The organism is Acinetobacter sp. YH12098 (assembly GCF_013419235.1).
Taxonomy (GTDB): domain Bacteria; phylum Pseudomonadota; class Gammaproteobacteria; order Pseudomonadales; family Moraxellaceae; genus Acinetobacter; species Acinetobacter amyesii.
The window spans coordinates 57,672-115,342 of record NZ_VPAO01000001.1; the positions used below are offsets into that span (position 1 = coordinate 57,672).

A 57,671-nucleotide genomic window follows, 5' to 3' on the forward strand; every position below is an offset into this window, starting at 1 on the left:
TCGATCCAAACCCTATACACCGAAACACTCCAGTCTGCGCCGGGCGGTGTTTCCCAAATTCGTGAATCGGCTGCACTCCTGACCCGCTTTGCCAAAAATAGTGGCACTGCACTGTTTATTGTCGGTCACGTAACAAAAGAAGGTTCTTTGGCCGGCCCTCGCGTGCTTGAGCACATGGTCGATTGTGTTTTGTATTTTGAAGGTCAGTCTGACTCTCGCTTCCGTATGATTCGTGCGGTGAAAAACCGTTTTGGTGCGGTCAACGAGCTTGGGGTATTTGGCATGACAGATAAAGGACTGCGCGAGGTATCAAACCCATCCGCTATTTTCCTGAGTCGTTATGATGAAGCCATTCCGGGTTCCATTGTCATGATTAGCCGTGAAGGTACACGTCCACTTTTAGTTGAAGTTCAGGCTTTGGTAGATGATGCGCACGGACAACCTCGACGCGTGGCCTTAGGTTTAGAACAAAACCGTTTAAACATGCTTTTAGCCGTTATGCACCGTCATGGTGGCGTACAAACCGCTGGACAAGATGTCTATGTCAATGTCGTCGGTGGTTTAAAAATCACTGAAACCGGTTCTGACCTTGCGGTACTTTTAGCCTGCGCCTCTAGCTTAAGAGCTAAAGCCCTGCCACAGCATTTGGCAGTATTTGGTGAAGTCGGCCTTTCAGGCGAAATCCGCCCTGTACCCAATGGACAAGAACGACTCAAAGAAGCCATTAAGCATGGGTTTAAAACCATTATTTTACCGCGTGGGAATGCACCGCAAAAACCGATTTCAGGTGTAGAAATTATTTCTGTCGCACGTTTACATGAGGCGTTGAGTCAGGCAATTACACTTACCGATGAGTCTTAGTCACGTTGAATCGTTTATTTTGAATGAATTTTCAATTTTTTACCGATGTTCTATTGAAATTCAGTACAAATGGCGGCATAACTAGATGGCTATTTTAACTTTATATAGATATAGGAAAATTTGATGGAAGTTCGACAGCGTGGTTTGATGACTGCTCTTTTAACAGCAGCCCTTTTGGTAGCGCCGATTGCAGAAGCGAAACGTGCCGGTGGTGGTAAAAGCCATGGTATGAGCCGTCAAGCTGCTCCAACTCAGTCTTATCAGCAACCTCGTCAATCTGCTCCTGTTCAACAGCCTGCAACTGCTGGCGCTCCAGCTAAATCTGGCTCGAATGTGGGCGGAATGGTTGCAGCTGGTGTGGCTGGTGCTGCAATTGGTGCAGTCGCTGCAAATGCGATGGCCGATGACAATAACGGTCAAGCAGCTTCTGAAGCGCAAGCTCAACAACAGGAAGAGAAAGGTGGTATTCCAGGCTGGATCTGGATTTTACTTGCCGCTGCTGTTGCCTTCTTCATTTTCCGTAAGATGGGCTCAAAAAAAAAACTAGCCGCTAACAATCCGTATGCGCCAAACAGCGGTGCAAACAATGCACCGTTTGGCCAGCAAAATGCTGCACCTCGTGCAGGTAATGACAATACGAATATTTTTGGTAATTCTGTAGGCGGTAATTCAGCAGCTTCAAATGCTCCATTTGGTGCAGCTGCAGCAACGAACGCGCCTTTTGGTGCTGCCTATACCAACAGCGGCAATCAATTGCCTGATGGTACAGAGCCAGCAACATTTTTACGTGTTGCACGTCAGCGTTTTAACCACATTCAATCGATGAATACGGCAAGCAACATTTCTGAAATTCAGCGTTACTTAACGCCTGATCTTTACCAGTCTATGTATAACGACATTATGGCGAATAAAGATGAAGACGTTGCTGAGTTTTCTAACTTAAATGCTATGGTGGTCGATTCTGCTAACGAAAATGGTCAATACGTTGTAAGTGTGCGTTTTACAGGTACTGTAAGTGAAGACTTAAATAGCCTGCCACAGCCTTTTGCTGAAGTATGGCATTTTGTTAAACCTGCGGGTTCTGATCAAGACTGGTTAGTTGCAGGCATTCAACAAGAGCAATAATGTAGACAATTAAGCATTCTTGCATTCTAAAATAGCGACTTCGGTCGCTATTTTTTTGCCTTTATTTCCCCTCTTTTTAAATCAATTTCTACTCAGCATGCTGAAAAATCAATAATTTTGTGAATACATTATTCTAATTATTAATAATAATTGTTATCATTTAGATTGACTTTAATACAATTTCCAAGCGCTTAAGTATTTTATGAATAGCTCACCACCTGAGGCACTCGTGACACCCCTCACATCTGCGCTGCCTAAAACGCGTAAAGACACCCCCTCTCTATTGACCTATCGCTTGATGATTTTCTATCGCTTTGCCCTCGCTTTAGTGGGCGGATATGTTGTCGCAATGCTATCTGCCATCGTAATTGCAGATGTATTTAGCGAAGACCGTGGAAGTGCAGCCATGAGTGCAACTTTAATTTCATTTATCCTGTGGAGCTGTGCATTTATTTGGGTCTTTATGGTGAATAAAACCCTCAAAGCAACTTTAGGCATTGTGATCCCTGCGGTGTGTTTGTATGCCATTTACATGATGATGGGAAGCTAAAATGCGTGTTGATGCAAAAGTAGAGGGGCCTCGCCAGTCCATGTCTTGGCTGCATACATGGGCTAGCCTAATCTTAGGTTGGTTGCTGTATGCTATTTTCCTGACCGGAACCCTGAGCTTCTTTAAAAATGAAATCAATGTTTGGATGACACCTGAGCTGCATCAATCTGTTCCAGCCAGTTCACAAGTCCAACAAACTGAAGTCGCACTGAATTATTTACAGCAAAATCATCCGAATGCAGGTGCTTGGAATATTTTGCTGCCAAATACGCGTCAAAATGCCACATTAATTACCGTTCGTGAACAAGGTGAAGACCCTCGCGCACGCCGTGGTGGTAAACAAATCTACATTGATAGTGCTACAGGTGAAGTGCTTGAGCCGCGCGATACGCGTGGTGGTAATTTTCTCTATCGTTTCCATTTCGAACTTTATGGTATGCCACGTATGTGGACGCGATGGTTTGTCGGGATAGCGACACTGTTGATGTTAGTTGCCATCATTAGTGGTGTGATTACTCATAAAAAAATCTTTAAAGATTTCTTTACCTTCCGTTCAGGTAAAGGACAACGTTCTTGGCTCGATGCACATAATGCAACCGCAGTATTTGCGCTTCCCTTCCACATCATGATCACCTTTAGTGGCCTGTTGCTGCTGTTATTTACGATCATGCCTTGGGGGATTGAGCGTATTTATGAAAACCGGGGACAATTTTTACAAGAACAAAATCGTGCCTTGGTTCAAGAAAATAAACCTGAAGGACGTGAATCTGATCAAGGACACGAAGAACGTGGCGAACGCCCACAGCAAGCCCGTGCCAATTTTGCACAAAACCAAGGCGAAAATCGTGCTGAGGGCCGTGGTGAAGGTCGAGGAGATCGTCGCTCTAAACGTGAAGAGCAACCTGTCGTTGCTGCGCCGTTGACCAACTTAGCGCCAATCGTGACCGCAGTTCAGGCTGAATGGAAAACTAATCCTATTAGTACCGTTAGCATCATTGCACCGAATACAGACCAAGCTAAAATTGAGCTACGCGCCTTACATGGTGAAAGTGTTGCATATCGAAATGTCTATGCAAGTAAACAATTTGATGGCGTAACAGGCAAAGACTTAACTGACGAAAGTGCCAAGTTAAAGCACCCTTCTGTACCGATGGGTATTTACAATGTAGTGACCACGCTACATGAAGCACGCGGTGTAGATTTAGCACTACGTTGGCTGCTGTTTATTTCAGGGATTGTAGGCACCCTGATGGTCGCTACAGGTCTCATTCTGTGGTGTGTAAAACGTGCACCGCAACAACAAAAACAAGGCTTTAAATCATTTGGCTACCGCACGGTTGAAGTGACCAATATTGCAGCGATTATTGGTTTACCCATTGCCTGTGCAGCATTTTTCTATGCCAACCGTTTTATTCCCGCACAGCTTGAAAACCGTTCGGAATTAGAAATTCGTAGTTTCTTTATTGTTTGGCTACTAACGCTTATTTATGCGATGTTCCGTACGCATCGTCAAGCGTGGCTAGAACTTTTAGCTTTTGCCACAGCAATTTTTGCCTTACTGCCGATTGTAAACTTCATGACTGGTGGTCAACCGCTTTGGAATACCATGGCAAATGGCCAATGGATGATTGCATCCTTTGATCTTGCAATGTGGCTTTTGGCTATCTTGTTTGCCTATTCATTTTACAAAGTGAAAAAGCATAAAGGGCTGCCTGTTAAAAAAGCACGTGGCACAAAGGAGGTTGAAGCATGATGTTCTTTCTCTTGATTTGGACACTGAGTAGCTTAGGTTTTTTTGCCTTGGCAAGCAGCATGTCAAAACATCAAAAGCAGTTCTACAGCAAAGAACTAAGTGTGGGCCAAACACGGTTAGCCACGCTAGTCGGCTGGGCGCTATTGATCATCGCCTTACTACTTTGCCTCTCTCTTGGCACGCCGAGCAATAACATCAGTTATTGGTTTGGCGCGCTGACTATTGCGGCTTTATTTGTCGGGCTATGTATTAGTTATATCGCTGAATATTTTTGGAAAATTATTGGTGCATTGGTTGTCGTATTTGTATTGTCAGCTGTGTTATTGAAATTTTAATTCATTAGACAAGCTTCTCTAAACATTGAAAGCCAATCTTCGGATTGGCTTTTTTCATGCCAACCGATTAGGCTATGCCTATTCTGCTCTTTTGGATTACACATGTCTGAACTTTCGATCTCTCCTGCTTTATATAACCGTGCCATGGCAGGCAATAAAGATGCTCAATTTGAACTGGCTGAAATTTATATGCAAAGTGAAAATGATGAGCATGTTGAACTTGCAGAAGAATGGGCACTCAAAGCAGCTCAGTTAGGTCATGTAGAAGCAATGTATTGGCTGGGTGAAGGCTATGCAGTCTATGCCAAAGATATGCTCGAAGAAGATCCTGAAGAATCTAATACCTATTTTGAGCGTGCACACCGCTGGTTAGAACAAGCGGCAAAACATGACCATCCTGCTGCAATTTTAGAATTGGCCAATTTTTACCGTCGCGGCGATGTGGTGGAAAAAGATGTTGCTAAATCCATTGAACTGGTTGAACAATCTGCAAAATTAGGTGAAGTTCAAGCCATGCGTGATTTAGCTTTTATTTATGCCAATGGATTAGGCATCGACGCTGATGAAGAAAAAGCAGATTTTTGGAATGAAAAAGCCAATGTGGCTGAGCAGTAATCCAATTATTTTCTAAAAAATAAAGCCCATCTCATGATGGGCTTTTTGCTTTTAACAAAATGGCTCAGCTCGCTACATAGCTATTTACGTCAACAGTAATGACTTGTCGGCAAATGCCTTCTGCTCCACGCTGCTGTTCAAATACGTCTGCTGGCATGGCATCAAAGCTGTCAAAGAAACTAATTTCAGTTTCGTCAATGTCATACACCAAAGAATGGTTCCCCACGCCCTCTAGAGTATCGTAATACACAATCACAAACTGATTTTGTTCAAAAGCCTGCTGAATTTGTGCATAGCCAATTGCAGGCAATATAGGCAGTTCCAATTGGTCTGCTTCTGCATAACTGCGTTTTTCACTGTCCTGCAGCTCAGGATCATGCTCTGTGTAAAACTTTACTTGAAAACCAAACTTTTTCAGTCCTACAGCTAAACCAATGGTTGTTGTGCCATGGTCAGCGTCATAAGCGCAAACTTCGATGAGTTGCTGAATATCTGCATCTATGCCTAAGTGCTGCAGCAACATCCACACTGCATAAATGCCGCCATTGGCTTCTAAATTTGCCAACTCATCAGGTATTTCCATCGACATATATCAAAACTCAAAATTGCTTATGGACGATGATAAACAAATCGCAGCAGTTTTGCCTGCAAGTTTTAATCCAGACCTGATTTCACATGCACAAAAATAATGTCCAAATCTTGTTTGGGCACAAAATTCTTTTCAACCATTTGAAACTGCGTAGCGCTGATTTTCTTCACTTTACCTGCCCAGCAAAAAGAAACCAACTCTCCTGCATCACGCTCGATAGTCAGTTTAAAATCTTGAATAGGCTTTGCCCAATTGGCACCAGTTTTTAAGATATAGCCCAGCGCTTGAAATGGTGCATGCTGTGATTTAGCCTTTCTGAGTCCTGCCTTAAAGTTTTGATCCATACAATAACTTTTATTATATTCATCAGGATATAAAGCCACAGACCCACCCACCAGCGGTGCATATTGATGCTGTACACGTGTGAGCGCATTGGCTTTAAACGTTTGCTTCCAACTGTAAATCACCTGAGACGACCATGAAATGGTTTCATTCGGATCTTTGGGCAATACTTTTTGCAGCGCTACATTTTTACAGCGTCTGAGTTTTGTTTCGAAAGTTTCATATTCAACATCTTGCCTGCTCCACGGATTCAGCATGTTTTTTTCCGTAAACCCGCATTGCTTAAAACTCTCCGTCATATCAATCGGGGCTGTTTTCTCATTTTTTTGAATAAAAGTGCGCACATGCATTTCAGGCTGAATCATTTTTCCATTCACCTGAACTTTAAAACTTTTTAGCAATTTTTCAGTATTGGCAAAATCAGATTCAAAGAAGTTTTCAACTTTTGGCAGTGGAAAAAGTATGGTTTCAGTCACATCTTTATTGCTCAGATTTTTAAACTGATAATCGACCTTGATCATTTTTTTACTAATAAATAGGTCTTCACTGAACATTTGAATGTCTTTATTTTTAAGGTACTGCACCCCTCCCGTTGCCACATAGCCTGTTGAATCGTTGGCATATGTTAGTGCTGAAAAACACAAGCATATGAATGCAGTTAATTTTTTCATTATTAGCTTCCAATTTTTTATATTTAAAATTGCACTAGAATATCATCGACCATTTTTCAGGAATATACTCAGAAATTAGCCCTATCCCGATAATTATAAGGGCAATGATGCCAATCAAAATAATAAAACTCACTGCTTTTATGACTACTCTAAGGGTTAAATTTAAGCCTTTCGTATAATTTTCAATAAAGCCTGAAAATTTAAATAAGGATAAAACCCCAATCAAAATTAAAGGCAGAAAAAAAATATCTTGTGGTGAAAAGTCGCCTCGCCTTGCTGAGACAGCTTGTGAAGATACGAGTAAAACTAGGAAAATATTAAATTTTAATATATTCATGATATGTACGTTATTATCTTTTTATTATCAGATTATTCATCTACATATTAACCAATTTTTGATTGGAACTCACTCTATTTCCAAGTACAATACTGCCCTAGTCGAGGGATGCTGCGACTTTCTTATAGGCACTAAATATAAGATCGCTAGGCTCGACGATTCGGTTGGACACTCGTTCCAATCAACAACGGCATCCGCGAACTGAATGATCAATTGTTTTTATTAAGGAGATCGTGATGAACGCGGTTAATGCTTCATTTACAGATTACAAAGTTGCCGATATTTCACTAGCTGACTACGGCCGTAAAGAAATCAAACTCGCAGAAGCAGAAATGCCAGCCCTAATGGGTCTTCGCAAACGCTATGCAGCGGCTAAACCCCTTGCTGGCGCGAAAATCCTAGGCTGTATCCACATGACTATTCAAACTGCAGTTTTAATTGAAACTCTAGTTGAATTGGGCGCAGAAGTACGCTGGACTTCATGCAACATCTTCTCTACTCAAGACCACGCTGCTGCTGCAATCGCTGCTGCAGGTATTCCTGTATTTGCTTGGAAAGGCGAAACTGAAGAAGAATACATGTGGTGTCTTGAACAGCAAATCAATGTGAACGGTACACCTTGGGATGCCAACATGATTCTGGATGATGGCGGTGACTTAACTGCACTTGTTCACGAAAAATACCCAGAAGTAATTGCTAAAATCCACGGTATTACTGAAGAAACCACTACAGGTGTTCAACGTCTTTACGAAATGCACCGCGACGGTACTTTAAAAGTTCCTGCAATCAACGTAAACGACTCTGTCACTAAGTCTAAAAACGACAACAAATACGGTTGCCGTCACTCTCTAAATGATGCCATCAAACGTGGTACAGATATGCTTTTATCTGGCCGCCGTGCGCTTGTGATCGGTTATGGCGACGTAGGTAAAGGTTCTGCTCAATCACTTCGTCAAGAAGGCATGATTGTACGTGTCACTGAAGTTGACCCAATCTGCGCAATGCAAGCATGCATGGACGGTTTCGAAGTTGTTGCTCCGTACAAAAACGGCGTTCAAACTGGCAAGAAAGAAGACATCAACCTTGACCTTCTTCAAAATACTGACTTGATCGTAACGACTACTGGTAACTACCACGTATGTGACGCAGCAATGCTTGATTCATTAAAAGCGGGCGCTGTGGTTTGTAACATCGGTCACTTCGACACAGAAATCGACACTAACTATTTACGTGGTTACAAGTGGGTTGAAGTTAAGCCGCAAGTTCACCAAGTGTATCGTACAGAAAATGAAAACGATTACTTAATCCTTCTTTCTGAAGGCCGTTTGGTGAACCTTGGTAATGCAACCGGTCACCCTTCACGTATTATGGATGGTTCTTTTGCCAACCAAGTATTGGGTCAAATGCACCTATTCGCTGAAAAATTTGCTGATCTTCCTGAAGATCAAAAACAAGCTGCGATCCGCGTAGAACTTATTCCTAAGAAATTAGACGAAGAAGTTGCTGCTGCAATGGTTGCAGGTTTCGGTGGCGTATTAACGACTTTGACTCAAGAACAAGCGGATTACCTCGGTGTTCAAGTTGAAGGCCCGTTCAAAGCTGAGGCTTATAAATATTAATTGACCCTCACCCCATCCCTCTCCCAGAGGGAGAGGGTGACAGCTTCGTTAAATTGTATTCAGGATTAAAATCTTATCAATTTAATAAGCTGGGTGTTTAACCCTGCATAATTCAGTAATGAATACTCCTCTCCCTTTGGGAGAGGTCAGGGAGAGGGTAAACAAATAGTATTTATAAAAAAGGATTTGAACATGTCAAAACAGATTCCTATTTCCTTTGAGTTCTTCCCGACCAAAACTGATGCGGGCGCGGAAAAACTTAAAGTTGTACACCAAGAACTTCAATTATTAAATCCTGAATTTTTCTCTGTAACATACGGTGCAGGCGGTTCTACCCGTGAACGCACTTTGTCTACATTGAATGATTTCAACGGTAAAGGCACACCGGTTGCCCCTCACCTGTCTTGTATTGGTGACAGCAAAGAACGTATTGCTGAATTGCTAGATTTGTATAAATCGCAAGGCATTGACCGTATTGTTGCGCTGCGCGGCGACTTGCCGTCTGGTCAAGTGGGCTTGGGCGAATTGCCTTATGCAACAGATCTTGTGCGTTTCATCCGTGAGCACACTGGCGATCACTTCAAAATTGAAGTTGCAGCTTACCCAGAAATGCATCCTCAAGCAGACAGCTTTGACCTCGACATCAAACGTTTCTGTGATAAAGCCAATGCGGGCGCTAACGCAGCACTCACACAGTTCTTCTTCAATCCAGATGCATACTTCTACTTTGTAGAACGCATTCAAAAAGAAGGCGTGAACATTCCTGTCGCTCCAGGCATCATGCCTATTACCAATGCAAGTAATTTAATTCGCTTTGCTGATGGTACAGGTGCAGAAATTCCTCGCTGGATTCGTAAACAGCTTGCGACTTATGGCGATGACACAGCGTCAATCAAAGCCTTTGGTCATGAAGTGATTGTGAAACTTTGCGAACGTCTGATTGCTGGTGGTGCGCCAAGCTTGCACTTCTATACCATGAATACCACTGACCCTACACGTCAACTTGTGAAAGACCTCGGTCTTGCATAAGACATTTCGACCTTTTTGAGAGTAAAACTTTAATGCCACGTTTTTATATTGAAGCTGATTTAACTGTTAATACGACTGTTGAATTAACGGAAACAGTATTTCATCACTGGGTAAAAGTTTTACGTGCTCAAGTGGGCGAAACTGCCACTTTGTTCAATGGGCAAGGTGGCGAATATCATGTTAAATTGGTTGAAGTCGCTAAAAAGTCGGCTGCCGTCCAAGTATTGCAATTCAATCCAAGCAATCGCACACCACATTTTACGGCGCTCTTGGGTCAAGTGATGAGCAAAGGCGACCGCATGGATTATGCGATTCAAAAAGCTGTGGAACTCGGTGTTTCTAAAATTCAACTACTCATTTCAGAACGTTGTGAAATGCGTTTGAAGTACGATCGTGATCAAAAGAAACTCGACCATTGGCAAGGTATTGCCATTGCTGCATGTGAACAATGTGGTCTCAACATTGTCCCTAAAGTACTTGCGCCCCTTTCCCTTGAAAAATGGCTGGAGAGTAATCTTCCGACTACCAAGTTGGTACTCGCACCCAATAAAGATGAAGTTGATGTATTAGCTGATGCTGACCCACAATTTGCCTTACTGATTGGCCCTGAAGGTGGCTTGAGCGAAGCCGAGATCAGCGCAGCAAATGAGAAAGGTTTTGTGAACTGGTGTATCGGTGAACGTGTCCTTCGCACAGAAACTGCACCTGTAGTTGCACTTTCAATTTTAAATTATAAATTTATTTAATTTTTACTCGATAGTTCATCTGAAAGCATCAATGATGACATCCTCGATATTGCTTTTTATTTGTAACGCAATTACCCTAGAGTCAATAAAAACAAATGATTTGTTACTAAGAATAAACAAATACTCTCAGGAACAATACAAATACAACGATCTAAATTTGGTTAAGGCAGGGTTTTTATATTCATGACGTATAAACAAGATGAATATATCAAGCAGTACAATCATACTGCTCAAATTGCGAACACGATTCGCCATAGCCGCTATTTTTTAGTCAGTATTCTGATTATTTGCTTATATATTTTTTCGATATATCAAATTTTTTATAAATCGCCATCTTTATATTTCAATATTTGGTTTATTTTTACCGAAGTTTTTGTCAGTTTATGTTGGCTGATTAGCACCGTTTATTTTAAACCTGAACAATATTCACTGATGATTGCGCATCGTTGGCTACAGTTTCAGTGTTTTTCAGTCGGCACGCTGATTGCGAGCGGTATCTTTTTAATTTTTTACTATTTACCTGCGACCAATCAAAGCTTTGAACCGATTCAGGCCTTAACGCTCTCCGCCTTACTATTGATCGTGACGCAAACCTTTGGTTTGACCTATTTAACGCAAAAACTCAATTATTTTTGTTTAGCATTTATCCCGTCTATCGTGCCTTATCTGATTGCACAGTTCTTTTTCTTAGATAGTTCAAATCACTTATTTAGCCTGAGTATTAATTTTGGGCTCATTGTGATTCTAATGTGCGCCATGACGTCATATCGGATTCACCGTCGTGTGTCGACCTTACATGCAAAAAACAACTTACTGGTTGATAGTGCCAAGCAACAAGTCAAATGGACTGATGAACTGTGTCAGCAGCTCCAAGATGAAGTCAACAAATCACGTGACATCGAATTACAATTACAACTAGGTAACCAAATCCTTGAACAAAAAGTCAAAGAACGGACCTTCGACATTGAGCAAATGAACAAGGATTTAGAAAACCAACAGGCCAATTTAGTCCTTGCACATGAAATTGCAGGTTTACGTCCTTGGGATTGGAATATCAAAGATCGTAAAATCGTTGTCACCAACTATAAGCAAGAAAAAACCCTTAGACATTCGAAAGAGCATCAGCAACAGTTACAACATGTGATCCATCCTGATGATATTCCTCATTTTAAATCAGCAATGATTCAACATCTTCGTGGATTTAAAGACCGTTATGAGGCCACCTATCGGATTCAAAACAGTCAAGGAAAATGGAGTTGGGTACATGATATTGGGCGAGTCATTCAACGCGATCCAGATAACCGCAAGCCCTTGCGCATGGTCGGTATTCGTCGTGATATCCATCAAGAACGGACGTCTCAAGAACGTTTAAAACTTGCAGCCAGCGTACTCGAACAAGCTGCTGAAGGGATTTTCATTTTAAATGAAGAGCTGTGCTATATCGAAGTCAATCCGTTTTACGAACAATTAACCGGCTTTAACTACGACCAAATTATTGGCAAACATCTATTTGATATCACAGCAAATTACAAATCAATTCAACGCAGTATGCACTACTCGATCATTAAACAAGTGCTGAAAATTGGTGAGTATGATGGTGAATTGCACGAAAAATTTCTTTCAGGTAAAGAACTGACGCTATGGATGCATATTAATGCGATTACTGATGATCAAAACCGCGTTACCCATTATATCGGGATTGTCTCAGACCTGACCGAACGTAAATTGCAAGAACAACGTTTATCTTATTTAGAAAATTATGACACCTTAACTGATTTACCGAACCGTTTTTATTACAACTATCAACTGCATCAATATTTAGTTTCACAGCAAGATTCGATTAAACAGTTGGCCGTCATTCGTTTAAACATCGACCGTTTCCGTCCATTAAATGAATATCTCAGCAACAATGGTGGTGACGAACTGTTACGCCAAGTCGCACAGCGTTTACGTCTAACCAATGCCGAAGCATTATTTGTTGCGCATTTAAATGGCGATGATTTTGCGATTGTGTATGAAATTTCACATATCCGCCCTTCTGTGCAAGAGCATTGTGAACGCATCAATAAAGCCTTTAGCATTCCATTTAATATTTTTGGCCAAGAACATGTCATCACCTTATCGATGGGTGTAGCGTTCTATCCTGAGCATGGCCGTCAGCTAGATTATCTAAATAACTGTGCAGAACAAGCGCTGAGCGAAGCTAAAAATTTGGGAGGCAATACTACACGTTATTATTCCAATGAAAATACCGCATTATTAGAGCAAGGGATCTTCTTGGAACGCGACTTGCGTAAAGCCATTCAAAATAATGAGCTGGTGGTGTATTACCAACCGAAGATCAATTTCCGTGATAAAAATATTTACGGTTTTGAAGCCTTGGTGCGCTGGAATCATCCTGAAAAAGGCTTAATACCACCGGGCTTATTTATTCCTTTAGCAGAACAAACCAGTTTAATTTCCGATATCGGGCGTTTTGTCCTGCAAAAAACCGCGCAGCAAATTCGCTTTTGGAATAATTTGGGTTATCAAAATATTTGTGTATCCGTCAATATTGTTGCACAGCAACTGCGCCGTGGACAATTATTAAATGATTTAGATGAAGCGATAGATGCCAATCAAATTGATGGTGCCAGTCTGGAACTGGAAATTACTGAATCCTCTTTGGTCGAAAATCTAGATTCAGTACGTGAACTATTAAACGAAATAAAAAAACGTAAAATCAATATTTCACTTGATGATTTTGGCACTGGCTACTCATCTCTATCCTATCTGGCTGATTTTCCAATTGATATTTTAAAAATAGATCGCAGTTTTATCTCTAAAATTGGTGAAAATAAACAATTGGCCATCGTTAGTGCCATGATTGCCATGGGTAAAGCGATGGGCATGACGGTAGTCGCTGAAGGGATTGAAACTGAACAGCAGTTACAGTATCTACAAGACTTAGAATGTGACATTGCTCAAGGCTATTTTTTCTCTAAGCCACTGCCACAAGAAGAGGCAACCGTGTTCCTTGAAAATAATATCTCTTCGCCTGCTTATACTTACTTAATATAAGTCACTATGCCTGAGCTATAAGATTGTCTGAAAAAGACGCGACTTCGACTGTCCCAACTGTGCAACTAATGTTATATTCAAGCGGATAAAGCAAGCATTGCAGCTTTATATTGGATAAACAAAACACAATCGAGATACAGATGGACGATCAATCTTTAAAACAGCAGGCTTTGTATTATCACGAATTTCCAACTCCGGGGAAAATCAGCGTTACACCAAGCAAACAATTGGTCAACCAACACGATTTAGCCCTCGCATACTCGCCAGGTGTCGCTGCACCTTGTTTAGAAATTGAACGCGACCCATCTACTGCTGCACTTTACACAGCGCGCGGTAATCTTGTTGCTGTAGTCAGTAACGGTACAGCCGTACTGGGCTTAGGTAACATTGGTCCTTTAGCGTCAAAACCTGTTATGGAAGGTAAAGGCGTTCTATTCAAAAAATTCGCTGGTGTTGATGTTTTTGACATTGAAATTGCTGAAAACGATCCAGACAAAATCGTAGATATCGTTGCAGCATTAGAACCAACTTTCGGTGGTATCAACCTTGAAGACATCAAGGCCCCAGAGTGTTTCTACATCGAGCAAAAACTTCGTGAACGCATGAATATTCCTGTGTTCCATGATGACCAACACGGTACATCGATCATTGTGGGTTCTGCATTACTGAATGCACTTCAACTCAATGGCAAAAAAATTGAAGAAATCAAAATTGTCGCTTCTGGCGCAGGTGCTGCTGCCCTTTCATGTTTGAACTTACTTTGCGCACTTGGCGTGAAAAAAGAAAACATCGTTGTGGCAGATTCACGCGGTTTATTGACCACTAAACGTGAAGGCTTGGATGAGTCTAAAAAAGCATACGTTCAAGACATCGAAGGCTCTCAGCTTGCTGATGTAATGGAAGGTGCGGACATGTTCCTTGGTCTTTCTGCAGCAGGTATTTTGACCAAAGAAATGGTTAAAGTCATGGCGAAAGATCCGATCATCTTTGCCCTTGCTAACCCAGACCCTGAAATTCTTCCTGAACATGCACATGAAGCACGTCCAGACGTGATTATGGCAACTGGTCGTTCAGACTATCCAAACCAAGTGAACAATGCGCTTTGCTTCCCTTATATCTTCCGTGGTGCACTCGATGTTGGTGCTACAACAATTAATGAAGAGATGAAGATTGCTTGTGTACATGCGATTGCTCGCATGGCACATGTCGAAGCTGATGCTGCATCGTATGGTGAAAAATCTGCTTCATTTGGTCGTGATTACCTCATTCCCCGCCCATTAGATCAACGTTTGATTCTTGAGATTGCACCTGCAATTGCACAAGCAGCGATGGATTCAGGTGTTGCAACTCGTCCAATTCAAGACTTCTCTGCGTATCGTCAACGTTTGTCTGAGTTTGTTTATAACTCTGCATTCATGATGAAACCAATTTTTGCGCAAGCAAAAACTGATCCAAAACGCATTGCCTATGCTGAAGGTGAAGATTTACGTGTACTTCGCGCAGTACAAATTGCAGTTGATGAAGGTTTAGCAAAACCAATCCTTGTCGGTCGTCCTGCAGTCATTGAAGCAAACATTAAGAAATTAGGCCTTCGCCTTGAAGACGGCGTGAATATCACTATCGTCGATCAAGAGAAAAACCCTGATTATGATAAGTTTGCAGATGATTACTACAGCATCATGCAGCGTAAAGGCGTAACACCTGAATACGCTCAGCGTGAAGCACGTCGTCGCTCTACCCTAATTGCTGCAATGTTGGTTCGTCATGGTGTAGCTGACGGTATGCTATGTGGTACTTATTCTAGCTATGACATTCACTTGGACTTTGTCAGCAATGTGATTGGACTAAAAGAAGGCCGCAATAACTTCTTTACGCTGAATGCATTGATGCTTGAAGACCGTAACTTGTTTATTGCTGATACTTACATTAACCGTAATCCAACAGCTGAACAGTTGGCTGAAATGACTATTTTAGCGGCTGAAGAAGTACGCCGTTTTGGTATTACACCGCGTGTAGCATTGCTTTCTCACTCAAGTTTTGGTTCTGACCAAAATGATCCTAGCGCACAAAAAATGCGTAAGGTTTATGATATTTTGTCAGAAATTGCACCTGAACTTGAAGTTGAAGGTGAAATGCATGGTGATGCCGCACTGGATGAAAATATTCGTCATTTCGCATACCCGAACTCACGTTTTAAAGGTTCTGCGAACTTGCTGATTATGCCTAATCTGGATGCAGCGAACATTTCGTTCAACTTGTTGAAATCAACATCGGGTAGTAACGTGACGATTGGCCCAATTCTTTTGGGTGCTGCAAAACCTGTTCATATTTTAACACCAACAGCGACAACTCGCCGTTTAGTGAATATGACTGCATTGACTGTTGCAGAGATTCAAGAAAACGAAAAACTAGCACTCTAATTTAGTTGACCTGAACACACTTTGTGACTTGAGAAAACCTCTGTTCTGTAGCATGATTGCTCTAAGAATAGAGGTTTTTTCATGCAAGTTTATTTAGTAGGCGGTGCAGTTCGAGATCACTTGCTCGGGCACCCCTATCACGAAAAAGATTATGTCGTTGTCGGTGCAACGCCGGAACAATTACTTGCTCAAGGTTATCAACCTGTGGGTAAAGATTTCCCTGTTTTTCTTCATCCAGAGACCAAAGACGAATATGCCTTAGCCCGTACAGAACGTAAGTCTGGACATGGGTATCATGGCTTTGAATTTTATACCGACGTCAATGTCACACTCGAACAAGATCTCATTCGACGTGACCTCACGATCAATGCGATTGCCATGGATGATGCAGGTCAGATTTATGATCCCTACCATGGTCAACAAGATTTAGAGCGACGCATCCTTCGTCATGTGTCTGATGCCTTCGTCGAAGATCCATTAAGGGTTTTGCGTATTGCACGTTTTGCGGCACGTTATAAAGCTTTAGGTTTTAAAGTGGCTGATGAAACACTGGAACTGATGCAAGAGCTTGCTCAATCTGGTGAGCTTGAAGCCCTTACACCTGAACGTGTATGGAAGGAAACATCCCGTGCATTAATGGAAGACCATGCAGATGAATATTTTGAGGTATTAAGAGCCTGTGGCGCTTTAAAAGTCTTGTTCCCTGAAATTGATGCGTTATACGGTATTCCACAGCGCCCTGAATATCATCCCGAAATAGACTGTGGTATTCATACCATGATGTCGCTACAACAAGCGTGTCGTGCGAATTATTCTTTGGATGTTCGTTTTGCTGTACTGGTACACGACTTAGGCAAAGCACTCACTCCAGTAGATGAGTTACCGCGCCATATCATGCATGAAGAGCGTGGTGTAAAACCAGTTACCGATGTCTGTGACCGTATGCGTGTTCCCACTAATACCAAACAATTGGCCATCTCAGTGTGTAAAGAGCATTTAAAATGCCATCAAGCCTTGAGCTTAAAGCCGGGGACATTGTGGCGTCTGTTACAACGTATGGATGTATTACGCCGTCCTGAACGCGTAGAGGCCTTTGTACAAGCCTGTGAATGTGATTCACGTGGTCGCTTAGGTTTAGAGGATCGTGCCTATCCGCAAGCTCAATACGTTTTAGATGCCATGCAGGTGGTTCGCAATATTAAAGCTGCCGACCTTCCACCTGATGTATCCGGGCCGGATATTGGTGAAATGTTGATTGAACGACGTATTCAAGCCATTGCTGCACTTAAAACCAGTCAATATGCAGTCGAAGCTTAATTAGAGCACCTTCGGGTGCTTTTTTAATTTACCTTTTCTATATTCTTAAAACTTTAACTTTTGCAATATTTCACCTTGCCCTTTCAGATATAGATATGCTTTGAAAAATATCTGCACTCACATCAAGGCTCATTCATCTATGCTCTAAGGAAAACCATCGAGCTGACAATATGCATCCCCAAATTCGCCCACTACACCTCCCAAAAGATCTCCTCGACATTCATCAACTCACACTCCAATTGGGTTATGAAATACCACTAGAGCGACTCCAACAGCATTGGCAGTTGACTCATTTGGATCAGCATTATCAAACCGTGGTGATGACGGCTGATGACCGCGTCATTGGTTATGCAGGTTTTATCCAACAATACAGTTGGGAGTTTGAGGAAGAATTTATTCGGAGTCAGGCTTTTGTCATTGATGCCCGTTACCGCGGTCAAGGTTTAGGGCGACGCTTCATGCAAGCCATTGAGCAAAGCGCACGGCGATAAGATCTAAAACGTATTTTACTCAATAGTGGGAATCGTCCTGAACGCTATGCCGCACATGCTTTTTATCAAAATTTAGGGTTTGAAGCCTATATGGTTTGGATTTTACTAAATATTTAAATTGATCGGCCAATTTTACCATCAGCCGATCCGGACATTTTTTAAGAAATATCGGCTGGGAAACTAATGACTTTTTCAAGTTTTAACTGATTCGTTGCCACCATTAGCAATCGATCAATGCCTAAGGCTATACCTGCACACTCACTCATATACGGTAATGCAGCAAGCAAATATTCATCAATCGGCATCACATGCAAGCCAAGTTTAGCGCGCTCTGCATTATCCGCCTCAAAACGACGGCGTAAAACGTCTGCATCAATCAGTTCATCATAAGCATTCGCTAACTCTAAACCTTCGATATACAGCTCAAATCGTGCTGCAACCAACTCCCCATCTTCGTCCACACGGGTTTTCGCCAAAGAAGCCATTTCCGGTGGAAAATCTGTAAGGAACACTGGCGTATCAAAACCGAGGCTCGGCTCAACATAATGCGAGAACAATAAATCGATATAGCCTAAACGGTCTTCACCCAGATCTAAGCTTAGCCCCACACGACGACAGCAATCTTTCAGATCTTGTAAAGAAGCTTGTAACGGGTTCAAATCCAAACGATCCATAAAGGCATGCTTATAGCTCAAAATAGTTGGACGAACTTCACCAAAGCGCTGTTTCAAAGTTTCATTCAATAAGTCCGTCACTTCAAACATCAAGTCTTTTAAGCTAAAACCCAGACGGTACCATTCCAACATGGTGAATTCACTGTTGTGTTTACGTCCATGTTCATCATCACGGAAAACTTTACAGATTTGGTAAATAGATCCACTGCCACTTGCCAACAGACGTTTCATGGCAAATTCAGGTGAAGTTTGCAAATAATGCGTTTGCTTTTGACCATTCACATGGCGCTGAGCCTGTACCGATGCTAAATGCACATCGGTGACACCCGCTTGAGAAAGCACAGGTGTTTCCACTTCTAGTACATCACGTGCCGCAAAAAACTGGCGAATTTGAGCATACATCGTGGCACGTGCACGAAGTGCAGTGAGTTCACAACTCGGTTGAAAGTTCATTTGACTCATGCTGCTGGGCCTCCATGTGCAGCCCATTCACGGCGTAAAGGATAGGTTTTACGTAAATAATCAAAGGCTTTTTGATCCACCTTGCCGTCTTTTAGGCAAGCACGTAAGTTGGCATCATCACGAGCGATGTCATAAATATCTTTTAAATAACGCTGTAATACCGTCTTAAAGTCAGCACCCGTAAAATACTGCTCACAGACGGGCAACTGACTTTCAAAAGCTTTATTTATCGGTTGCTTGAAAGTTTGACAAAATGCTTCATAGATCATCTGTGTGCCACGTGCTTTACCTTCCAAGCTATAGCCCGCAATATGTGGTGTCACCACGTAAATTAAATCTAACAACGCTGCTGAAATCTCTGGCTCATGCTCAAAAACGTCTAAGACCACTTTACGCTGTGTCTGTTGAATATCGGCAATTAAGGCAGCTTCTTCGACCACTGGCCCACGCGCGGAATTAATCAAGATCGCAGTTGGCTTCATAGCAGCAAGCGCAGCAGCATTGATTAAATGATAGGTTGGATGTTCACCCTCTTTGGTCAGTGGCACATGAGTACTAATCGCATCTGCACTTTTTAACAGTTCTGCAAATTCAACTTGTTTCACCTGATCAGATTGCACAAATGGATCATAGCCAATGACATTCCAACCTAATAATTCTGCCATGACGGCTAAACGTGAACCAACATTACCTAAACCAACAATGCCCAAGGTAAATTTTTCATTTGCATTCAACAATTCAGGTTTAACGTAAAGCAATGCCGTAATCACATATTCAGCAACCGCTTGTGCATTACAACCTGCGGCATTTGACCAAGCAATCCCCTGCTTTTCTAAAGCAGTAATATCTAAATGATCTGTTCCAATCGTAGCACTACCGACAAATTTGAGTGCGGTCTGTTGAATTAAGTCTGCATTTACCTGAGTCACCGATCGTACCAACAATGCATCGGCTTCTTTGACATCTGCATGGGTCAATGTTCGACCTGCCGCTTGCTTTATTTCACCAAATTCGGCAAAAAAATACTCAGTAAATGCCAGATTTTCATCTGCAACGATTTTCATAGTTCATCTCATAGTTCCACTATGAACATGATAACGCGTTGCTCAAGCCATGACTATTCTTCTGCACATAAGGCATAGCGCCTATACTCTATGAGCTAGATGATTGAAAATTATATTATCTGCAATAATCTGACTGCTGATCGTCAATTAAGGACAAGGCCGCCTGCCAAGCCGCTTGAATAATGGGCTCGGCCATCGGATTTTCAAACTGCTGCAACGTATGTTCACAAACCTTCGGACTTGGATAATGCAATGTAGCACTCGACAATGCTTTTACTTGAATTTGACAAGCTCGTTCTAAAAAGTAAATTTCATGAAATGCCCGTGCCACACTATCACCAGTCGCAAGCAAACCGTGATTACGTAAAATCATACAGCGATAATGCCTCATATCCTGTACCAATCTTTCACGCTCTTCAGTTGAAAAGGCTATGCCCTCATATTCATGATAAGCAATGTTCTGATAGAACTTTAACGCATGTTGTGAGATTGGCAATAATCCATGTTCCTGTGCAGAAACTGCCACGCCATCCGCAGTATGCGTATGAATCACGCAATTAATATTTGCACGCGCATGATGTAAGGCAGAATGAATCACAAAGCCTGCTACATTCACCATCTTCCCTGCATCATAGGTTTCAACAATTTTACCTTCATGATCAATTTTGACCAAATCCGAAGCCGTCATTTTGTCAAAGGTCACACCATAACGATTAATCAGAAAATGCTCAGGTTCATGACTTAAACGTAGGCTGATATGAGTATCAATTAAGTCGGTCATTTTATAATAAGCCACCAAGCGATACAGTGCCGCCAATTGACAACGCGCTTGCCATTCCAGTTCATGAATAAGCTCTGGTTTCTGCATGGATGAATTCCTTTTCTAAATCGATTGATCTTGTTTTCTGTTTATTGTGAATAATTAATAGCATGTCATATCCATGCTGTATATCAGCTTCGCCTGTCGAAAAAATAATTCAAAAATTTTAGGCAAAAAAAAACCCCAATGTAAAACATTGGGGTTTTTTGAATATGGCGGAAGCGGTGAGATTCGAACTCACGGAGGACTCGCGCCCTCGTCGGTTTTCAAGACCGGTGCATTAAACCGCTCTGCCACGCTTCCATGGCCGCTATCATATAAATAAAAATTCAGATTGGCAAATTATTTTGCCTTATTTTGAACACTTGGCGAATCGTTCAGACAAAATTTAGGCGATTGTAAAATTTTGGCTTAGAGCTGAAAAACAGATGCTCAATCAATATATATTAAATTAAGATCATAGCTAATTACATTGCCTCAATTTACGCATATAAAAAAACCCTGATGTTAAAACATCAGGGTTTTTGAATTTGGCGGAAGCGGTGAGATTCGAACTCACGGAGGACTCGCGCCCTCGTCGGTTTTCAAGACCGGTGCATTAAACCGCTCTGCCACGCTTCCATGGCCGCCATCATATAAATAAATTTCAGCAATGGCAAATTATTTTGTAAAAAACACATCCAATTGAACAAAATAAGAGCAGTTTGTTATTTTTCAGTACTTTCGCCCATTTCATAACGAATTGAATTGATATACCAACATTTTTTTCCCAGTGGGGTTAGGACTTCGACCTCATCATCCACTTGCTTGGACAGGAGTGCTCGAGCCATAGGTGAATCAATTGAGATATGCTGTGGATGATGATCATAAATTTCATCTACCCCCACGATCCTTAACGTTTTTTGTTCGCCTTCATCATTTTCAATATCGACCCACGCCCCAAAATAGACTTTCCCTTTTTGTTCGGGTGAATAATCGATAATACGAAGCTCTTCCAAACGTTTTCCCAAATAGCGTACACGTCGGTCAATTTTGCGTAACAATTGCTTATTATATTGATAATCCGCGTTTTCCGAACGGTCGCCAAGACTGGCCGCCCAGTTCACTTTTTTGGTAATTTCAGGTCGTTCTTCGTGCCATAAATGTTGAAGTTCAGCGACCAATAAATCGTGTCCACCACGGGTAATTAAGTTAGATTTCATGATGATTTTTCGGCCTTGAGCAAGCGCTGATTTTTACAAAACATGCCTATTTTATCCTCCATTTCTACACAGGCAAAGTATATAAAATTTATTCGTAAACAAAATCAATTATTTATGTTACATATTTTAATATTTTTTCGTACAAAATTTGACAAGTATTTTTTTGCTTATTATTATGCGCACATCTTTTAGGCTTGTTTAATTTTTATCCAGTGTAGATTTTCTACACATTTCCCGAAAACCCCTAGTCATTTTTGAATGACGTCATGACTGCCCAACCCTTATTGAATTTATCAAACTTGAAAAAGTCTGAGGCGTGTTTGCCTTTGCTTTTTAGGGCATAAATTACTTGTAGCGGAGACAACATGCACAGTAGTTCAACTTCTGGGTCGAGGCTTTGCCTTAACTCTTTTAACTCTCTCCCATTTAAAGCGCTTGCACTTAGTACTGTCTTAATTCCTTTTCACAGTATTAATGCCAGCAAAACAGCTCATCAATATGATGCTGTCGTCAACAGTAATAAACTCACTGTTGTTGCCGTTGCCAATCCTGACATTGTTTTTCAGGATGGTAAACATCGACATGGTTTTGGTTACGACCTTGCACGTAACTATGCAGAAAGTTTAAATGTCCAATTAGATTTTAAAACAGTGAATGACAATGCCACTGCTTTAAAAATGGTTGCCAAAGGTCAAGCCAATTTTGCTATGACCACTGCCGAAATGAGTACCATTGAAGCCAAGCATTTGACGTCATTTTCAGCCAGTTGTGGTGATACCGTTTCTTTGAAAAAGAATGGTTTAAACAGCAACTTAAACTGGGTATTTAAAAATGCAGACGATCCACTCAGCCAAACCGCGAGTGGCTTTATTTGCCGTGCCAAACAAAATGGCGCAATTGGACAGTTGGCATCATTCTACAACCGTAATGTGGTCAAACAAGATTCTTGGAATGTGATTCAACGTGATTTAAGTAAACGTATGCCGATCTATAAGGCAAGTTTTAAAAACACGGCCAAGCAATACGACCTAGACTGGCATTTATTGGCAGCAATTGGTTATCAAGAGTCTTACCTCAAACCTGACTCGGTATCCCCAACGGGTGTTCGTGGCATTATGATGCTGACCAACAGTACAGCAAAAGCCATGGGTGTGAGCAACCGTACAGATGCGACTCAAAGCATTCAAGGTGGTGCAAAGTACTATGACCAAATGTTAAACCGTTATAGCAACATTCCCTACCCAGATCGTAATTGGTATGCCTTAGTGGCGTATAACATGGGTCCTGGTGCTGTAAGTCAGATTCAAAAGCGCATCCAAGCTCAGGGTAAAAACCCGAATAAGTGGGTGAACTTATATGCTTATCTTGACCGTAACAAAGCCAGCAATGGTCGTTATCGTCAAGCCGTGCAATATGTCACGCGTATTCGTGCTTATTTGGAACATATTAAAACCACACCACAACTGGTGAATATCTAATATGCGTCCATCTAAAATTTACATGTGAGCGCACAAAAAAAAAGCTTACCTTCGGGTAAGCTTTTTTCGTTTTGGACTTAAGCAGTTTGCTCAAGCACTTTTTTGAATAAATCTTTTTGCTCAGTACTTGGTTTTGCAGTTTGCAATGCCATCAATTGTGACATATCACCTTGTACTTTAATTTTGCCCGTCATAAACGCTTGCATCGCTGCAGCCATATCAAACTCAAGGAATACTTTACGTAAAGTTTCAGCATCCATGTTCAACGTTGTTTTCGCGTTTGAAGATAAACCTTTTTTAATTGCACCACCGTCTAATGACAATTCAGTATTGCCTGCAGCGTCAGCAACCACAAGGTTAATTGCAAGATTAGCCAATGCAGGTGGTAAGTTTAAATCACCAGCTTGAGCTGTCAGAGTTTCTACAGTTGAAAACCAATCATCAGTTAAAAAAGCAGGCATGATCTTTCCTCAATTTATTTTGTTCGTGTGTGTTGCCGTTCCGGACAACATCAGTGCAAGCATATTTTGCTTGAGGCTTGTTATAGCATGATCATTTGCGAAAAGGCTAAAGTTTTTTGTACGCACCGTTCAATATTTAACTGTTTAACAACAAAATGAGAAAAATCATAAGCATAAAAAAGGCATTCCGTAGAATGCCTTTTGCGTGATGAAGTTTTCGGCTTAATCTGCCATAAACCCTAAGTTCACCATATTAATGCGTTTGCTTTCAGGCTCACCTTCTTCAGTTGAACAACTTTCGCTATTTTTGAAGTCAAATTCGCGTTGTTCATCCAAGGCTTCAAAGTCGAATAACTCACGGTCAGCCAGTTGTGAAGGCGATACATTTTGCAATGCACCAAAAATACTGTGTAAACGTTTTGGAAATTCTTTATCCCAAGTACGCAGCATGTCATTTAACATTGCACGCTGTAAGTTTTCCTGAGAACCACACAAATTACATGGGATAATTGGGAACTTACGCATTTCTGCATATTTGATGATGTCTTTTTCTTCCACATAAGCCAGTGGACGAATCAAAATGTTCTTTTTGTCAGAAGACAATAATTTCGGTGGCATGGCTTTTAAGCTGCCGCCATGGAACAAGTTCAAGAAGAACGTCGCCAAAATATCATCACGATGATGACCTAAAGCCACTTTCGTCGCCCCAATTTCTTGAGCAAAGCCGTATAACGAACCACGACGTAAACGTGAGCATACTGCACAATACGTTTTACCTTCTGGGGTTAAACGTTTGGTAATACTGTAGGTATCTTTTTCTAAGATGTAATACGGAATTTTGTTTTCTTCTAAATAACGTGGCAATACGTCTTCAGGGAAACCCGGTTGTTTTTGGTCAAGGTTGACCGCAACCACATCAAAATTAATCGGTGCAATACGCTTAAACTGCAACAAAATGTCGAGCAAGGTATAACTGTCTTTACCGCCTGAAATACAGACCATCACCTTGTCGCCCTCTTCGATCATTTTAAAATCACGAATGGCATGACCGACCTGACGGCGTAGCTTTTTCAATAAACGATAATACGCAGAGCTAGTTGGTAGTTCTGGTTTGAAATTAAATCCTTGTTCGGACTCAACTGGCGAGAACATAGACGAGTTAAACCTAAAAAAAAATACCGCGCAATTTTATCCGATTCGCAGACTTCTCGCATCAAAAGAATGTAATTTCCGAAAAAAGTAAAAATACTGTCATGATCACGTCATCCTCAGCGCATTATTTTATACGGTCGAGTTCATTTTTTAGGCTAAACGCTTATCTTTTGGACTTTTCCACAGTTGTCCACAAAAGCTGTGGATAACTTTGTGGATTTTAAATGACTTGACAAGGTGAGCTGCCCTTATTTTAAGGCTTCTATTTAAATTGATCATTTTTTGATCAATTTATTATCCCTTACTTATCAATGCTTTAGATGTGTCAAGTTATGCTCATTAAAAAAAAATAAATATTTTTTTTGATTATTGAATCATCAAAATGACTTGATTTTTACAAAGTAAAGAAGAAATCAGCCCTCGAAGCCTTTTCATCTGATTTTTTTTTGATAAACTCTATTTTAACTGTTTGGGGACAGAATTTTTTTCTTCACAATAAAATGAAAAACAATACTTGGACTTTGGGGCTGTTATTAAGTGGAAGTGTGGCTATCAGTTTAGCTGCACCGAGCATTTTTGCCGGCCAAACGATCTATCAATTACGTGAAAGTAACGGCACAACGCTACTAACCAATAAACAAGGCCGCTATAGCAATCTGAAAGTCGAGAAAAAAACCTACTATCCGGACAGTAATATCCATAGTTATAGTAACTGGGGCTCAAATGAAGCGTCTGTGTTACCAAGTTATAGCCGTAATAAAAATGCCTTTGACAATATTATTAAACAAGCCGCGGCCCAGCATGGTGTATCCGAAGGTCTAATCAAAGCGGTGATGCATACCGAATCAGGTTTTAACACCAATGCACGCTCGCCTGTCGGTGCGCAAGGTTTAATGCAACTCATGCCTGCTACTGCACGTCGCTTCAATGTATCAAATGCCTATGATCCACATCAGAACATTATGGCTGGTGCGCGCTATTTATCTTGGCTGCTGAAACGTTTTAATGGTAACACCTCACTTGCCTTAGCAGGTTATAACGCAGGTGAAGGCAATGTCGCAAAATATGGTGGCATCCCTCCTTTTCGTGAAACTCAAGACTATGTCCGCCGTGTCACTAGCCGCTACAGCAACCTATATGCTGGTAGTTTAAGTGTCTCGGGTTCGAGTAGTTCAAATAGTGGTCGGATTATTGCCAGTTCGGACAATTATCATGCCGCGGCCCCTACTGTAGCCAAGTCTCCAGCACGTCAAATTATTCAAACGGACAATGGTAGTTTTACCGATGCACCTTCAGGTTCATTTGCGACAGCAAATGCTTCTGCCTCAGCGCGCATTTATTTCAATGAATAAAATCACTGATTTTGTAAAATTGCATCTGTTTTACTAATTTTTCCTTGAAATTTTAAGACTTTCACCTCATATTGAGTTTAATGATTTTTATTTGTAAATCAGATCATTTTTCTATAATAAGAGGATTTACCCAATGATGCGGATTGGTTTGTTCTTGCTGACCAACCTCGCGGTACTGGTTGTAGCTGGCATAATCTTGTCACTCTTCGGTGTCGGTAGTTACCACGGTGCAGGCGGCTTAAACTTAGGCAACTTGCTCGTTATCTGTTTTGTGTTCGGTATGGTGGGTTCGATGATCTCACTATTCATGTCAAAATGGATGGCGAAAAAAACCACGGGTACAGAGCTGATTGACCCTAATGCACCACGTAGCCAAGCTGAAGCATGGTTACTCAACGAAGTTGCGCAACTGGCACAACGTTCTGGTATCAAAATGCCAGAAGTGGGTATTTTCCCATCGTACCAGTCTAATGCCTTTGCAACAGGCTGGAACAAAAATGATGCTTTAGTGGCGGTTTCTACCGGTCTATTGGAGCGTATGAACAAAGATGAACTGCGTGCCGTACTCGCTCACGAAATTGGTCACGTAGCCAATGGTGACATGGTGACCCTTGCTTTGGTGCAAGGTGTAGTCAACGCCTTTGTCATGTTCTTTGCACGTGTAGCAGGTGACTTTATCGACCGTAATGTCTTCGGTCGTGAAGATGGTGAAGCACCGGGTATCGCATATTTCGTCATTACGATTGTATTAGATATTGTCTTTGGTATCGCAGCGTCTGCCATTGTGATGTGGTTCTCTCGCTACCGTGAATACCGTGCCGATGAAGCTGGTGCGCGTCTAGCAGGTAAACAAGCGATGATTTCTGCCCTATTACGTTTACAAGCAGAATCTGAAATGCCAGATCAAATGCCAAAAGAAATGAAAGCCTTTGCTATTTCTGCGGGTCAAGAACAAGGTTTCAGCTTAGCTGCATTGTTCCAAACACACCCAACGATTGAACAACGTGTTGCGGCTTTACAACAATTAGATTGCCCATAATTCAGCATCTGATGTAAGTCGTAAAAAAGCCTCCCTATGGAGGCTTTTTTATTGAGTCTAATTTTTCTCAGAGCGTTTACCGTTTTATCAATCACTTTTCAGTTGAATAGCCTTTCATTGATCGCGCTCAAGCAACAGTGCATTTCTCTCTACAATACCCCATTGGCCTTTAACCATTGCCAAAGCAATGAACCGCCCATATAAATTGCAAAGATAAACACCAATAAGAAAATCATCCCGAGTATATCTGGGATATGGATCCATAACCATGCAATCACAGGGTTGCGCCAAAAAGCCGATTGCTGTTGTTTCTCTTCTAATTTTTCATGTAAAAACGGATGTACCACATGTTGGTCTGTACTGATTTGATATTCTTCACGAATATGCGTGTGTACGATATCTAAAGCTTTACGGCTCGGTCGAATAAATACATCGAAGATCGTCCCTGCAACAGGAATAAACCCCACGACAGCATCCATAACCGCGAGTTTCATCACACCATTTAATTTGGCTGGTGGTACGCCAACCTGTTTGGCTTTATAGACGGCATAGCAGGTCAAGACGAATCCTGCGATATCACCAGCTACGGGAATGGTACTCAACGCTGCATCTGCACCTACCCCTTGTCGGGTAAATGGAATTCGAACCACCGAGTCCATCATATTGGCAAACTTTGCGAGATCGCGTTCAAGACGAATGACTTCTTGCTTTGACATTTTTTGTTTTAATGGTTCAGTCATGTTTTATCCAATAAAAACCGTGTAAATCACTGAGATTAAAACATATTAGAAGTCTTCAATCTGTAGCAAAATGCTAATCTCTATAAATTAAGCAATTGCGATGCAATCATCAAATACACCACCACGCCGGTCGCATCACAAATCGAGGTTACCAATGGTGCAGATGCACTTGCAGGATCGAGCTTTAACTTGTTGAGTATAAAGGGCAAACTCATCCCAATTAAACAACCGAGCAATACGATGCCCATCATACTTAAAGCCAAGACTAAAGCGACGGTTGCATCACCACGGTAGTAGCCTAAAATCGATACAGCAATGGCCATGGTTCCGCCGAGGCAAAGTGCGACGAGCGTCTCCCGTCCCAACAAATAAAACCAATCTCGAATTTTTACATCCCCTGTGGCAAGCGCTCGCACCATTAAAGTCGCAGACTGTGAACCTGCATTGCCTCCACTTCCGACCAGTAAGGGTAAGAAAAAAACCAAGACGATATGTGCGGCAATGATGTCTTCATAATATGAAATGCCTAATCCGGACAATAAGCTGCCAAAGACCAATATCACCAACCAGAACACCCGCTTTTGATACAACTTTAAAATCGGTGCTTTATTAATGCTCATACCTGGTTCGGTACTCACCGCACTGGCTTTTAAAAAGTCTTCAGTGGTTTCAGCCTGTACCACATCCATCGCATCATCATAGGTGACAATCCCCATCAAACGCTGAGCATGATCCACAATCGGCAAGGCCATAAAATCATATTCTGCCAATTTTCGCGCAATGCTTTCTTGATCTTCATCTATCCAGCCGGTCACCACATCTTTGGTCATCACCTGTTGAATCCGTGCATCACGATCGGCCTGCAAAATTTGCCGCAGTGAAATCACCCCTTCTAATTGAGACTGATCATTGGTGACATAAATTAAATACAGGGTTTCACGGTCATGCGGTTCATGGCGTAAGGCCTCTATAGCTTGTTGCATGGTAAAGTCAGCAGGCATACTGACATAGTCTGAACTCATGATTGCACCTGCAGACTCTTCTGCATATGCAGATAACGCCTTTAGATGCTCTTGGGTATCTTGATCAAGTTGTTGATAAATCCGATCTTGTTCTGCATCAGTTAAACTTTTATATAAGTCCGTTGCATCATCAGAATGCATATCATCAAATAGTTCAATTTGTAGACGCAGTGGATAACGTGAAATCAGCTGTCGCTGTGACTCAAAAGGGAAAAACTCAAATACCAAGCCTTGATGGTCTAAACCTGAAAGTAACTCGATTTGATCTTCAATTGGAAATTGCTGAATTAAACGGGCCTGATCAGCGTAGTTCAGAGGCTGTAAAGCTTGTACTGCCGCTGCATAATTTTGTTGTTGCAGCAAAGCGGAAATTTCACGCTGTCTTTGTATTAAATCCGCCATTCAACTCACTCTTATTTTAATCTTTCTATGTAGAGCACATTTTGAAGGATAAAAGGAAGAGTTTCAAATCTCTTCAATATGTTCTCGGTGAACGTACTTTGCGAAAATTCTCTGTGACTATTCCCTGTCGAAAGCTTGGTGACATAAATTTGGCGACATAAAAAAGCCACCGCGAAGTACTCAGGCTTTAACGGTGGCTTTTAGTGGAGCGATACGCTGTGCGAGGATTATTTCAAAGTTTCAGACACCGGTTTGATTTTAAAAATAGAACGGACCATCACATACATAAACGGAATAAAAATCAGCACCAAGACTGTACCGAATATCACCCCACCGAGTACGCTCACTCCAATCTCTTGACGACTGGCTGCATCTGCACCAAAAGCTAGAACTAAAGGAACCACCCCTGCACCAAAAGCCAAAGAGGTCATCAAAATAGGACGTAAACGTAGTGCTGCGCCTTCCATTGCAGCATCGATCACATGTTTGCCTTTTTCTTGTGCCATCGCTGCAAACTCTACAATCAAGATCGCATTTTTACAGGACAGACCAATGGTCGTCAGCAAGGCAATTTGGAAGTAGATGTCATTTGGAAAACCAGTCATGTAGCTAAACAAAATATTACCGCCAATCCCGAGTGGAATCGCACTCATGACTGCGGTTGGAATGCTCCAACTTTCATATAGGGCGGCAAGACAAAGGAAAATAAATCCAATCGAGACCAAATACAGCCAAATCGCTTGATGACTTGATTTTTGCTCTTCAAAGGATAAACCACTCCATGCCACGTCCACACCAGGCACCTGATCGACTAAGGCTTTCACATCCTGCATGGCTTGTCCACTTGAGATATTTTTGGCTGTATCCGCTTCCATTTGTAACGCGGTATACCCCATAAAGCGATTGACGACTTCTGGACCACCACTCCAACGAATGGTTGAAAAATTACTAAATGGAATCATTTCATTTTGGTCATTACGTACATGCCAATAAGCTAAATCTTCTGGTTTAGAACGGAATTCGGCATCTGCCTGCATCATGACGCGTTTAATGCGCCCACGGTCGATAAAATCGTTGATATAGCTACCGCCCCATGCGCTACTTATGGTGCTATTAATCGCATTTTGAGTTAACCCCAAGGCCATCGCTTGTTTTTGATCAATATCAACTTTCAGTTCAGCTTTGTCTGGGTTAGAGCGTTTGTCTAAATTTTCGAAACTACTGAATTGTGCGGATTTCTCTTGCAGGCTTTTAAATTGCTCATCGAGATAAGCACGACCCTCACCATTCATATCTCGCAGCCAAAACTCCAGACCATCGGTTTGCCCAAGACCGCTGACTGAAGACGGCATGCTGACATTGATTTGTGCATTGTTGAACTTTTTAAAATGTTTCATAGCACGTTCACGAATCGCTTGCGCTGAATTGTATTGTCCTGAACGTTCATCCCAATGCTTCAGTGCAATAAAGCCTTGCCCTAAGTTTTGACCCGTACCAGAAAAATTTCGTCCATAACGAATCATCACCAAATCAATATTTTGCTTTTCTTCAGTCAAAAAGTACTGCCGAATTTGTTCACCGATCTCACGACTTTTCGACATCGGTGCACCTTCTTGTAATTTAAGTTGCACACTCAAAATGCCCTGGTCTTCACTAGGAATAAAACTGGTCGGCAAAGCACGATAAAACAAAGCAAATACCGTAATGAGCCCCGCAAACAAAACCACCGTCCATAAGCGATAACGAACCGTGGCTTGTGCAAGTGCTAGATATTTGGTTTTTAAAGTCTCTAATTTGGTATTAAACCAAATCGCCCAGCGCTGTGGTTTCGGATTGGGTTTTAAAATTAAGGCACATAATGCAGGGGTTAAAATCAGCGCAACCATCAGTGACAAGCCCATTGCAGCCACGAGTGTGATGGAAAATTGTCTATAGATCACGCCCGTTGAGCCACCAAAGAACGCCATGGGAATAAATACAGCGGTCAATACCAAAGTAATCCCGATTAATGCCCCGCTAATTTCATGCATCGACTCGATGGCCGCTTGTTTTGCTGTTAACTGTTGTTCATGCATTAAACGTTCGACGTTTTCCACCACAACAATCGCATCATCGACCAACAGACCGATGGCCAGTACCAATGCAAACAATGTGAGTGTGTTAATGGTCATGCCCAAAGCATATAAAATCGCTAAAGTCCCAAGAATCACCACAGGCACCGTAATCGCAGGTATCAGCGTTGCTCGCCAATTTTGTAAGAAGATAAACATCACCAAAACCACCAGTAAAACGGCTTCAAATAATGTTTTCACCACTTCTTTAATCGATTCTTGTACAAATGGCGTGTTATCCCGTGGATAAACGATTTTATAACCGGCAGGTAATTGCTTCGCTAACTGTTCAATTTCTTGCTTAATTAAGGCTGAGGTTTCAAGTGCATTTGCCCCAGAAGCCAATGATATCCCCATCCCTGAAGATGGATACCCGTTAATGGTATTAACTCCTGAATAATTTTCCGCACCCAATTCAACACGTGCAACGTCTTTTAAATAGACAAAACTGCCATCTCGTGCAGATTTGACAATAATATTTTCAAATTCTTCAACTGACTTTAAACGTGAACCTGAAGTGACTTTTGTATTGAGATATTGATCCGATACACTCGGCAATTCACCTACGGCTCCGGCTGCAACCTGCGTATTTTGTGATTCAACAGCCGCACGGATATCACTGGGCATAAGGCTATATTGCTTTAACTTCAGTGGGTTGAGCCAAATGCGCATGGCAAATTGCGAACCAAAAACATCGACTTCACCAATACCCTCAATTCGAGCAATGTCCTGTTCTAGATGAGTCATCATATAGTCACCAAGTTCGATATTCGAACTCTTGCCAGTCTCATCATAGAGGCCGATAACCATATGGGTATCACCCAAAGATTTATAGACATTTACCCCTTGGCGCTGCACATCTTCAGGCAGCCGATTGATTACTCCATTTATGGCATTTTGTACTTGTACTTGAGCGGTATCTGGGTCAGTGCCATTTTCAAAACTGATGCTGATCCGGCTTCGACCTGAAGAGTCGCTGCTTGAACTAAAATATAAAAGGTGATCAATTCCTTTAATTTGTTGCTCAAGAACTTGTGTGACACTTTCCTCGACTGTTTCTGCTGACGCACCGCTATAACTTGCACTGACCGTAATTCGTGGTGGTGCAATATCTGGATAGCGCTCTACCGGTAAATTGAGCACAGCAAATAGCCCGAGCGCCATGACGATGATCGCCAAGACACCTGCAAAAATCGGTCGATAAATAAAAAACTTAGACAGCATCAGTCCATGTCACTTTTCAATTAATGAAATAAAATGTGTTGATTGATTTTTTCAAAAAATCTTATTGATAATCAATCACAATGTGCTTGATTACAAGCCTAGACTACATAAAAACCTTGCTTGAAGCGAAATATGTAGAAAATATGGAGAGCCTCCACTTCAGCTATTTTAGTAAATTTATGTGACAAAACCGCCTCTGTCATGAAGTCTTAGCCACTGCCCTGCAATGTATGCCTGCAACTTCATTCATTTAAATAAAAAGATGCCGAGGCAGCCATGCAAAAACAATTAACAAAACAGTTAAATCTAGCCATAACAAGCAAAGTCAAATCCTCATGGGGCGTGTCTTCACTGCTCCTTTTTAGCGTTTTTGGTTTATCTGCATGTAATTCGGATGACGATAAAACCCATGTCACCAAGCCCCCTATTTTGCCTGATACAGGTTTTGTCATTGTTGGGCATCGTGGTGCCAGTGCTTTGCGACCTGAGCATACTCTTGCCGCATATCAAAAAGCGATTGATGATGGTGCGGATTTTATCGAACCCGATTTAGTGCCAACCAAGGATGGCTATCTGGTTGCGCGCCATGAAAGTGAAATTTCAGGGACAACCAATATTAGTACGCTGTCACAATTTGAGGATCGAAAAACCACCAAAAAAATCGATGGTATCGACTATACAGGATGGTTTACGGAAGACTTTAATTTGAATGAACTGACTCAAAATGTAAAAGCACGTGAGCGTATTGCTCAATATCGCCCTAATAACACTCAATATAATGATCAATACAGCATCCCAACGCTCGAACAAATCATTGAACTTGCCGAAGCTCATTATAAAAAAACTGGAAAAATTGTTGGTTTATATATTGAAACCAAGCATCCCACATTTTTCCAACAGCAAAATCTAGCCATGGAAGATCGCTTACTCACAACGCTTGCCAAATACAGTTATACACGTGATATCGCGCCTGTATATTTACAGTCTTTTGAAACCACCAATCTTAAATACTTACGTGATCAACTCACGCAAAAGAAAACCCTCAAACATGGCAAAATTATTCAATTATTAGATAGCCCAACTGCCATACCGGGTGACTTACAGCAACAAAACTCACCTCAAAATTATGCAAGTTTAGCCACTGCAGATGGCCTAAAATCAGTGGCAAAATATGCAGATGGTGTAGGTCCAAGTAAAACCTATATTTTTTCAAACACTGAATTTAAACAAACCAGTTTTGTCAAAGATGCCCATGCTGCTGGTTTGAAAGTCCATCCTTATACACTCAGACCTGAAAATGGTTTTTTACCTGACTATTTAAAATGTAACTCAGTGGCGACCGAACGTTGTGATACAGGTGCGGCTAAAGAATTTGAAAACTTCTATAAAGCTGGTGTAGATGGTGTATTTGCCGATGATCCAGGACTGGCACGTAAAACCTTAACGCAACTGCAAAAGCCCTAATTTTCCTAAAATGAAAAAAGACGCCGAGGCGTCTTTTTTATTGTTCAATGGAAACCTTAAAGCGGGTTTGCCAAATATTCTGCGGCTGACTGCGTTGCCACTGGCTGAGGTGCTGGAGCTGTCGGAGCTGTCGGAGCTGTCGGAGCTGTCGGAGCCGTCGGAGCTGTCGGAGCTGTCGGAGCTGTCGGAGCTGTCGGAGCTGTCGGAGCTGTCGGAGCTGTCGGAGCTGTCGGAGCTGTCGGAGCTGTCGGAGCTGTCGGAGCTGTCGGAGCTGTCGGAGCTGTCGGAGCTAAATTTAGCGGGTTCCAACGGAACTGACCATCATTCATTTCACTAATTTTACCAATACCCGGAAATGGTAAATGTGCAAATGCAACGAAGGTTTGCTCTTGAGCAAAACGTTTAAAAATTGCTAAACGAGTTTCACTGGCTTTGACCGGATCGACATCAAAATCGACAGATAACTTGGGTTGTTCAAACTGTAAATGATAGGAATGAACCACATCGCCGAGGATAGCAAAACTTTTAGCTTGTGATTTTAAGATAAAAGAATAATGCCCCGGTGTATGTCCAACACTCGGTAAAACCTCTAAACCATTAATCACCGAACCAACGCTAAAGGTCTTAAAACTCCGCATGGTCTGATAAGGCGCAATCGCAGCTTTAATTTTTGCAACAGTTGCTAAATAACCGTCACGTTTTTCGGCAGCTAAAGTGTCAACGGTGTTTTCACTTAACCAATACTGACTTTCTTGTTCATTGACGTAAACCGTTGCATTTGGAAACACGGCCTTGCCTTGTTTCGCAATGCCACATGCATGATCTGGATGTAAATGGGTTAAGAATACACTGCGTACACGATTAAGCTTATAGCCAGCTGCTTCAATATTTTGTGCAATAGAACCTAAATTAGGCCCAAAACAACTGGCTGCACCACTATCGACAAGACTGATGCCGCCTTGTCCATCATCAATCAGGTAGGCATTGACACTGGTTTGTATGCCTTTGCTCTGATCAACTGTAAGCTTTTGGAATAAAGCACTAACTTCTTCTGGAGTTAAATTTTGTTTAAACAAATCAGGACTTAATTCGAGTGTCCCATCTTTTAAAGCGATGACTTTATATGCACCCACTTGGAAAGGATAAAATCCCATGGGCTGTGTCACATTCGATTTGATTTCCGTTTGAATAACTGCCGGCTCTGCACTGACAAACTGGCTGGTTAAAAGTGTTGCTGCAAGCACAGCAAAACTAAAGTTTTTCATTGTTGACCTATATCACTTTTATTATTTCATGCAATGAAGCAAAGGCTTCAAAATTAAAAATTTTAAACGCCTGTATTGTGCCTGAAATTCAGGCAAATTTTAAGTCCAATACTGGATAAACATAGCACTAACTTGATATAGGCTTATGTAAATCATCCTAAACGTTTAGGCCTCATAAAATAAAAACTGAATGCAAGAAAACTTTAAGCTTGGCATGCTATATTTTCGCCAGTTTTTAAATCTATACGTCTGTACAGTACTATGAGTGAAATTTCCCCGTTTAAAGGTAAATCTGGACTTAAACGAATTTTAAATGCAACGCAATATTCCCTCGATGGATTCAAAGCTGCTTATCAAAATGAAGCAGCATTTCGACAAATTGTCTGGATGAATATGGTGCTTATTCCTACCAGTTGTTTTCTCGATGTCAGTCGTGCTGAACATGCGCTTATGGTGGTGGTGTGTTTATTTGCCTTGATTGTTGAGTTATTCAATTCTGCCATTGAAGCCGTTGTCGACCGGGTATCTTTAGACAAGCATCCACTTTCTAAAATTGCCAAAGATATGGGAAGTGCAGCTCAATTTGTCGCTTTAGCAATTATTTTTTTTACTTGGTTAATTATCCTTTTGCCTTAAATAAAGGCTGTCTCACTCTATTTGCAGGGTTATGCCCTGCTTTTTTATATCGACACACTTTAATAAATGGATTTAAGAAGATTTTAAAGCCATAAAAAAACCCAGCTTTCGCTGGGCTTTTTTTCGAATCAGTTCAATGCTTAGTGAGCAGCGAATTGGTTCATTGTGTTTTTCGCATCGTCACCCGCTTTAAGCGCGTTGTCACCAGCGAAGATTTCTTTGTGGTCGTCACCGATGTCAGAACCAGCCATTGCTTGGTGTTTAACACAAGAAATCGTACCGCGGATTTCTTTACGTTGAACGCCAGCTACATAAGCAAGCATACCTTGGTCGCCGAAGTAACCTTGAGCAAGCTCGTGAGTAGAAAGAGCAGCTGTATGGTAAGTCGGAAGTGTGATCAAGTGATGGAACACGCCCGCTTCACGAGAAGCATCAGCTTGGAACGTACGAACTTTTTCGTCAGCTTCAGCAGCTAATTCAGAGTTATCGTATTCAGCGCTCATTAGTTTAGCACGGTCGTAAGCAGAAACGTCTTTACCTTCAGCAACCCAACGGTCGTAAGCTTGTTGACGGAAGTTTAAAGTCCAGTTGAATGAAGGCGAGTTGTTATAAACAAGTTTCGCATTTGGAACTGTTTCTTTAACACGGTTAACCATGTGAGCGATTTCTTCAACGTTTGGAGTCGCAGTTTCGATCCAAAGAAGGTCAGCACCATTTTGAAGGCTAGATACACAGTCAAGTACAACGCGGTCAATTTGCGTGTCTGGACGGAACTGGTACAAGCCAGAAGCAAGACGTTTTGGACGGTGAAGTTTACCGTTACGCTTGATTAGGATTTCGTCTTCTTGAGCTTCTGAAATGTCAATTTCAGTTGTGTCTAAGTAGCTGATGTATTGAGAAGCGATGTCGCCTGGCTCTTTAACCACTGGGATTTTTTGAGTCAAGTCAGCGCCTTCAGAGTCAGTACGAGCAACGATGATACCGTCATCAAGACCCATTTCTAAGAATGCATAGCGAAGAGCGTGGATTTTCGCGATGAAGTCTTCGTGTGGAACTGTAACTTTACCAGCTTGGTGACCACATTGTTTAGCGTCAGATACCTGGTTTTCGATTTGAAGTGCACAAGCACCCGCTTCGATCATTTTCTTAGCTAGTAAGTAAGTCGCTTCTTCGTTACCGAAACCAGCGTCGATGTCAGCAATAATTGGCACAACGTGAGTTTGGAAACCGTCGATTTGAGCAGTGATTTCAGCAGCTTTAGCAGTATCACCAGCTTCGTTTGCTTTTTTAAGCGCACGGAACAAGTCGTTTAATTCTTTCGCGTCAGCTTGACGTAGGAAAGTGTAGATTTCTTCGATCAATGCAGGTACTGAAGTTTTTTCGTGCATAGATTGGTCAGGAAGTGGACCGAATTCTGAACGAAGAGCTGCAACCATCCAACCTGAAAGGTAGATATAGCGACGTTCAGTTGTACCGAAGTATTTTTTGTTCGCAATCATTTTTTGTTGTGCGATGAAACCGTGCCAGCAACCTAATGATTGAGTGTATTTGCTAGAATCAGCATCATAAGCAGCCATATCACGACGCATAATAGCAGCTGTATATTTCGCAATGTCTAAACCAGTTTTGAAACGGTTTTGCATTTGCATACGTGCAGCATCTTCTGGGCTAATATCGCGCCAAGTGCTTCCGAATTTTGCTTTTAATTCACGGATTGCATCAATCGCTGTTAAGTATGTAGACATGATATGTTCCTGTAATAATATTAGGATTTTTCTGCAACGTAAGGCTAAAATCATACCCTCGAATGATTGTTCAGATTTAGAACACTTCGTTGCGATAGACACAGAGTAGATTGACTAAAAAAATTAATCCAATATTCTGCATTAATTTTCAGTATTTATTTAAAAAATATGTAGATTAAAGTCGTATTATAATAATTAACCAACATTTATAAGTATTTGTATTTAAATACTTTTATTAAAATATTTTGCTAATTTTTTTGTCTATTTTTCAAACATTTTGATGAATTATTCTTCATTAGACTTAAGTCGACTGAGCATTCACTTTTAAAAAAAACAGCATTTTTTACGCCATTTTTGCCCAAATTCACCAAGCTAAATACTTGGTTATTCTGTCTTCAAATGATCATGTAAATGAGATATTTCATCTAATTTTTTTGTTTTATGAACATCACATCGCATAAACAAAATTGCTCCGTATTTTTATTTCACTCACTTAAAAATATCGGTCTAAACAGATAATAAGTATTTAAGAAATATGTGCTGGCACTTCAGCAAATTTGTCTTAAAACTGCCGAATTTTAGTACAAAAGTACACGTCATTTTTTCATCCATTTTTTACACAAGCCTTAGTAGTTATGGCATAATCAGATAAATTTCATGATTTTATTGTCGGTATTTATTTTATGAATCTGGAGCGGGTCGATCTCAATCTATTAATTTATCTTGATGTACTTCTTCGTGAAAAAAACGTGACTCGTGCTGCCGAGCAACTGGGTGTAACTCAGCCTGCGATGAGTAATATTTTACGTCGTTTACGCAACTTATTTAATGATCCACTTCTTATTCGTTCTTCAGAAGGTATGACACCTACAGAACGTGCGCTTGAATTACAGCCACGTATCCGTGATGCTCTCTCTGACCTTTCGATGATTTTGGAACCTCGTACCGAGTTCCGACCTTACACCTCAAATCGTGTCTTCCGCATCATGACTTCAGATTATGCTGAAGCAACACTGGTGCCGCGCCTAGTAAAAGCTTTGCGCTCAGAAGCACCCAATGTGGTTCTCGATTTTTTAACGCCTAGTGATGTGTCTTATCGAGATATGGAACAAGGTAAAGTCGACTTGGCGATTAACCGCTTTAATGAAATTCCGCAAAGTTTCCACCAAGTTTTGGTCTGGCGTGACAGTTTTTCATGCCTTTTAAATGCCAAGCACCCTGCTGCAAATAATTTAAACCTGAAAAGCTATCTAGATGCACAACACATTTGGGTATCTAAAACAGGTATGGGTGTCGGTTTTGGTGTCAATCCTGAAAAACAAGCGGGTCTAGGTTGGATTGATCAGGCTCTAGAACGTATTGGCCAAAAACGTAAAATTTCAGTTTTTACTCGTCATTATCAAATGCCTGGCTTATTGGCCTCGAATGTTGATTTGGTTGCGACTCTGCCAAGCCGTATCGCTCGCCTTCAAGCCAAAAGTCAAAACCTATTACTTCGCGATCCACCATTCTATATTCCTGAATTTGAATTAAAAATGGCTTGGTGTCCATTACTTCATCATCACCCTGCTCATCGCTGGTTACGTCAACTTATATTGTATGTTGCACGTCAAATGATTGAAGAAGAAAACCGCGAATACTTAATGAATAACTCTCAGTTTTCACAGTATCAGTAATTAATTCTTTAATTCCTTATTAATTCAAACGTATACTGTCACTATATAGGTAGTAGTTAAGACTACTACCTTGACCATTTTTGTGTTAGAAATACAGAAAAATAGAATGAATCACAAACAGGTGTATTCGTGAGCCTTTTCCAAAATATTGTCATTATTATTCTCCTGATCGTCGGTGCGGGTTTTCTTTCATTAACAGAAATTGCCCTTGCGGGTGCACGAAAAGTAAAACTTAAAATTTTGGCTGAATCTGGAGATTCACGTGCACAACGTGTGCTTGACTTACAAGCCAACTCAGCAGACTTTTTCGCCGCATCACAAATTGGCTTAAATGCTGTGGCAATTCTTGGCGGTATTTTGGGTGAAGGTGCTTTTCGTCCTTACTTCATTAGCTTAGTCACTCGTTTTTATCAGGGCCCGTGGACTGAAACCATAGGATTCACCCTGTCGTTTACTTTAGTCACCTCCTTATTCATTCTATTTGCTGATTTGATGCCAAAACGTTTGGCGATGATCGCACCTGAAAAAATCGCCGTTGCTGTTGTAGACCCGATTCAAATCTTCATTAAAGTGTGTAAACCAATGGCATGGGTGATTAATGCCATTGCCAATTTGTTGTTTCGTTTATTCAAAGTGAATACAACACGTGATGACAATATTACCTTTGACGATATTTCAGCCGTGATGGATGCCGGTGCTCAAGCTGGTGTACTACAAAAGCAAGAACACCACTTTATTGAAAACGTATTTGAACTGGAAGAACGTAATGTCCCTTCAAGTATGACTACACGTGAAAATGTGGTGTACTTTACCCTAAAAGAATCAGAAGCCAGTATTCGTCAAAAACTCGCAGAATTTCCGTATTCGAAGTTTTTGGTCTGTAGTGAAAATATTGATGACGTGATTGGTTATGTAGATGCTAAAGATATTTTGGTTCGTATCCTGAACAATCAGTCACTTTTACAGCTCAACGAAAATACCATTCGTAATGTCCTCACGATTCCAGATACTTTAACACTGTCCGAATTACTCGATCGTTTCCGTTCAACCAAAGAAAAATTTGCCGTAGTAATTAACGAATATGCGTTGGTTGTCGGCGTTATTACCCTCTCCGACATTATGATTACCGTGATGGGCGACTGGGTAACACCGATTGAAGCAGAACAACAAATTATTAAACGTGATGCGGATTCTTGGCTTATCGATGGCAGTACACCAATCGAAGATTTAAAGCATGCCCTCGCTTTAGATGAAATGCCCGATGAAGAAAACTATGAAACCCTTGCGGGCTTTATGATGTTTAAACTGCGTAAAATTCCACGTCCAGCGGACTTTGTCACCTATCATGGCTACAAATTTGAAGTTGTGGATGTAGACCACTTTAAAATTGACCAATTATTAGTGACCCGCTTACAACAGGCTGAAACTGAACTAGATACACCAGAAGAATCGGATTAATTCGATTCTTTTTTTTCTAAAACAATAAAATATAAATACGATGGAATACGAAGATGTCTTTTTCACTTAAAGCGATTTTGACTTGCTTTAGTTTTTATACTGGGGCTTATCTGATCTATTATTTTTTTAAAGCTCATCCACAACCTTTATTTCTATTGCTCGGTGTTACACTGATCGCCACTGCGTGGTTTTTAACGCCTTATCCCTATGAACGCGGTCGACAACAATATGACGAAACCATGCGTTTTGGTCTGTTTTTTTATAATCCCTTAATATTTTGGTTCCGATTTTTTAGTTGGCCGATTCGGACGCTACTGTCTATTTTTGCATAAGCGTACTTGTTGTGATCAAACTGTATCTGCACAGCACTTACAGTTCTCTACTGATGTTGAATATATGTAAACAGACCACATTTTTTGAATAAAAATTAAAATAAATCGAAAAATCTCCCTTCCTTAATACCTTCATTATTAATGACTATTTTTCATTAAAATAGTGATGTATTTCACATTTTCTCACCTTTGTTTTGACTGATGAAATTTATCTTTATGCTCTGCCCTTGGATTTAAAAACAGCTTTATATTTCAAAGGAATGAACCATGTTAACCGTACTCGGTTTAGGCATGATCTTGTGCTTTATGTATTTGATCATGTCGAAACGCTTAAGCCCACTTGTCGCACTGACTTTAATTCCCCTACTTATTGCCTTGATTGCGTGGTTACTTGGTTTTTATTTTGACAGCTTGTCACACATACAAATAAATGAAATTGGCGAAATGATGATAGAAGGTGTAAAAAAACTTGCACCGACTGGCATCATGCTGCTTTTTGCGATTCTGTATTTTGCCATCATGATTGATACAGGTTTGTTCGACCCTTCGGTGAAATTTATCTTAAAAATGGTCAAAGGTGATCCCTTAAAAGTCGTTCTTGGAACCATTACCCTGACGTTAATTGTCTCTTTGGATGGAGATGGTTCTACAACATATATGATCTGTGTTGCGGCCATGCTGCCACTCTATAAGCGCTTAGGTATGAGCCCATTGATTATGGCATGTTTGATTATGCTCTCTAGTGGAATTATGAATCTTACACCTTGGGGTGGGCCTACTGCCCGCGCCGCCAGCGCGCTTCATGTCGACCCAAGTGATGTATTTGTTCCGATGGTTTTACCGATGTTATTTGCCATCGGCTGGTTGTACTTCTTAGGAACGATGTATGGTCGCATGGAAAGAAAGCGTCTAGGAATTGTCCAATTGGATATCAGCCATGGTGAAAACATTCAAATCTCAGATAATCCAGAAGCCAACCGCGCAGATCTACGTTGGTTTAATGCACTGTTAACCGTCGTTCTGATGATTTGTCTGGTTTTTAGTATTTTACCTATGCCTATTTTATTCATGGTGGCTTTATGTATTGCGCTAGTCGTCAACTACAAAAATGTCGACTTGCAGAAAAAGTTAATCGCACATCATGCAGGTAGTGCTTTAAACGTGGTCGGTATTATTTTTGCTGCAGGTATTTTTACCGGAATTTTAGCTGGAACAGGCATGGTAGAAGCCATGTCCAAACAACTTGTGGCAATTATCCCTGAAAGTATGGGTCCCTATTTAGCACCGATTACCGCTGTCATCAGTATGCCGATAACTTTCTTTATGTCGAATGATGCTTTCTATTTTGGGGTTTTGCCAATTCTTTCCGATGCTGCCGCTCATTATGGAATTGCACCTGTAGAAATGGCACGTGCCTCCATCGTAGGGCAACCTGTACACCTACTCTCTCCACTTGTCCCATCGACCTATTTACTCTGTGGACTTGCAGGGATCGAGTTTGGACAACATCAGAAATTTACCATTATCTGGGCTGTAATCACGTGTTTTGTCATGTTAGCAGCAGGTCTGATCTTTGGAATGTTTCCCTTTTATTCGAGCTTAACTTAAAATTTTAAAGATAAAAAAGCACCATCAGGTGCTTTTTTATGCTTAACAATACTGAACTAGCCAGTGTTTTACACTCACAGGTTCATTTGTAGTGATTAATGCTTTGAAATTAATGCTTCTAGAACTGCTTCATAATGAATACGAATGTCATCTTCTAAAATTTTATAAACATTGTCGAATTGAACCATTGGCCAGCCTTCTTTCCAAAATGGAAAAATGTTATGCAGGTCATGAGTCACCGTTGCGTCTTCACGTACAATCGCTTGTGCAACTTGCGACAATACTTGTGCAGTTTCAGCACCATCAATCGCTAAATAATCGATACCACGAACTTTCAAAATACGGATACGGTCTTTTTTGTAGCGGATTTTTTTACTTTGGCCTTCATTTAAGCCTAAAGCTAAAGTCACAGCTTCAACAAATTTATCTTCAAATGCTTGATTTAATTTCACCAAAGCTTGTTTGTGTGCTTCTTGACGACCAGCTTTTCCCCCACTACGAATCACTTCATTTGCTTCAGTATTTAAAACATCTGATTTCATCGACTGAAGAATGTCTAAAATTTCGATATCGCTTAATATTTCAGGAGAATGATCAGTCATAAACTGCCTATAAAAACTTAATATTCAATAAGTATGTATTTTCGCATAAAAGCAGCGTGAAAACTGCGACCTTCACTATAGAAATTGCGTTTTCTCTTATAATGTTCAGATATACAACATGATTTAGAAAAAAAATTCTGTCAAAAATATCGAAATCAACTATATTACTTTCACGCTTTAATACTAACGTCACAATATGGCTCAAAAGAAACAGGCTGCGCTTTACCTTCAACAACTGAAACAGCAATATCCAGCAGCCTTTAAACATAATTATTTATTTTATAGCCAACTGAAAACTCAAGGCATTTTAGACGAACTCAAAGAACTTATTCCTTGGGTTTTGGCGGCGATGATTTTTATTTCTTTGAGCATGAGTATTGGTCATGCAGTGCAACTGTATTTTCCTGATATGAGTGAGTTTCGAGCTCATGGTATTGCTGTACTGAGTATTATGCTGTTTTTCATGCTGGTTGTGCCCTTAGTCATCAAGCAAATCAAACACAGTTCAATGTCCCTGTATCAAAGTTTGAAGAATACGCCGTTCAGACTTGCGATCGTGATTTTATTACAATTACTCAATATCGCCTTTTTACAAAGCACCTTCGTTCAATCTGTATTGTTCTTTTTCGCCATGAGTTTCGGCTTTGTGCGTTTTTATAAAGAAAATCTATTCAAAGGTGGAAGTAATACCCAAGAATACTATTTTCTGCAAGAGACACGTCGTATTGCTTATTGGTCGTATAAACAAATGCTTAAAGCAAAATTACGTTTAACACTCAGCAATCCAAATCAAGCAAATCATAAACAGTTATCTGAGCGCTTTACCCATTTCCAAAATTTACACATACAAATGCTGCACCAGGAAAATCAGCTGTGTAAAAAGCTAAAGCACCAAAATGTTGAACATTATCTTGATGAGTTAATGAAATAAGTCGACTTTGGCGTAGTGAAAAAAACTTTAATTCACTGCTCAAAAAGTCATTCAATACATCGCTATTTTTGAATATTTTCAACTTATATGCATGAATTGATTGATTTTAAAACAAACACCATCAAATACACTTGCCAAGCTTCATTTCGTCCTCTATTATTGCGCACATGCCCGAGTGGTGAAATCGGTAGACACAGGGGATTTAAAATCCCCCGCCCACAAAGCGTGCCAGTTCGAGTCTGGCCTCGGGCACCATTCTTATACTTCTAAGATTGGTGCAATAAAAGATCCAGCAATTTGCTGGTTTTTTTATGCCTAAAATTTATAAATCTATTATTATTCAATGCCAATATCTTCAGATTTTGATCTCCCTGCACTACAACTCAAGCATCCCGATGCCTTTTATCAACGGCTGCTGTTTGCGCATTTTAAAATCATCAATCTCACGCCCACTGCACCCGTTTTAATCTTTAGCTTTTGCCTGATACTTTTAATCTCTCTTGGCAGCGCTGTACTTGGCCAGATGTTTTCGACGACATTTTCAATTCACGACCCAAACATGGCGTTTAATCTGGGTATATTGATTATTCTTCCTTTGATCTATTGCTATGTCTGGTATGCACATTATCAAGCACGTTTTAGCAGCAAGTCCGCAGTTTAACGCCTGCAAATACAACTATATCTCCTTGGCGGATTAACACTTATCCTCGCTATAAACTTTAAGTATCTACAAACAGATGTATTAAACCTCATCAGTCTCTGCGGACTTTTTTTCAGTCTGTTTTTATGTGTATTTACTGAATTATTTTATAAACCTGAAAGCAGCGCCATTGAACGGGTAAAACTACAAAAGTTTCGCCAACTGGCATTTTGGTCTTATCAACAATCCTTAAAACAAAAAGTGCATCAAACGTTTTTCTACACACTACACTTATAAGCCATGCAAGAAGAACAGAAACTATCAGCATCGATCAAATCATCTTTTAAAGATTTTTTAGACAATGCTCAATGACTTTTTAAAACTCTAGTCACAAAAAAGCCCTGTCACTACAGGGCTTTTTTTAAAGTTCAATTACCATTCTCGGTTAGCAACCAACTCTTCCATTTCAATTTCCATATGGCCTTCATCTTGCAGCACCATCATCATGGCTTCTGCAATATAATCTGCAGCCGTATCATCCAAAGACGAATCTAAATCTTCAAATTGAGGTTTCATCTTATTGAGCTGTGCAACCGTTTCATTGGCAAAATGGTAGATATCAGTTGAACTTAAATCTGCTTTTGCAATTTTCTTCGCAAATTGAACAACCAATAACTTCACCTCTGCAACCAACACATCTGGGTAATATTCATCATCAAACATGGGTAGCAGTAAATCTGCAAACATACGAAACTCTATCACAAAACATTCAGGGCGCTTATATAACACAAATACTACAATTCACCAAATTTATTGGGATTCAGTAATTTCAAATCAGTCTGCATTCTGCATGGCTTGCCAAACACGTATCGCATCTACCGTTGCTTTAACATCATGTGCTCGAACCATACATGCACCTTGTTGAATGCTGAGTAGATGCGCTGCAACCGAGCCTATAGCGCGATTTTGTGCATCTGCACCGCCAAGTGCCTCACCGATAAAACGCTTACGAGATAATGCAGACAGGATCGGATAGCCCATGTTATTCAATTGATAGAATTGCTGTAAAAGCTTTAAGTTTTGCTGCGCATTTTTAGCAAAACCAAAACCCGGATCAATCATAATGTTTTCTGCACGCACACCGGCGTCTAATGCATCTTGCACACGTTGCTTTAATTCATCGATTACATTAGCCACGACATCTTGATACTGATCTAGATTATTCATCGTAGTAGGTTCACCGCGCATATGCATAATGATCACGGGAATATCCAGTTGTGCAGCGGCGTCTAAGGCATTCGGCCGAGTTAATGCACGTACATCATTCCAGATATGCGCACCTGCCTGAACCGCTGCCTCAATTACCTCAGGTTGTGATGTATCGATAGAAATCACCACATTGTGTTTGGATAAGGCATCAACGACGGGTACGACCCGTCGAATTTCTTCTTCAACCTCAACAACGGATGCACCCGGACGTGTTGACTCACCACCGACATCAATCACTGTCGCCCCATCCGCAATCATTTGTAAGGCATGTGCTATTGCTTGGTCTTTACCATTGTGTTTACCACCATCACTAAAAGAATCCGGTGTAACATTTAAAATCCCCATCACATGTGGCTCTGACAAATCTAATTGCAAATTACCACAGTTTAAAATTTTATTAGGCAAAGACACCAACTTCATATCACACATCCCAGATTTTGCTGTGCTTATTTTAACGCTAAGTTTGCTCAGCATTTCGCTCACATGCATTTATTTTCATATAAAAAAACCACCCGAAGGTGGTTTTAAAATTTTATGCTTTTGGCAATGACGGTAGTGGTGGTGGAACATCTGGACCATCCGTTGGTGTGACATCAATCACTGGATTTTCAGCGATGTACACTTTTGGTGGTTGAGGTTCACGACCTTCCATAATGTCACGGATTTGATCACGATCAATGGTTTCCCATTCAAGCAATGCTTTCACCATGGCATGAGCGATATCTTTGTTATTTTCAAGAATATCGCGAGCAACTTTATATTGCTCATCTAAAATACGGCGAACTTCACGGTCAACTTCAAGCTGGGTTACTTCAGAAATCACACGACTTCCTAAACCACCCATGAATGACTGCTGTGAATCATCTTCGTAAACCATGACGCCCATTTTATCGGACATACCGTATTTAGTAACCATTGCACGTGCCATTTTCGTTGCACGTTCAAAGTCATTTGAAGCACCAGTCGACATTTGGTTAATGAAGACTTCTTCTGCAATACGACCACCAAACAAAATTGAAAGTTCATTCAACATTTTGTCTTTGTAATGGCTGGTTTGGTCATGTTCAGGCAACTGCCAAGTCACACCCAGTGCCCAACCACGCGGCATAATTGTCACTTTATGCACAGGGTCTGTACCCGGCAAGATTTCAGCAACAATCGCATGACCTGCTTCATGATAAGCCGTCGCACGACGTTCTTCTTCACGAATCACCATCGATTTACGTTCAGGGCCCATGTAAAGCTTGTCTTTAGCATCTTCAAAGTCATGCATATCGACCGTGTTCTTGTTACGACGTGCAGCAAACAGTGCTGCTTCGTTTACAAGGTTAGCCAATTGAGCACCCGAGAAGCCCGGTGTACCACGCGCCAAGACTTTGACATCTACACCAGTCACAGAAGGTAATTTTTTCAAATGTACATTCAGGATTTGCTCACGACCTTTAATATCTGGTAGAGACACCATCACTTGACGGTCAAAACGACCTGGACGAAGTAAAGCTTTATCCAATACGTCAGCACGGTTTGTTGCAGCAATGACGATAATACCTTCGTTGCCTTCAAAGCCATCCATCTCAACCAACATTTGGTTTAATGTTTGCTCACGCTCATCATTACCACCACCTGTGCCTGAACCACGGTGACGACCAACGGCATCGATCTCATCGATGAAAATGATACATGGCGCATGACGCTTTGCTTGTTCAAACATGTCACGGACACGGGACGCACCCACACCTACGAACATTTCAACAAAGTCAGAACCCGAAATACTAAAGAAAGGTACTTTCGCTTCACCCGCAATTGCTTTAGCAAGTAAAGTTTTACCCGTACCCGGAGGACCAACCATGAGCACGCCTTTCGGAATGCTTGCACCAAGTCGTTTGAACTTAGATGGATCTTTTAGGAAGTCAACGATTTCAACAACTTCTTGTTTAGCTTCATCACAGCCCGCAACATCTGTAAATGTCACTTTGATTTGGTCTTCAGACAGCATTTTTGCTTTTGACTTACCAAAACTCATTGGGCCATTCTTACCACCAGCTCCACCACCCATGTTGCGCATAAAGAACATGAATAACAGAATGATTAAAAGAACAGGGAAACTTGCAATCAGAAGTTGCATCAAAATACTTTGACGCTGTGGCGCTGTACCTTCAACAACAACATTGTTCTTGATCAGGTTCGGCATAAGTTCAGGATCTTGAACCGCAGGACGGATACTTTCAAACTCAGAACCGTTTGATTTTTCGCCACGAATTCTTTCGCCATCAATGGTGACTTGTTTAATCTGACCCGCATTTACGGCTGCCACGAACTCAGAATAGTTCATCGCGGTCGGTTGATTGCGGTCACTGACGTTGCTGAAGATTAAAACCAGCACGCCTAGGATAACCAGCCACAACACGGCATTCTTAAAAAGATCGCTCAAAGCTTTATTCCCATTTCTATCTAATTCGTTCAATCCCACTTACATGGGTGACTCTAATACTTACGCTGCAGAGTAGCTTCGCAATAATTTAAAAACGTACAAAATGCACAATTTTTAACGAGTTGGCAAGTAAACTTTACTTGAAAGCTTTCTTACGTCCCTGCCCGATTAAAAACACTTCTTTAGATCGAGCACGTGAAGCCGCCGGTTTTGCTGTTTTCAGCACATCAAATGTGTCTACAACTTGCTTACGGTATTCATCAAATCCAACTCCTTGGAACACTTTAACAACAAACTGTCCATTTGGTCCAAGAACCTTTTGAGCAAAGTCGATTGCTAATTCACAAAGATAGATCTGACGCGGTTGATCTACAGCCTTATTACCTGATGTATTGGGGGCCATATCTGAAATTACAACGTCTACAGTACGTCCATCTAAAATTTTTAACAATTCATCGAACACTTCTTGTTCACGAAAGTCACCTTGCAAGAAGGTCACATCCGGTAAAGCATCCATTGGTAAAATATCAGAAGCAATAACCAAACCTTTGTCACCAACAAGTTTTCCGGCAATTTGCGACCAACTGCCTGGTGCAGCACCTAAGTCGACAACGGTCATGCCCGGCTTGATCAATTTGTATTTTTCTTGAATTTCAAGCAATTTATAAGCGGCACGCGCACGATATCCTTCCTTTTGTGCTTTTTTCACAAAGGGGTCATCAAGATGCTCACGCATCCAGTCACGACTACTTTTGGATAATTTCTGGTTAGTAATGCGGGTAGCCATAACTCTCTAAATAAAAAAAACTTCTCAGTCTTGATTGTACGTGAAATTCAGCACTTTTGCAGTAGACATGTGTATCTAAAAAGCATCTTAAATCATGTTTTTTTCAATAATCTTCATCGAGAAAATGCCGATTAAATACAGCGCTTCAACTTTGATTTTGCTATACTAGGTCGTTTTTAAAATTAGGTTATATTTATGGCGGCTTTATCTATTCAAGAACGTAAACGCTTACGTCAAATTGGTCACACCCTAAACCCAGTTGTAATGGTTGCGGACAAAGGCTTATCAGAAAGCGTTGTTGAAGAATTAAACCGTGCGTTAAACGACCATGAGTTAATTAAAGTAAAAGTTGTGGCAGAAGACCGTGAAGCTCGTGCTGCAATGATTACTGAAATTGCGACTGTTTCAGGTTCTGAAGTTGTTCAAACGATTGGTAAGATTGCTTTGATTTACCGCAAAGCGGCAAAACAAAATGCAAAACTGTCTAACCTTGTTCGCTACGCACACCTGTCTAACTAATCATTTATGGCAAGTTTCGAACTCAGCGCTTTTGATCGTCGCTTTCAGGCTGTATCAGTCGTTGGTGCTATCGAACAACAAAGCCCATATACTTTAAATGTGGGTTATTGGATTCGAGACCCAAACCAACTGATTCAATGGCCAGAATTGGTATCATCTCACCCACGAATCGATTTTTTGTGGGAACAGACCTGCTTAGAAGTTTTTATTGGTGTACGCAATGAAGACTTTTATCGTGAAATCAACCTCTCCCCTTCACAAGCTTGGCAGGCTTACCAGTTTGAAGAATATCGCTATCCAGAAGATATGCCGCCACAAGCTGCTTACGATATTGAACTGAATCAGTTGAAACGGACGCACTATGGCTTAAATGTCAGTCTTGATCTGACAGAATTTATGCTGAAGTACAAACTTAAATGGGAAGATCTCTATATTGGTCTAACTGCAGTACTGAAAACCCCTCAAGGTGAACAGTACTATGCCATGCAGCATAGTAGTCCAAATGCTGACTTTCACAACAAACGTGATTGGCTACATCAGTTCTAAACCATTTGATGTTTTGATCTTCAATAAAAAGCAAAAGTACGATCTTTTGCTTTTTTATTGCCTGTTTATTTTAAATAAGTATTTTGGACTTAAATGTACCATTCACAATAAGGGAGCCATTAATGACTCCCTTTTGCATATTTAGCGTTAAATTGAAGTTTAATTCGCTCTCACCGAATCCAGCTCCCTGGAATGACTAGACTTAGCTCAAGCGTTTTAAAATTCATGTCATTCACAATTAACTTTTAAGATCTGTGGTTTGATCCGTAACTTCAGCTTTCACTGGTGAAATTTTTTTCCACGCTTCCAAAGTATGTTCCTTAGAACGCTTAAATGTTTCTGTTAAATGATCTTTGTGCTTTCCTGAAATTTGGGTCACATCTTCTTTCAGCTCTTTTCCAAGTTTTGAAAGATCATCAATAACAGTATTAAACTCAGTTTTCACAAATTCTTTGAGTTCACTAAAATCTTTTTGCGATGAACCAAACTGAACTTTTAACTGATCAAGTTTATTCAATACATCTTGCTTCAACTGACGCAATTGATCTTGCACACTGGCATTCAACTGCTTTGCCTCTGCTCCGATCTTTTCTTTGCTTTCAGTGACCGCTTCTGTGGCTTGAACACTTGCCTCTTTTGCAACTTGTTCAAGCTTTTCAGCACCTTCGATAACGACTTCTTTCAGGGAGGTTTTAGCCGCTGTTTGTTTTTGTTGTGTTGCCATGACTTTGTACCTATAGTTTTTGCTGACCGACCCACATTAGCGCTTTTTGATAAATTTTAATTTATGATTTGTCTGACAATAATTAATTGCTTACATTTTTCTAAGATTTTGCAAAACCAAACTTTATTCTAAAATGCAAGCGCTTTATCTGCTTTATTCCTGATATTTACGATGGACTTTCAGTGGCTTTCTGCGTATAATGCCGTGTTAAGTTCAAGCGAGCAGATGTAAGGAGGGTAGGTTTTTAAGCAGCCTTCCTTTTTTTTCGTCTTCTCGCTTTTTTACAGCCTAAATTTCAGGAGCTTTGGTTTGAGCACCCCAGCAATTTTAGCCCTTGCCGACGGAACTATCTTTAAAGGTACTTCTATTGGCGCATCGGGTAGTACGACTGGTGAAGTCGTTTTTAATACAGCAATGACTGGCTATCAAGAAATTTTGACTGACCCTAGTTATGCACAACAACTTGTGACACTAACTTACCCACATATCGGTAACACAGGTTGTAATGATGAAGACGCTGAGTCAGGTCGAATTCATAAAGTATGGGCTAACGGATTGATCATTCGTGACCTACCTTTATTGCATAGCAACTTCCGTGCTGAGCAATCACTTGGTGATTACCTTGAACAACACAATGTTGTTGCTATTGCAGACATCGATACACGTAAATTAACGCGTATTCTGCGAGCAAAAGGTGCACAAAATGGTTGTATCCTTGCTGGCGAAAACATTACAGAAGAAGAAGCTTTAGCTAAAGCACGCGCTTTTGGTGGTTTAAATGGTTTAGACCTTGCAAAAGAATGCTGTGACCCTGAAGGCTTTGAATGGACTGAAGGTTCTTGGACATTAGGTAAAGGTTTCTCTCAGCCTGAAGCTAAATTCCATGTTGTTGCATACGATTACGGTGTCAAAACCAACATCTTACGTATGCTCGCAGACCGCGGTTGTAAATTGACTGTCGTGCCTGCGCAAACTCCTGCTGCTGACGTACTTGCATTGAATCCAGATGGCGTGTTCTTATCGAACGGCCCCGGCGATCCAGCTGCATGTGACTACGCAATTGAAGCTGTAAAAACAATTGTAGAAGATGCTCGCAATGTACCAGTATTTGGTATTTGCTTGGGTCACCAAATTCTTGCACTTGCTTCAGGTGCAAAAACTGTGAAAATGCCTCACGGCCACCACGGTGCCAACCACCCTGTTCAAAACATGGAAACTGGTATTGTGATGATTACTTCGCAAAACCATGGCTTCGCAGTAGATGCAGAAACATTACCTGCAAACTTGAAAGCTACGCACAAATCACTGTTCGACCAAACCCTACAAGGGATTCACCGTACAGATAAACCTGCGTTCAGTTTCCAAGGTCACCCCGAAGCAAGCCCTGGTCCACATGACTGCGCACCATTGTTCGATCATTTCATCGAACTTATCGAAGCATCTAAGAAGTAATTAAGGAAGCATCATGGCTAAACGTACAGACATTAAAAGCATCTTAATTATTGGTGCTGGTCCGATTGTCATCGGTCAAGCATGTGAGTTTGACTACTCAGGTGCTCAAGCATGTAAAGCACTTCGTGAAGAAGGCTACCGTGTTATTTTGGTGAACTCTAACCCAGCAACCATTATGACTGACCCTGCTATGGCAGATGCCACTTACATCGAGCCAATCACTTGGCAAACTGTAGCTGCAATCATTGAGAAAGAACGCCCAGACGCAGTTCTTCCTACAATGGGTGGTCAAACAGCATTGAACTGTGCACTTGCACTCGATGCCAACGGTATTCTAGAAAAATACAATGTTGAATTGATTGGCGCAACCAAAGAAGCGATCGAAAAAGCGGAAGACCGTAAACTTTTCGATATCGCAATGCGCAAAATCGGTTTGGAATGCCCTCGCGCTGACGTTGCAGAAAGCATGGAACACGCACTTGAAATTCAAGCACGTTTCGGCTTCCCTGTCATTATCCGTCCATCATTCACTATGGGTGGTTCAGGCGGCGGTATCGCATACAACCGTGAAGAATTCATTGAAATCTGTGAACGCGGTTTCGATCTTTCTCCAACTAAACAATTATTGATCGATGAATCTTTAATTGGTTGGAAAGAGTACGAAATGGAAGTTGTTCGTGACAAAAACGACAACTGTATCATTGTATGTACCATCGAAAACTTTGATCCAATGGGCGTGCACACTGGTGACTCAATCACTGTTGCTCCTGCGCAAACGTTGACAGACAAAGAATTCCAACTTTTACGTAATGCATCTTTAGCAGTACTTCGTGAAATTGGTGTAGAAACTGGCGGTTCGAACGTTCAGTTCGGTATCAACCCGAAAGACGGCCGTATGGTTGTGATCGAGATGAACCCACGTGTTTCTCGTTCATCTGCCCTTGCTTCTAAAGCAACGGGTTTCCCAATTGCGAAAATCGCGGCGAAATTGGCTGTAGGTTATACCCTTGATGAATTGAAAAATGACATCACTGGCGGCACAACTCCTGCATCTTTCGAACCTGCGATCGACTATGTTGTAACGAAAATTCCTCGTTTCAACTTCGAGAAATTCCCGCAAGCTGACGCAACTTTGACGACTCAGATGAAATCTGTAGGTGAAGTAATGGCCATTGGCCGTAACTTCCAAGAATCTGTGTCTAAAGCGCTTCGTGGTCTTGAAGTGGGCGCATGTGGTTTTGACGAAAAAATCGCTGTGGGCACTGAAGGCGCACGTGAGAAAATTCTTGTTGAATTGAAAGTTCCAGGTCCAGAGCGTATTTGGTACGTAGGCGATGCATTCCGTCACGGTTTCACTCTTGATGAAGTATTTGAAGCAACCAAAATTGACCGTTGGTTCTTGATTCAAATCGAAGACATCATCAAAACTGAAAACCAAATCAAAACTTTAGGTTTTGGTGATTTGAACGCGGACAACATCCGTTCTTTCAAACGTAAAGGTTTATCAGATCTTCGCATTGCAGACTTGATGGGCATTTCACAAAAACAATTCCGTAAACACCGTTGGAACTTGGGCGTAACTCCAGTTTACAAACGTGTAGATACATGTGCTGCAGAATTCGAATCTGATACAGCTTACATGTACTCAACTTACGATGAAGAATGTGAAGCGAACCCATCGAACCGTGACAAAATCATGGTCATTGGTGGCGGTCCTAACCGTATTGGTCAAGGTATCGAATTCGATTACTGCTGTGTACACGCGGCTCTTGCTATGCGTGATGACGGTTATGAAACCATCATGGTGAACTGTAACCCTGAAACAGTTTCTACAGATTACGACACATCAGATCGTTTGTACTTCGAACCAATTACTTTGGAAGATGTACTTGAAATCGTTCGTATCGAGAAGCCAAAAGGCATTATCGTTCAGTACGGTGGTCAAACTCCGCTTAAATTGGCTCGTGCTTTAGAAGAAGCTGGTGCGCCAATTATCGGTACATCACCAGACGCAATTGACCGTGCAGAAGACCGTGAACGTTTCCAACAAATGATTCAACGTCTGCAACTTCGTCAACCAAACAACAGCATTGTAAAATCTGCTGAAGAAGGTATGGCAGAAGCTGCTAAAGTTGGCTACCCACTTGTAGTACGTCCTTCGTATGTACTTGGTGGTCGTGCGATGGAAATCGTATACAACGATGACGAATTGAAACGCTACCTACGTGATGCAGTTCAAGCATCGAATGAAGCGCCAGTACTTCTTGACCACTTCCTAGACGATGCGATTGAAGTTGACGTGGACTGCGTATCTGACGGTAAAGACGTTGTGATCGGCGGTATCATGCAGCACATCGAACAAGCGGGTATTCACTCAGGTGACTCAGCATGTTCTATTCCTCCGTACTCTTTATCTAAAGAAGTTCAGGACGAAATGCGCCGCCAAACCATCGCTATGGCGAAAGAGCTTGGCGTAATTGGTTTGATGAACGTACAGTTTGCGGTTAAAGGTACTGACGTATACATCTTAGAAGTGAACCCACGTGCATCACGTACAGTTCCATTCGTATCTAAGTGTATCGGCGAATCTTTAGCAAAAGTTGCTGCACGTTGTATGGCAGGTCAATCTCTAGAATCTCAAGGATTCACTACAGAGATTATTCCTGAACACTTCTCTGTAAAAGAAGCGGTGTTCCCATTCAACAAATTCCCTGGTGTTGACCCAATTCTTGGCCCTGAGATGAAATCTACAGGCGAAGTGATGGGTGTAGGTAAAACATTTGGTGAAGCGTTCTATAAAGCTGTGTTAGGCTCTAATGACCGTTTACCAGGCCTACCAACGGAAGGCGAAGTAAAACATGCATTCTTATCTGTTCGTCACTCTGACAAGCCTCGTGCTGTTGGTATTGCGAAACAGTTGACAGATCTTGGCTTCAAAGTGATCGCTACTGGCGGTACTTATGATGTGATTAAAGATGCTGGTATTGAATGTGAACGTGTGAACAAAGTGACTGAAGGCCGTCCTAATATCGTAGACCGCTTGAAAAATGGCGAAGTTCACCTCATTATCAATACAACTGAAGGCAAACAGGCTCAAGAAGATTCATTCTCGATCCGCCGCTCTGCATTACAAGGTAAAGTGTATTACACAACTACCCTTAACGGTGCTGATGCAGTATGCCAAGCTTTAGCAATCAAATTGCCAATGGATGTATACCGCTTACAAGACCTTACTAAAGGTTAATTAAGTTACCGAGAAGTCCCGCCACCTCTCGGTGGCGGGCTTTTTTTCATTTCTAGGTCAGTAAAAATTTTACTGATTTTTTCTTTTTACAAACATGAGGGACAACAATGCAACGTTATCCTATGACTCCCGAAGGCAAAATTGCCCTAGAGAAAGAATTACAGCAACTTAAAAGTGTTGATCGTCCACGTATTACTGCAGCAATTGCTGAAGCGCGTGAACATGGGGATTTGAAAGAAAACGCTGAATACCACGCTGCTCGCGAGCAACAAGGTTTCTGTGAAGGCCGTATCCAAGATATCGAAGGTAAATTGGGTGCTTGCCAAGTGATTGATGTTAAATCACTTGAGCAAAATGGCCGTGTGGTTTTCGGTGTGACTGTGACCATTGAAAACTTAGATACTGAAGAACAAAAGACTTATAAAATCGTTGGTGATGACGAAGCAGATTTTAAAATCAACAAAATCTCTGTGAACTCTCCAATTGCGCGTGGTCTTTTGGGTAAAAACGAAGGCGACGATGTAAAAATCAACACACCACAAGGTGAAGTTGAGTATGAAATTTCTAAAGTTGAATATCTTTAATCATTAAGATAAGCAATTTTAAGCCCCTCTTTTGAGGGGTTTTTTATTGTTCTAGGTTTTTCGCTTATTCCAATGCATCCTATCGAATGACCAAAATGTACGTTCAGCAACAATAGTCGACTGAATACATCATTGTTCAAATGGCTTATTTCATTAAAGTATTATCTAAACAAAAAGAGTCATAACACACGATGAAATTTTGACATGCAAGCCGAACAGCACAAGCTGCTGCTGCCATTCGCGCAAATCATTATCTATATGCGAACGAACCTGTTTTTTCCGACCCTTATGCCTTTCATTTAACCAGTCCAATTTGGCGTCGACTGCTTTCAAATCGTGCATGTATAAAAGCGTTAAATAGCAAAATACCCAATCAAACATTTGGATTACTCACTGCACAGGTGGTGGCTCGTTCACGCTATGCCGAAGATCAATTAGAAATGGCAGTACAACAAGGGATTAAACAATATGTGCTGATTGGTGCTGGCCTAGATTCTTTTGTCCTCCGTTTAGCGCAGAAGTACTCCGATATTAAAATCTTTGAAGTTGATCACCCAGATACTCAGGCTTTAAAAATAAAAAGTCTACAGAAACTCGGGCATGTTCCAGACCATGTTGAGTTTGTTTCGATTGATTTTGAGAAAGAAAATTTAGCGCATGCCTTAAAACGGAGTTCTTATGATACTGAGCAACCC

General features: G+C 41.2%; 47 protein-coding genes, 3 tRNA genes and 3 pseudogenes (2 of these 53 cut by a window edge). 30 read left to right on the top strand and 23 right to left on the bottom strand.

The window, feature by feature from the left end; translation table 11 throughout:
• From radA to FTU38_RS00295, 6 genes are all read left to right on the top strand, one after another.
• On the top strand, nt 1-861 hold the 3' portion of the coding sequence (gene radA / locus FTU38_RS00270) for a DNA repair protein RadA (protein ID WP_180003350.1). 528 nt of this gene lie to the left of the window's left edge; the window shows 861 of its 1,389 coding nt (coding positions 529-1,389); its start codon lies off the left edge, out of view; it ends in the stop codon at nt 859-861.
• 123 nt (nt 862-984) lie between these two features.
• Nucleotides 985-1,986, top strand: coding sequence for a Tim44 domain-containing protein (locus tag FTU38_RS00275; protein ID WP_180003352.1), 1,002 nt, complete (start codon nt 985-987; stop codon nt 1,984-1,986).
• 202 nt (nt 1,987-2,188) lie between these two features.
• The gene (locus FTU38_RS00280; protein ID WP_180003354.1) at nt 2,189-2,536 is read left to right on the top strand and encodes a hypothetical protein; all 348 of its coding nucleotides are present in this window, start codon (nt 2,189-2,191) and stop codon (nt 2,534-2,536) included.
• A 1-nt stretch (nt 2,537) separates the two neighbouring features.
• On the top strand, nt 2,538-4,289 hold the full coding sequence (locus FTU38_RS00285; RefSeq protein WP_180003356.1) for a PepSY domain-containing protein: 1,752 nt from the start codon (nt 2,538-2,540) through the stop codon (nt 4,287-4,289).
• Nucleotides 4,286-4,624 (top strand): DUF3325 family protein, encoded by a 339-nt coding sequence (locus tag FTU38_RS00290; RefSeq protein WP_180110357.1) that lies wholly within the window; start codon nt 4,286-4,288, stop codon nt 4,622-4,624. The genes FTU38_RS00285 and FTU38_RS00290 overlap by 4 nt, the downstream gene beginning before the upstream one ends.
• A gap of 102 nt (nt 4,625-4,726) precedes the next feature.
• Nucleotides 4,727-5,239 carry a tetratricopeptide repeat protein gene (locus tag FTU38_RS00295; protein WP_180110358.1) on the top strand — a complete coding sequence of 171 codons (513 nt, stop codon included), beginning with the start codon at nt 4,727-4,729 and terminating at the stop codon, nt 5,237-5,239.
• A 64-nt stretch (nt 5,240-5,303) separates the two neighbouring features.
• On the opposite strand, the gene FTU38_RS00300 is transcribed toward FTU38_RS00295, so the two are convergent.
• From FTU38_RS00300 to FTU38_RS00310, 3 genes are all read right to left on the bottom strand, one after another.
• A complete protein-coding gene (locus tag FTU38_RS00300) occupies nt 5,304-5,828 on the bottom strand; it encodes a cysteine peptidase family C39 domain-containing protein (protein WP_180110359.1) in 525 nt (174 codons plus the stop codon).
• A 65-nt stretch (nt 5,829-5,893) separates the two neighbouring features.
• A complete protein-coding gene (locus FTU38_RS00305) occupies nt 5,894-6,841 on the bottom strand; it encodes a DUF4424 family protein (protein WP_180110360.1) in 948 nt (315 codons plus the stop codon).
• Between the two features lie 34 nt (nt 6,842-6,875).
• A complete protein-coding gene (locus FTU38_RS00310; protein ID WP_111883908.1) occupies nt 6,876-7,178 on the bottom strand; it encodes a hypothetical protein in 303 nt (100 codons plus the stop codon).
• 236 nt (nt 7,179-7,414) lie between these two features.
• On the opposite strand from FTU38_RS00310, the gene ahcY reads away from it, so the two are divergent.
• The 7 genes from ahcY (at nt 7,415) to FTU38_RS00345 (ending at nt 17,860) form a co-directional block, all read left to right on the top strand.
• Nucleotides 7,415-8,797, top strand: a complete 1,383-nt coding sequence (gene ahcY, locus FTU38_RS00315) for an adenosylhomocysteinase (protein ID WP_180003364.1) — start codon at nt 7,415-7,417, stop codon at nt 8,795-8,797.
• 192 nt (nt 8,798-8,989) lie between these two features.
• Nucleotides 8,990-9,826: a methylenetetrahydrofolate reductase [NAD(P)H] gene (metF, locus tag FTU38_RS00320; RefSeq protein ID WP_168378282.1), complete on the top strand. Its 837-nt coding sequence runs from the start codon at nt 8,990-8,992 to the stop codon at nt 9,824-9,826.
• Between the two features lie 32 nt (nt 9,827-9,858).
• Nucleotides 9,859-10,572 carry a 16S rRNA (uracil(1498)-N(3))-methyltransferase gene (locus FTU38_RS00325; protein ID WP_180003365.1) on the top strand — a complete coding sequence of 238 codons (714 nt, stop codon included), beginning with the start codon at nt 9,859-9,861 and terminating at the stop codon, nt 10,570-10,572.
• A 183-nt stretch (nt 10,573-10,755) separates the two neighbouring features.
• Nucleotides 10,756-13,632 carry an EAL domain-containing protein gene (locus tag FTU38_RS00330; RefSeq protein ID WP_180003366.1) on the top strand — a complete coding sequence of 959 codons (2,877 nt, stop codon included), beginning with the start codon at nt 10,756-10,758 and terminating at the stop codon, nt 13,630-13,632.
• A gap of 140 nt (nt 13,633-13,772) precedes the next feature.
• Nucleotides 13,773-16,052, top strand: a complete 2,280-nt coding sequence (locus FTU38_RS00335; protein WP_078192090.1) for an NADP-dependent malic enzyme — start codon at nt 13,773-13,775, stop codon at nt 16,050-16,052.
• An 81-nt stretch (nt 16,053-16,133) separates the two neighbouring features.
• Entirely contained in the window at nt 16,134-17,369 is a 1,236-nt protein-coding gene (locus tag FTU38_RS00340) for a multifunctional CCA addition/repair protein (RefSeq protein ID WP_180003367.1), read from the top strand.
• Between the two features lie 170 nt (nt 17,370-17,539).
• The gene (locus FTU38_RS00345; RefSeq protein ID WP_257223019.1) at nt 17,540-17,860 is read left to right on the top strand and encodes a GNAT family N-acetyltransferase; all 321 of its coding nucleotides are present in this window, start codon (nt 17,540-17,542) and stop codon (nt 17,858-17,860) included.
• Between the two features lie 158 nt (nt 17,861-18,018).
• On the opposite strand, the gene epmA is transcribed toward FTU38_RS00345, so the two are convergent.
• The 6 genes from epmA to greB form a co-directional block, all read right to left on the bottom strand.
• Nucleotides 18,019-18,987, bottom strand: a complete 969-nt coding sequence (gene epmA, locus FTU38_RS00350) for an EF-P lysine aminoacylase EpmA (protein WP_373683957.1) — start codon at nt 18,985-18,987, stop codon at nt 18,019-18,021.
• 5 nt (nt 18,988-18,992) lie between these two features.
• Nucleotides 18,993-20,060, bottom strand: a complete 1,068-nt coding sequence (locus tag FTU38_RS00355; protein ID WP_180110362.1) for a 4-phosphoerythronate dehydrogenase — start codon at nt 20,058-20,060, stop codon at nt 18,993-18,995.
• A gap of 115 nt (nt 20,061-20,175) precedes the next feature.
• On the bottom strand, nt 20,176-20,928 hold the full coding sequence (locus FTU38_RS00360) for a class II aldolase/adducin family protein (protein ID WP_180008378.1): 753 nt from the start codon (nt 20,926-20,928) through the stop codon (nt 20,176-20,178).
• Between the two features lie 165 nt (nt 20,929-21,093).
• Nucleotides 21,094-21,183 (bottom strand) — tRNA-Ser (locus FTU38_RS00365).
• 228 nt (nt 21,184-21,411) lie between these two features.
• Nucleotides 21,412-21,501: transfer RNA gene (locus tag FTU38_RS00370), tRNA-Ser, on the bottom strand.
• A gap of 86 nt (nt 21,502-21,587) precedes the next feature.
• Nucleotides 21,588-22,082 (bottom strand): transcription elongation factor GreB, encoded by a 495-nt coding sequence (gene greB, locus FTU38_RS00375; RefSeq protein WP_180003371.1) that lies wholly within the window; start codon nt 22,080-22,082, stop codon nt 21,588-21,590.
• A gap of 365 nt (nt 22,083-22,447) precedes the next feature.
• On the opposite strand from greB, the gene FTU38_RS00380 reads away from it, so the two are divergent.
• Nucleotides 22,448-23,560, top strand: a complete 1,113-nt coding sequence (locus FTU38_RS00380; protein ID WP_180003373.1) for a transglycosylase SLT domain-containing protein — start codon at nt 22,448-22,450, stop codon at nt 23,558-23,560.
• A 77-nt stretch (nt 23,561-23,637) separates the two neighbouring features.
• On the opposite strand, the gene FTU38_RS00385 is transcribed toward FTU38_RS00380, so the two are convergent.
• The gene (locus FTU38_RS00385; protein WP_078190434.1) at nt 23,638-24,021 is read right to left on the bottom strand and encodes an SCP2 sterol-binding domain-containing protein; all 384 of its coding nucleotides are present in this window, start codon (nt 24,019-24,021) and stop codon (nt 23,638-23,640) included.
• 222 nt (nt 24,022-24,243) lie between these two features.
• The gene (ttcA, locus tag FTU38_RS00390; RefSeq protein WP_078190435.1) at nt 24,244-25,173 is read right to left on the bottom strand and encodes a tRNA 2-thiocytidine(32) synthetase TtcA; all 930 of its coding nucleotides are present in this window, start codon (nt 25,171-25,173) and stop codon (nt 24,244-24,246) included.
• A gap of 500 nt (nt 25,174-25,673) precedes the next feature.
• On the opposite strand from ttcA, the gene FTU38_RS00395 reads away from it, so the two are divergent.
• Nucleotides 25,674-26,525 carry a lytic transglycosylase domain-containing protein gene (locus FTU38_RS00395; RefSeq protein WP_180003375.1) on the top strand — a complete coding sequence of 284 codons (852 nt, stop codon included), beginning with the start codon at nt 25,674-25,676 and terminating at the stop codon, nt 26,523-26,525.
• A gap of 133 nt (nt 26,526-26,658) precedes the next feature.
• Entirely contained in the window at nt 26,659-27,564 is a 906-nt protein-coding gene (htpX, locus tag FTU38_RS00400; protein ID WP_078190437.1) for a protease HtpX, read from the top strand.
• Nucleotides 27,565-27,713: 149 nt separating this feature from the next.
• Here the strand turns inward: htpX and FTU38_RS00405 are convergent, their stop codons facing one another.
• The 3 genes from FTU38_RS00405 to FTU38_RS00415 all read right to left on the bottom strand — a co-directional run bounded on the left by FTU38_RS00405 (nt 27,714) and on the right by FTU38_RS00415 (nt 33,063).
• Nucleotides 27,714-28,304 (bottom strand): DUF4112 domain-containing protein, encoded by a 591-nt coding sequence (locus FTU38_RS00405; protein ID WP_180003377.1) that lies wholly within the window; start codon nt 28,302-28,304, stop codon nt 27,714-27,716.
• An 80-nt stretch (nt 28,305-28,384) separates the two neighbouring features.
• Nucleotides 28,385-29,728: a magnesium transporter gene (gene mgtE, locus FTU38_RS00410; protein WP_180003379.1), complete on the bottom strand. Its 1,344-nt coding sequence runs from the start codon at nt 29,726-29,728 to the stop codon at nt 28,385-28,387.
• Between the two features lie 227 nt (nt 29,729-29,955).
• Nucleotides 29,956-33,063: a multidrug efflux RND transporter permease subunit gene (locus FTU38_RS00415; protein ID WP_180003380.1), complete on the bottom strand. Its 3,108-nt coding sequence runs from the start codon at nt 33,061-33,063 to the stop codon at nt 29,956-29,958.
• Nucleotides 33,064-33,339: 276 nt separating this feature from the next.
• On the opposite strand from FTU38_RS00415, the gene FTU38_RS00420 reads away from it, so the two are divergent.
• Nucleotides 33,340-34,527: a glycerophosphodiester phosphodiesterase family protein gene (locus FTU38_RS00420; protein WP_180003382.1), complete on the top strand. Its 1,188-nt coding sequence runs from the start codon at nt 33,340-33,342 to the stop codon at nt 34,525-34,527.
• Between the two features lie 146 nt (nt 34,528-34,673).
• Here FTU38_RS00420 and FTU38_RS16990 read toward each other — a convergent pair.
• Together FTU38_RS16990 and FTU38_RS16780 are read right to left on the bottom strand one after the other, a co-directional pair.
• A pseudogene (locus FTU38_RS16990) lies at nt 34,674-34,811 on the bottom strand (hypothetical protein); the annotation flags it as partial.
• A 90-nt stretch (nt 34,812-34,901) separates the two neighbouring features.
• Nucleotides 34,902-35,792 (bottom strand): annotated as a pseudogene (locus tag FTU38_RS16780) (MBL fold metallo-hydrolase); the annotation flags it as partial.
• A gap of 261 nt (nt 35,793-36,053) precedes the next feature.
• Between FTU38_RS16780 and FTU38_RS00435 the strand changes: the two are divergent.
• The gene (locus tag FTU38_RS00435) at nt 36,054-36,428 is read left to right on the top strand and encodes a diacylglycerol kinase (RefSeq protein ID WP_078191329.1); all 375 of its coding nucleotides are present in this window, start codon (nt 36,054-36,056) and stop codon (nt 36,426-36,428) included.
• Nucleotides 36,429-36,568: 140 nt separating this feature from the next.
• Here FTU38_RS00435 and FTU38_RS00440 read toward each other — a convergent pair whose 3' ends face one another.
• Complete coding sequence (locus tag FTU38_RS00440; RefSeq protein ID WP_168378085.1) at nt 36,569-38,173, bottom strand: isocitrate lyase; 1,605 nt, start codon at nt 38,171-38,173, stop codon at nt 36,569-36,571.
• Between the two features lie 683 nt (nt 38,174-38,856).
• Here FTU38_RS00440 and FTU38_RS00445 point away from each other — a divergent pair.
• From FTU38_RS00445 to FTU38_RS00460, 4 genes are all read left to right on the top strand, one after another.
• A complete protein-coding gene (locus FTU38_RS00445) occupies nt 38,857-39,849 on the top strand; it encodes a LysR family transcriptional regulator (protein WP_078191331.1) in 993 nt (330 codons plus the stop codon).
• 129 nt (nt 39,850-39,978) lie between these two features.
• On the top strand, nt 39,979-41,307 hold the full coding sequence (locus tag FTU38_RS00450; RefSeq protein WP_078192153.1) for a hemolysin family protein: 1,329 nt from the start codon (nt 39,979-39,981) through the stop codon (nt 41,305-41,307).
• A gap of 53 nt (nt 41,308-41,360) precedes the next feature.
• Nucleotides 41,361-41,639: a hypothetical protein gene (locus FTU38_RS00455; RefSeq protein ID WP_180026970.1), complete on the top strand. Its 279-nt coding sequence runs from the start codon at nt 41,361-41,363 to the stop codon at nt 41,637-41,639.
• Between the two features lie 267 nt (nt 41,640-41,906).
• Nucleotides 41,907-43,247: a CitMHS family transporter gene (locus FTU38_RS00460; protein ID WP_180110363.1), complete on the top strand. Its 1,341-nt coding sequence runs from the start codon at nt 41,907-41,909 to the stop codon at nt 43,245-43,247.
• 95 nt (nt 43,248-43,342) lie between these two features.
• Here the strand turns inward: FTU38_RS00460 and FTU38_RS00465 are convergent, their stop codons facing one another.
• Entirely contained in the window at nt 43,343-43,849 is a 507-nt protein-coding gene (locus FTU38_RS00465) for a hypothetical protein (RefSeq protein ID WP_180110364.1), read from the bottom strand.
• A gap of 196 nt (nt 43,850-44,045) precedes the next feature.
• Between FTU38_RS00465 and FTU38_RS00470 the strand changes: the two genes are divergently transcribed.
• Together FTU38_RS00470 and FTU38_RS00475 are read left to right on the top strand one after the other, a co-directional pair.
• Complete coding sequence (locus FTU38_RS00470; protein ID WP_180110365.1) at nt 44,046-44,780, top strand: hypothetical protein; 735 nt, start codon at nt 44,046-44,048, stop codon at nt 44,778-44,780.
• 169 nt (nt 44,781-44,949) lie between these two features.
• Nucleotides 44,950-45,035, top strand: a tRNA-Leu gene (locus tag FTU38_RS00475).
• 817 nt (nt 45,036-45,852) lie between these two features.
• On the opposite strand, the gene FTU38_RS00480 is transcribed toward FTU38_RS00475, so the two are convergent.
• The 4 genes from FTU38_RS00480 to rlmE all read right to left on the bottom strand — a co-directional run bounded on the left by FTU38_RS00480 (nt 45,853) and on the right by rlmE (nt 49,907).
• Complete coding sequence (locus FTU38_RS00480; RefSeq protein WP_180063202.1) at nt 45,853-46,167, bottom strand: DUF5713 family protein; 315 nt, start codon at nt 46,165-46,167, stop codon at nt 45,853-45,855.
• Nucleotides 46,168-46,254: 87 nt separating this feature from the next.
• Complete coding sequence (gene folP / locus FTU38_RS00485) at nt 46,255-47,109, bottom strand: dihydropteroate synthase (protein ID WP_218945812.1); 855 nt, start codon at nt 47,107-47,109, stop codon at nt 46,255-46,257.
• A 112-nt stretch (nt 47,110-47,221) separates the two neighbouring features.
• On the bottom strand, nt 47,222-49,120 hold the full coding sequence (gene ftsH / locus FTU38_RS00490) for an ATP-dependent zinc metalloprotease FtsH (protein ID WP_218954680.1): 1,899 nt from the start codon (nt 49,118-49,120) through the stop codon (nt 47,222-47,224).
• A 136-nt stretch (nt 49,121-49,256) separates the two neighbouring features.
• Complete coding sequence (gene rlmE / locus FTU38_RS00495) at nt 49,257-49,907, bottom strand: 23S rRNA (uridine(2552)-2'-O)-methyltransferase RlmE (protein ID WP_078192159.1); 651 nt, start codon at nt 49,905-49,907, stop codon at nt 49,257-49,259.
• Between the two features lie 195 nt (nt 49,908-50,102).
• Between rlmE and FTU38_RS00500 the strand changes: the two genes are divergently transcribed.
• A complete protein-coding gene (locus FTU38_RS00500) occupies nt 50,103-50,426 on the top strand; it encodes a YhbY family RNA-binding protein (protein WP_078191340.1) in 324 nt (107 codons plus the stop codon).
• Between the two features lie 6 nt (nt 50,427-50,432).
• Nucleotides 50,433-50,972 carry a DOMON-like domain-containing protein gene (locus FTU38_RS00505; RefSeq protein ID WP_180048743.1) on the top strand — a complete coding sequence of 180 codons (540 nt, stop codon included), beginning with the start codon at nt 50,433-50,435 and terminating at the stop codon, nt 50,970-50,972.
• A gap of 238 nt (nt 50,973-51,210) precedes the next feature.
• On the opposite strand, the gene FTU38_RS00510 is transcribed toward FTU38_RS00505, so the two are convergent.
• The gene (locus FTU38_RS00510) at nt 51,211-51,696 is read right to left on the bottom strand and encodes a hypothetical protein (protein ID WP_180110367.1); all 486 of its coding nucleotides are present in this window, start codon (nt 51,694-51,696) and stop codon (nt 51,211-51,213) included.
• Nucleotides 51,697-52,005: 309 nt separating this feature from the next.
• Here FTU38_RS00510 and carA point away from each other — a divergent pair, with 309 nt between their 5' ends.
• The 4 genes and pseudogenes from carA to FTU38_RS00530 form a co-directional block, all read left to right on the top strand.
• A complete protein-coding gene (gene carA, locus FTU38_RS00515) occupies nt 52,006-53,148 on the top strand; it encodes a glutamine-hydrolyzing carbamoyl-phosphate synthase small subunit (protein WP_168378093.1) in 1,143 nt (380 codons plus the stop codon).
• A gap of 13 nt (nt 53,149-53,161) precedes the next feature.
• Nucleotides 53,162-56,392 carry a carbamoyl-phosphate synthase large subunit gene (gene carB / locus FTU38_RS00520; RefSeq protein ID WP_168378094.1) on the top strand — a complete coding sequence of 1,077 codons (3,231 nt, stop codon included), beginning with the start codon at nt 53,162-53,164 and terminating at the stop codon, nt 56,390-56,392.
• Between the two features lie 107 nt (nt 56,393-56,499).
• On the top strand, nt 56,500-56,976 hold the full coding sequence (gene greA / locus FTU38_RS00525) for a transcription elongation factor GreA (protein ID WP_078192164.1): 477 nt from the start codon (nt 56,500-56,502) through the stop codon (nt 56,974-56,976).
• 206 nt (nt 56,977-57,182) lie between these two features.
• Nucleotides 57,183-57,671 (top strand): annotated as a pseudogene (locus FTU38_RS00530) (class I SAM-dependent methyltransferase) (its annotated part continues 369 nt past the right edge of the window); the annotation flags it as partial.

What these genes read in the sequence shown, in the direction of transcription:
- FTU38_RS00275 (WP_180003352.1), top strand. Translation starts at nt 985, where the DNA reads ATGGAAGTTCGACAGCGTGGTTTGATGACTGCTCTTTTAACAGCAGCC.
- FTU38_RS00280 (WP_180003354.1), top strand. Translation starts at nt 2,189, where the DNA reads ATGAATAGCTCACCACCTGAGGCACTCGTGACACCCCTCACATCTGCG.
- FTU38_RS00285 (WP_180003356.1), top strand. Translation starts at nt 2,538, where the DNA reads ATGCGTGTTGATGCAAAAGTAGAGGGGCCTCGCCAGTCCATGTCTTGG.
- FTU38_RS00290 (WP_180110357.1), top strand. Translation starts at nt 4,286, where the DNA reads ATGATGTTCTTTCTCTTGATTTGGACACTGAGTAGCTTAGGTTTTTTT.
- FTU38_RS00295 (WP_180110358.1), top strand. Translation starts at nt 4,727, where the DNA reads ATGTCTGAACTTTCGATCTCTCCTGCTTTATATAACCGTGCCATGGCA.
- FTU38_RS00300 (WP_180110359.1), bottom strand. Translation starts at nt 5,828, where the DNA reads ATGTCGATGGAAATACCTGATGAGTTGGCAAATTTAGAAGCCAATGGC.
- FTU38_RS00305 (WP_180110360.1), bottom strand. Translation starts at nt 6,841, where the DNA reads ATGAAAAAATTAACTGCATTCATATGCTTGTGTTTTTCAGCACTAACA.
- FTU38_RS00310 (WP_111883908.1), bottom strand. Translation starts at nt 7,178, where the DNA reads ATGAATATATTAAAATTTAATATTTTCCTAGTTTTACTCGTATCTTCA.
- ahcY (WP_180003364.1), top strand. Translation starts at nt 7,415, where the DNA reads ATGAACGCGGTTAATGCTTCATTTACAGATTACAAAGTTGCCGATATT.
- metF (WP_168378282.1), top strand. Translation starts at nt 8,990, where the DNA reads ATGTCAAAACAGATTCCTATTTCCTTTGAGTTCTTCCCGACCAAAACT.
- FTU38_RS00325 (WP_180003365.1), top strand. Translation starts at nt 9,859, where the DNA reads ATGCCACGTTTTTATATTGAAGCTGATTTAACTGTTAATACGACTGTT.
- FTU38_RS00330 (WP_180003366.1), top strand. Translation starts at nt 10,756, where the DNA reads ATGACGTATAAACAAGATGAATATATCAAGCAGTACAATCATACTGCT.
- FTU38_RS00335 (WP_078192090.1), top strand. Translation starts at nt 13,773, where the DNA reads ATGGACGATCAATCTTTAAAACAGCAGGCTTTGTATTATCACGAATTT.
- FTU38_RS00340 (WP_180003367.1), top strand. Translation starts at nt 16,134, where the DNA reads ATGCAAGTTTATTTAGTAGGCGGTGCAGTTCGAGATCACTTGCTCGGG.
- FTU38_RS00345 (WP_257223019.1), top strand. Translation starts at nt 17,540, where the DNA reads ATGCATCCCCAAATTCGCCCACTACACCTCCCAAAAGATCTCCTCGAC.
- epmA (WP_373683957.1), bottom strand. Translation starts at nt 18,987, where the DNA reads ATGAACTTTCAACCGAGTTGTGAACTCACTGCACTTCGTGCACGTGCC.
- FTU38_RS00355 (WP_180110362.1), bottom strand. Translation starts at nt 20,060, where the DNA reads ATGAAAATCGTTGCAGATGAAAATCTGGCATTTACTGAGTATTTTTTT.
- FTU38_RS00360 (WP_180008378.1), bottom strand. Translation starts at nt 20,928, where the DNA reads ATGCAGAAACCAGAGCTTATTCATGAACTGGAATGGCAAGCGCGTTGT.
- greB (WP_180003371.1), bottom strand. Translation starts at nt 22,082, where the DNA reads ATGAAATCTAACTTAATTACCCGTGGTGGACACGATTTATTGGTCGCT.
- FTU38_RS00380 (WP_180003373.1), top strand. Translation starts at nt 22,448, where the DNA reads ATGCACAGTAGTTCAACTTCTGGGTCGAGGCTTTGCCTTAACTCTTTT.
- FTU38_RS00385 (WP_078190434.1), bottom strand. Translation starts at nt 24,021, where the DNA reads ATGCCTGCTTTTTTAACTGATGATTGGTTTTCAACTGTAGAAACTCTG.
- ttcA (WP_078190435.1), bottom strand. Translation starts at nt 25,173, where the DNA reads ATGTTCTCGCCAGTTGAGTCCGAACAAGGATTTAATTTCAAACCAGAA.
- FTU38_RS00395 (WP_180003375.1), top strand. Translation starts at nt 25,674, where the DNA reads ATGAAAAACAATACTTGGACTTTGGGGCTGTTATTAAGTGGAAGTGTG.
- htpX (WP_078190437.1), top strand. Translation starts at nt 26,659, where the DNA reads ATGATGCGGATTGGTTTGTTCTTGCTGACCAACCTCGCGGTACTGGTT.
- FTU38_RS00405 (WP_180003377.1), bottom strand. Translation starts at nt 28,304, where the DNA reads ATGACTGAACCATTAAAACAAAAAATGTCAAAGCAAGAAGTCATTCGT.
- mgtE (WP_180003379.1), bottom strand. Translation starts at nt 29,728, where the DNA reads ATGGCGGATTTAATACAAAGACAGCGTGAAATTTCCGCTTTGCTGCAA.
- FTU38_RS00415 (WP_180003380.1), bottom strand. Translation starts at nt 33,063, where the DNA reads ATGCTGTCTAAGTTTTTTATTTATCGACCGATTTTTGCAGGTGTCTTG.
- FTU38_RS00420 (WP_180003382.1), top strand. Translation starts at nt 33,340, where the DNA reads ATGCAAAAACAATTAACAAAACAGTTAAATCTAGCCATAACAAGCAAA.
- FTU38_RS00435 (WP_078191329.1), top strand. Translation starts at nt 36,054, where the DNA reads ATGAGTGAAATTTCCCCGTTTAAAGGTAAATCTGGACTTAAACGAATT.
- FTU38_RS00440 (WP_168378085.1), bottom strand. Translation starts at nt 38,173, where the DNA reads ATGTCTACATACTTAACAGCGATTGATGCAATCCGTGAATTAAAAGCA.
- FTU38_RS00445 (WP_078191331.1), top strand. Translation starts at nt 38,857, where the DNA reads ATGAATCTGGAGCGGGTCGATCTCAATCTATTAATTTATCTTGATGTA.
- FTU38_RS00455 (WP_180026970.1), top strand. Translation starts at nt 41,361, where the DNA reads ATGTCTTTTTCACTTAAAGCGATTTTGACTTGCTTTAGTTTTTATACT.
- FTU38_RS00460 (WP_180110363.1), top strand. Translation starts at nt 41,907, where the DNA reads ATGTTAACCGTACTCGGTTTAGGCATGATCTTGTGCTTTATGTATTTG.
- FTU38_RS00465 (WP_180110364.1), bottom strand. Translation starts at nt 43,849, where the DNA reads ATGACTGATCATTCTCCTGAAATATTAAGCGATATCGAAATTTTAGAC.
- FTU38_RS00470 (WP_180110365.1), top strand. Translation starts at nt 44,046, where the DNA reads ATGGCTCAAAAGAAACAGGCTGCGCTTTACCTTCAACAACTGAAACAG.
- FTU38_RS00480 (WP_180063202.1), bottom strand. Translation starts at nt 46,167, where the DNA reads ATGTTTGCAGATTTACTGCTACCCATGTTTGATGATGAATATTACCCA.
- folP (WP_218945812.1), bottom strand. Translation starts at nt 47,109, where the DNA reads ATGAAGTTGGTGTCTTTGCCTAATAAAATTTTAAACTGTGGTAATTTG.
- rlmE (WP_078192159.1), bottom strand. Translation starts at nt 49,907, where the DNA reads ATGGCTACCCGCATTACTAACCAGAAATTATCCAAAAGTAGTCGTGAC.
- FTU38_RS00500 (WP_078191340.1), top strand. Translation starts at nt 50,103, where the DNA reads ATGGCGGCTTTATCTATTCAAGAACGTAAACGCTTACGTCAAATTGGT.
- FTU38_RS00505 (WP_180048743.1), top strand. Translation starts at nt 50,433, where the DNA reads ATGGCAAGTTTCGAACTCAGCGCTTTTGATCGTCGCTTTCAGGCTGTA.
- FTU38_RS00510 (WP_180110367.1), bottom strand. Translation starts at nt 51,696, where the DNA reads ATGGCAACACAACAAAAACAAACAGCGGCTAAAACCTCCCTGAAAGAA.
- carB (WP_168378094.1), top strand. Translation starts at nt 53,162, where the DNA reads ATGGCTAAACGTACAGACATTAAAAGCATCTTAATTATTGGTGCTGGT.
- greA (WP_078192164.1), top strand. Translation starts at nt 56,500, where the DNA reads ATGCAACGTTATCCTATGACTCCCGAAGGCAAAATTGCCCTAGAGAAA.